Origin of the sequence: Paraburkholderia sp. BR13439 (genome assembly GCF_040948805.1) — a bacterium.
GTDB lineage: Bacteria > Pseudomonadota > Gammaproteobacteria > Burkholderiales > Burkholderiaceae > Paraburkholderia > Paraburkholderia youngii.
Genome location: NZ_JBFPKN010000017.1, coordinates 1 through 55,226, shown reverse-complemented (window position 1 = coordinate 55,226; position 55,226 = coordinate 1). Strand labels below are relative to the sequence as shown.

Genomic DNA, 55,226 nt, shown 5'->3' with positions numbered 1-55,226 from the left:
ACGCGCTCGCCGTGACCAAGCGCGGCGTCGACGAACTGCTGATCGAAGACGAATTCGCGCAAAAGCTCGCGCGCAGCGCGGCGACGGCCACGCCGCTGCGCATCAAGCTCGGGCTCGATCCAACTGCACCCGACATCCACATCGGCCACACGGTCGTGCTGAACAAGATGCGCCAGCTGCAGGACCTCGGCCACACGGTGATTTTCCTGATCGGCGATTTCACGTCGCTGATCGGCGACCCGTCCGGGCGCAACGCGACCCGCCCGCCGCTCACGCGCGAGCAGATCGAATCGAACGCGAAAACCTACTTCGAGCAGGCCGCCCTCGTGCTCGATCGCGGCAAGACCGAGATCCGCTACAACAGCGAATGGTCGATGCCGCTCGGCGCCGACGGCATGATCAAGCTCGCGTCGCGCTACACGGTCGCGCGCATTCTCGAGCGCGAGGACTTCACGAAGCGCTTCCAGGGCGGCGTGCCGATCTCGATCCACGAATTCCTGTACCCGCTGATGCAGGGCTACGACTCGGTCGCGCTGAACGCGGACCTCGAACTCGGCGGCACGGACCAGAAGTTCAACCTGCTGGTCGGTCGCGAGCTGCAGAAGCAGTACGGCCAGGAGCAGCAGTGCATCCTGACGATGCCGCTGCTCGAAGGGCTCGACGGCGTCGAGAAGATGTCGAAGTCGAAGAACAACTACATCGGCATCAGCGAAAAGCCGACCGACATGTTCGGCAAGCTGATGAGCATTTCCGACACGCTGATGTGGCGTTACTTCGAGTTGCTGTCGTTCCGTCCGATGGACGAAATCGCCGGCTTCAAGCGCGAGGCCGAGGCGGGCCGTAACCCGCGCGACTTCAAGGTGATGCTCGGCCAGGAAATCGTTGCGCGTTTCCACTCGCAGGCGGATGCCGAGCGCGCGCTCGAGGACTTCAATCATCGCGCGAAGGGCGGCGTACCCGACGATATTCCGGCCGTGACGCTCGCGGGCGCACCGCTTGCGATCGGCCAGCTGCTGAAGCAGGCGAACCTCGTGCCGTCGACGAGCGAGGCACTGCGCAACATCGAGCAGGGCGGCGTGAAGATCGATGGCACCGCGGTGTCCGACAAAGGCCTGAAGGTCGAAGCGGGCGAGTACGTCGTGCAGGTCGGCAAGCGCCGCTTCGCACGCGTGACGCTGACGGCGTGATCGCGCTGATCCAACGTGTGCGGCGCGCCGAAGTGCGCGTCGCCGATCGGGTAACCGGCGCGATCGACGCCGGCCTGCTCGCGCTCGTCTGCGCGGAGCGCGGCGACACCGAGGCCGTGGCCGACAAGCTGCTCGCCAAGGTGCTCGGCTACCGCGTGTTCAGCGACGCGGCCGGCAAGATGAACCTCTCGGTGCAAAATCTCGACGGCGCAGGGCGCGCGGGCGGCCTGCTGCTGGTGTCCCAGTTCACGCTCGCGGCAGATACCAACAGCGGCCTGCGCCCGAGCTTCACGCCGGCCGCGCCACCCGACGAGGGCAAGCGCCTGTTCGACTACTTCGTCACGGCGGCGCGCGCGAAGCATCCGATCGTCGAGACCGGTGAGTTCGGCGCGGAGATGCAGGTGTCGCTCGTCAACGACGGGCCGGTCACGTTCTGGTTGCAGACCAACGCGTAGAAGAGCGCAAACGGTGCGAGTGCGCAGTCGCGGCATGCGAGCCGCGCCGCCGCTTTTTGCGACAATAGCCGTGGACACAACCGCGAACGGCACCTCTCTCTCATGACGACGCAGATCCTGTTTATCCGGCACGGCGAGACCGACTGGAACCGCATCAAGCGCATTCAAGGCCACATCGACATTCCGCTCGCGACGACCGGCATCGCGCAGGCGCAACGTCTCGCGCAGCGCCTCGCCGCCGAGGCGAAGCAGGGCGCGCGGCTCGACGCGATCTATTCGAGCGACCTGCAGCGCGCGCAGCAGACCGCGCAGCCGATCGGCGAGGCGCTCGACCTGCCGCTGCAATCGCGCGAGAACTTGCGCGAGCGCTCGTACGGCGCGTTCCAGGGCCATGACAGCGACGAGATCGCGCTACGTTTCCCCGACGAATACGCGCAGTGGCAAACCCGTGATCCCGGCTTCGCGCCGCCCGGGGGCGAGTCGCACCGCGTGTTCTACCACCGCATCATGCACGCGATCGAGCCGCTCGTCGCCGCGCATCCGGGTGGGCGCATCGTGTGTGTCACGCATGGCGGCGTGCTCGACTGCGTGCACCGCTTTGCAACCAGTTTGCCGCTCGACGCACCGCGCAATTACCCGTTGCTGAACACCAGCCTGAACGTCGTGGATTACGGGAACGATCGCGCGACGATCGTGACGTGGGCGGACGTATCGCATCTCGAAGCCGGCAGCGCCGACGATGACGGTTTCAGGAAGGGACCGGAGTCGAAGCGGTAAGCCGAAGCCGACAATGGCCCGGCTCGCGCGGCGCGATCAATCCTGCCGCCGCACCGCCGCCGCGCGCCGCCGGGCCCGCTTCGATACGCCATTGATCAACGCCCAGCGGATTACCGGCGCGACGACCCGCACGCCAGGCCGTGCGAGAGTTCGACGCAGCACCGCGTAGCGCTTCAAATCGAGCATCGACTGCGCCCAGTCGGGCAACAAATCGACGCCCGCGTTGAGCATCAGCGTGCCGGCGGGCCGCATCGCGAAGCTCGGTGCCGGCGCGTTCATCAGAATCCTGACGACTTCGCGCGTGCGCTCGCTGGCGACGAGGGCGGGCCGCATCGCCAGCAGGTACGCTTCGATCTCGGCGCGAGAGCGCGGAATGTCGATGGCGCCGAGCATTTCCGCGATGCGCGCAGTTTCCGCGAAGTATTGATCCTGCGCGGTGACGGACAGCACCGGATTCACATAGCGCAGATGAGCGGTCATGAAGCTCGACACCTCCGCGACGTGCACCCACGTCAGCAGCGCGGGCTCACTTGCGCGATACGACTGGCCGTCCGGTGCGACGCCGGTCACGTCGAGATGAATGCCCTTCACACGCTCGATCAACGCGAGCGCATCGCTCTTGCTGCCATACGTCGTGCCGGCGATGAACGTCGCCGTGCGGCGCAGCCGGCCCAGAATGTCGGTACGAAAGCTCGAGTGGTCCCAGACGCCCGCGAGCGCGAGCGGATGCAGCGCCTGCAGCAGCAGCGCGCTGATGCCGCCTGCCATCATCGACGTGAAGTCGGCGTGGACTTTCCAGCAGACGGAGTTCGGCCCGAACAGGCCGGGGTCGCCCGGCGGCGATGAGTAGTCGAGCATCGGTCCGCTACCGGTCGTCAGATGGGTGACGCCCGCGGCGAGTTTCGAGCGCAGGCGGTGGGTGAGGCGCGCCGCGAAATTGCCGGACGGGTCGCCGGCGGGATTGACGGGTAAACGGTTGGAAGGGCCGGGTTGCTGGGTCTGATCGGACATCCTGGTCGGCCTCGTCGTCTGACTCAGTTCGTTGAATTCCACAGACCCGGCAGCGCGCTCGACGAATCCGGCGCGGCCAGCCCGAAGTGCCTATACGTGAGCAGCGTGGCGACGCGGCCGCGCGGCGTGCGCTGCAGGAAGCCCTGCTGGATCAGATACGGCTCGAGCACGTCTTCGATCGTGTCGCGCTCCTCGCCGATCGCCGCCGCGAGATTGTCGACACCGACCGGGCCGCCGTCGAACTTGTACAGGATCGCTTCGAGCAGCTTGCGGTCCATCAGGTCGAAGCCGACCGCGTCGACGTCGAGCATGCTGAGCGCGGCGTCGGCCACCTGCGCGGTGATGTTGCCGTCGGCCTTCACTTCGGCGAAGTCGCGCACGCGCCGCAGCAGGCGGTTCGCGATACGCGGCGTGCCGCGCGCGCGACGGGCGATTTCGAAGGCACCGTCCGGATGGATCTGCGCGCCGAGCAGCGCGGCCGAACGCGTGACGATGCGCGCGAGCTCCTCGGCGTTGTAGAACTCGAGTCGCGCGACGATGCCGAAGCGGTCGCGCAGCGGATTGGTCAGCATGCCCGCGCGCGTGGTCGCGCCGACCAGCGTGAACGGCTGCAGATCGAGCTTCACGCTGCGCGCGGCCGGCCCTTCGCCGATCATGATGTCGATCTGATAATCCTCGAGCGCCGGATAGAGGATTTCCTCGACGACCGGCGAGAGCCGGTGGATTTCGTCGATGAACAGCACGTCGTTGGCTTCGAGATTGGTGAGCAGCGCGGCGAGGTCGCCGGCGCGTTCGAGCACGGGCCCCGACGTTTGCCGCAGATTGACGCCCATCTCGCGCGCGATGATGTGTGCGAGCGTGGTCTTGCCGAGGCCAGGCGGGCCGAACAGCAGCACGTGGTCGAGCGATTCGGAACGGCGCTTCGCGGCCTCGATGAAGATTTCGAGCTGACCGCGCACTTTCTCCTGCCCGACATATTCGTCGAGCTGACGCGGGCGCAGCGCGCGCTCGAACGCTTCTTCGTTCGGCGACACGGGCGTGGCCGCGATGATGCGCTCGGCGGCGAGTTTGTCGGTTTCGATCATGCGGTCATTGTACCGCGCGCGGATCGCGCATCAGCCCTTCGAGAGCGCCTTCAGCGCGAGCTTGATGCCCTCGGACACGCCCGTGCCGGCCGGCACGTTCTTGATCGCCGCGAGCGCTTCTTTTTCCGAGTAGCCGAGCGCGAGCAGCGCATTGAGGATGTCCGAAGCATGGTCGGATGGCGACGCGGCGCCCGCCATCGCACCGAGGTCGGCGCCGAGCTTGCCCTTCAGTTCGAGCAGCAGCCGCTCGGCGGTCTTCTTGCCGATGCCCGGCACGCGCGTGAGGCGCGCGGCGTCCTGCATCGTGACGGTCTGCGCGAGCTCCGCGACGCTCATGCCTGACAGCACCGCGAGTGCCATGCGCGCGCCGATGCCGGAAATCTTCAGCAGCTCGCGGAAGGTCGCGCGTTCCTGCGCGGTGCCGAAGCCGTACAGCAGATGCGCGTCTTCGCGCACGATCATCTGGGTGAGCAGCACGATGCGCTCGCCGGTCGACGGCAGGTTGTAGAACGTGCTCATCGGCACGTCCACTTCATAGCCGACGCCGTTGCAGTCGACGAGCAGATGCGGCGGGTTTTTTTCCAGCAGAACGCCGGCGATGCGACCGATCATGGCGGATTAATTTTCAGAGTCGGATGGGAATGCGCGAGTGTAGCGCAGCGGATCGGCGGCGCGAACGGCATCGCGTGTCTACGTTGCGCTAGCCGACCAGACGCCCGCGCCGCACCCGCAGACCCTTCTTCGCGAGCGCCGGTGCGATGCCGCCTAGCGTGCTTAGCGTCGAGCCGCCGTGCGCATGGCAGATGGCCATGCCGAGCGCGTCGGCGGCGTCGGTGCCCGGCACGCCCGACAGGCTCAAGAGCCGCACGACCATCTGCTGCATCTGCTCCTTGGTCGCGCGGCCATAGCCGACCACTGACTGCTTCAGCTGCAGCGCGGTGTATTCGGCGACCGGTACGCCGCCCGCGACGAGCCCGCAGATCGCGGCGCCGCGCGCCTGGCCGAGCAGCAGCGTCGACTGCGGATTGACGTTGACGAAGACTTTTTCGATCGCCGCCTGATCCGGCGCGTGCTCGCGGATCAGCGTCGAGATGCCTGCGAAGATGGTGCCGAGCCGCGACGGCAGATCGGCGTCGGCGGTGCGGATCACGCCGCTCGCGACGTAGCGCAGTGTGTGGCCGTGTTGTTCGATCACGCCGAAGCCGGTCACGCGCAGGCCGGGGTCGATGCCGAGAATTCTCATGAAGTGCCGCACAAGCGATAAAAACCAGGTGCCTGCGATACTACAACGAACGCGGCGTGCGGCGGACCGCTGGCAGCATGCCTGGCGGAATAAAAGCTGCTAAAGGCTTTGCACGAGGAGGGCGATCGGGAATGGAGCGCTACCGCAATCTCAGCCGCGACTCGGGCGTCGACGCCTATGAAATCGGCGACGATTTCATCAAAGTGCGCTTTCGGCCGGGTGTCGTGTATTGGTACACAGAGGCAAGTGTCGGCGCCGAGCATCTCGCGGTGCTGAAGCGTCTCGCGCGGCGCGGCCAGGGTTTGGGCACGTACATCAGCCAGCATCCGCAAGTGCGGGACGGTTACGCGCGCAAAGATCCGGACGATTGAACGCGTCGCCGCAAAACGAAAGGCCCGGCGGGACAACCCGCCGGGCCTTTTTTCAGCTATCGAACTTCAGCCGATCAATGACGGAAGTGACGCACGCCCGTCAGCACCATCGCGATGTTGTGCTCGTCGGCGGCCATGACCACTTCGTCGTCGCGCACCGAGCCACCCGGCTGGATCACGCAGGTCGCGCCTGCAGCGACCACGACGTCGAGACCGTCGCGGAACGGGAAGAACGCGTCCGATGCGACCGCCGAACCGGCCAGCGTCAGACCGGCGTTCTGCGCCTTGATGCTCGCGATACGCGCCGAGTCCACGCGGCTCATCTGACCCGCGCCGACGCCGAGCGTCATGCCGTTCGCGCAGAACACGATCGCGTTCGACTTCACGTACTTCGCGACACGCCATGCGAACAGCAGGTCGTCCATTTCCTTCGGCGTCGGATGACGCTTCGTGACGACGCGCAACTCGCGCGGCTGCACGTTCTTCGAGTCGAGCGACTGCACCAGCAGGCCGCCACCGACGCGCTTCAGATCGAAAGTGTTGTGGCCTTCGCCCAGCGCGATTTCGAGCAGACGCACGTTCTGCTTCGCCGCGAATACCTGACGCGCTTCGGCGCTGAACGACGGCGCGATCAGCACTTCGACGAACTGCTTCGCAACGGCTTGCGCGGCCGCTTCGTCGACTTCACGGTTGAACGCGATGATGCCGCCGAACGCCGAGGTCGGGTCGGTCTGGAACGCCTTCGAGTACGCTTCGTGCGCGTTCGCGCCCACCGCGACGCCGCACGGATTCGCGTGCTTGACGATCACGCAGGCCGGCACGTCGAAGGTCTTCACGCATTCCCACGCCGCGTCGGAGTCGGCGATGTTGTTGTACGACAGTTCCTTGCCCTGCAACTGGTTGTAGTTCGCGAGCGCGCCGTCCGGCACGGTCAGGTCGCGGTAGAACGCCGCGTTCTGGTGCGGGTTTTCGCCGTAGCGCAGGTCCTGCACCTTGTTGAACGCCATGTTTAAGGTGGCCGGGTACTCGTTGCGCGACGAGTGCTGCAACTCGTCGGTCAGGCTCGTCAGGTAGTTCGTGATCGCGCCGTCGTACTGCGCGGTGTGTGCGTACACCTTGGTCGCGAGACGGAAGTTCGTCTTGTACGACACCGTGTTGCCGTTCGCGCGCATTTCGTCGAGCACGACCGCGTAGTCGGCCGGATCGACCACCACCGTCACGTCACGATGATTCTTCGCGGCCGAGCGCAGCATCGTCGGGCCGCCGATGTCGATGTTCTCGATCGCGTCTTCGAGCGAGCACTCTTCCTTCGACACGGTCTGCACGAACGGGTACAGGTTCACGACCAGCAGGTCGATGGTCGGAATGTCGTGCTTCTCGAGCGCGGCCATATGCTCGGGCAGATCGCGGCGCGCGAGGATGCCGCCGTGCACCTTCGGATGCAGCGTTTTCACGCGCCCGTCGAGCATTTCCGGGAAGCCCGTGTAGTCGGCGACTTCGGTGACGGACAGGCCCGCGTCCGCGAGCAGTTTCGCGGTGCCGCCGGTCGACAGGATCTTGATGCCGAGGTCCGACAGCGATTTGGCGAAGTCGACGATGCCGGACTTGTCGGAAACGGAGATGAGCGCTTGCTTGATCATGATGAAGACGAAAAGCCGAAGGGGAAACGTGGCAGGGCGCGAGAAACTACAACGCGCTACAGCAAACCGTGTTGTTGCAGCTTCTTGCGCAGCGTATTGCGGTTGATGCCGAGATACTCGGCGGCCAGCGACTGGTTACCGTTGGCCTGCTCGAGCACCACTTCGAGCAAGGGTTTTTCCACGCATGAAATGACCATGTCGTAGACGTCGTGCGGATTGGAGCCGTCGAGATCCTGGAAATACACATCCAGGCTGTCGCGGACGGATTGTTCGATGTTGTTCTTGCTCATGCTGCTAGTCGGTCGGTGTTGTCCTCGCCCTGGCTGTCGAGCCCGGGGTTGCCGGGCGCTTCGTCGACGTAGACGAGGCGGTCTGAGATCGCCTTTTGCGCGTCAAAGAACTCGTTGACGGCGAGGAGTTGTTCGCGCGTGGTGTCCAGCGTATTCATGCGATGCCGGAACAGGTTGGCGCCGGAAAGGCCGCGAGTGTACCAGCCGATGTGCTTGCGCGCAGTGCGGACACCGGTAAATTCCCCGTAAAAAGCGTAGTGATCTTCGAGATGTTCGTTCATCACCTGCTGGATTTCGTCGATGCGCGGCGGCGGCAGCAACTCGCCCGTTTGCAGGAAATGTTCGATCTCGCGGAACAGCCACGGACGACCCTGCGCGGCCCGCCCGATCATGATCGCGTCCGCGCCGGTCGCGGCCAACACCTCGCGCGCCTTTTGCGGCGACGTGATGTCGCCGTTCGCGACGACCGGAATGTTGACCGCCGCTTTCACGGCGGCGATGGTTTCGTACTCGGCGTCGCCGTGGTACAGGTCGGCGCGCGTGCGGCCGTGCACGGTCAGCATCGAAATGCCCGCGGCTTGTGCGAGACGCGCGACGTTCAGCGCATTCTTGTTCTCGCGATTCCAGCCGGTGCGGATTTTCAGCGTGACGGGTACCGCGTCGGGCCCGACGCCAACCGCGCTTACGACGGCCTCGACAATGCGCTGCACGAGCGGTTCGTTCTGCAGCAGCGCCGAGCCGGCTGCCACGTTGCAAACCTTCTTGGCCGGGCAGCCCATGTTGATGTCGATGATCTGCGCACCGTTCGCGACGTTGTAGCGGGCGGCCTCGGCCATCATGTCCGGGTCGGCGCCAGCGATCTGCACCGCGATCGGCTCGACCTCGCCTTCGTGATTCGCGCGGCGCATGGTCTTTTCGCTTTTCCACAACTGAGCATTCGACGCGACCATTTCCGAGACCGCGTAGCCCGCGCCGAGCCGTTTGCACAACTGGCGGAACGGCCGGTCGGTCACGCCGGCCATCGGGGCGACGAACAGGTTATTGCGCAGAATGTGGGGGCCGAGAGTGGGCATGACGTGAGCGTGCGCCGACGTCGGGTCAGATTTGACAATCGTGACGGCCGGCGCAGCGCGAAATGCGAGGGAAAACCATCATTTTAGCGTTAACGGGTTGCCGGGACTCGCGAACCGGGTCTCGTAACCTGTTAAATCTTCTATGAAAGTCGCGCGGCTCATAGAGCCGCGCGGCGTTTTGCGTCCCTAGCGGCGCTGGCCGAACATCATCTGGCGGGCGAGCGCGGTTTTCACCGGCGGGACGAATTCGAGTGCGGTCAGCGCGAGGCCGCGCAGTACCGCGAGCGGCGCGAAGTCGATGGTAAACAGGCGCGCGAGCGTGTCGGTCGAACCGATCGTCAGGCGCCGGTCGAGCGCGCGGCGCTGCGCGAAAGTGGCGAGCGCGAGCGGTGTCGGGCCCTCGGCCGACAGCGCATCGGCGAGAGCGTGCGCGTCTCGCAGGCCCAGGTTGAGGCCTTGGCCCGCCACCGGATGCAAGGTCTGCGCCGCATTGCCGATCGCGACGATGTGGCCGTTCACGAGCGTTTCGACCGTGTTGAGACCGAGCGGAAACGACGCACGGCCCTTGATGCGCGTAAAGCGGCCCATGCGATCGCCGAACGCCGCATCGAGCTCGCGCAGGAACGCTTCGTCGGAGAGCTGAGCGCGGCGCGCGGCTTCGTCGGGCGCACAGCACCAGACGAGCGCGTAGTCGGCGCCGCGCACGCCGCCCATCGGCAACAGCGCGATCGGGCCTTGCGACGTGAAGCGCTCCCATGCGACGTGCGGCTGCGGTGCCGACACGGTGACCGTGCCGACCAACGCGGTCTGGCCGTAGTCGCGCGAGCCGGCGTGATTTCTACCGATGCTGCGTGCGCCGGCGTCTTCGTCCGTGGCGCGGCTCGGGTTTTTCGCGTGCTTCTGGTCGCCGAACAGGCCGCCCTCGGCGTTCACCAGAATCCGCGTGCGCAACTGGCGCGCGACGCCCGCGGTTTCGATCGGCAGCGTGACGCCGTCGAGCTCCTGAACCGGCGCACCGGCTGAGGTCGAGCGGAACCAATGGACCGGCGTCGCGTGCACGGCGTCGGCGAGGCCATGCACGATCGAGCCGTAACGCAGCACGTAGCCGAGCGCGGGCAGGCCGTGCTCGCGATGATCGATCAGCGTGCGGCCGAAATGACCGCGCTGCGACACGTGGATGCGCTCGATCGCGGTGGCGTCGGCCGGCCAGCGCAGCGGCTCGAGGATCATCCGGCTGCCGTGCGAGACCGCGATCGCGCGCGGATCGGCGATCGAGTCTTCCGGCTCGCGCGCGTCGACGAGCGCGATCTTCAGCTCGCGCGTCACGCTGCGGCGCGCGAGCCAGCCGGCGAGCGCGAGGCCGACCGGACCGGCGCCGACGATCGTCACATCGAAATCGAACCCTTGCTGGTGGGAGGCGGGCCTCAAGATCACCACCGATGGAGACGCTTCATTCATCGCCGATCAGGTCCTCTGTTGATGAGCCGCTCGTGCTTCCTGCATCAGCGCCTCGATCTCGTCGGCGGCGACCGGCACGTCGCGCGTGATCAGCTCGCAGCCGGTCGGCGTGACGATCGCGTCGTCCTCGATGCGGATGCCGATGTTCCAGTAGCGCTCGGGCACACCTTCGGCCGGGCGCACGTACAGGCCCGGCTCGACCGTCAGCGTCATCGACGCGCGCAGCGTGCGCCACGGCAGCGCGCCCGCTTCGTCGCGCGGCGCGCCGCGCTCGCGGTAGTCGCCGCAGTCGTGCACGTCCATGCCGAGCCAGTGGCCGGTGCGATGCATGTAGAACGGCGCGTAGGCGCGCTCGGCGATCACGTCGTCGACCGATGTGAACTTCGCGCGCGGCACGATGCCGGTGTCGAGCAGCCCCTGCGACAGCACGCGCAGCGCTGCCTGATGCGGATCGTCGAAGCTCGCGCCGGCGCGCGTCGCATCGACGGCGGCCTGCTGCGCGGCCAGCACGATGTCGTACAGCTCGCGCTGCGCCGGCGTGAACCGGCCGCTCGCCGGGAACGTGCGCGTGATGTCGGACGCATAGCCGTCGAGTTCGCAGGCCGCGTCGATCAGGATCAGGTCGCCGTCGCGCGCGATCGCGTTGCCGGCGGGGTAGTGGAGCACGCACGCGTTCGCGCCGGCCGCGACGATCGACGTATAGGCCGGCGCCTGCGCGCCGAACTTGCGAAACGTATAGAGCAGTTCGGCCTCGAGCTCGTACTCGCGGATACCGGGCCGGCACGCGGCCATCGCGCGACGGTGCGCGGCCGCCGAAATCTGGCCGGCGCGGCGCATGATCGCGAGCTCGTGGTCGTCCTTGACGAGCCGCATCTCGTCGAGCAATGTCAGCAGGTCGCGCGCGGCCGTGGGCGCGACGGTGCCGCTGCGGCTTTGCGCGCGCACCGCGTCGAGCCAGCCGCGCACCTGCTCGTCCAGATGCGCCGAGGTGCCGAACGCGTAGTGCAGCGCCGGCTTGTCGGCGATGATGCGCGGCAACTGCGTGCCGAGTTCACCGATCGGGAACGCGGCGTCGAGCCCGAATGCTTCGCGCGCGCCGTCGGGGCCGAAGCGGAAGCCTTCCCACGTTTCGCCCTCGAGGCTCTTCTCGCGGCAGAACAGCACCGACGCGGGCGCGCCGGGCGCAGCGCTGGCATCGAGCACCAGCAGCGCTTCGGGCTCGGTGAAGCCGGTCAGATAATAGAAGTAGCTGTCGTGGCGGTACGGATAGTCAGTATCGCGGTTGCGCAGCGCTTCCGGCGCGGTCGGGACGATGGCGACGCCGCCGCCCGCGGCGCGCAGCGCGGCGAGAACGCGCTCGCGGCGCGTGCGGTAGACGTCGATGGCGATGGTGGGTTCGGTCGGCTGGTTCATCGTGCGATTGTAGCGCCGCGTGTCTCCTGGCCCCATTCTCCGCGCACGACATCGACTCCCTTTGTGCGGATTCCGACGGCGCGGCGGCCGCCGTCATGTTGCAATCCGTCCACAGCGGCTCGGCGGGCAGTTCGCGAAGATGCCGCCAGCACGTTCGCGGAAGCCTTAGACCACTTATACTTTCGCCGGATTCAGAAAAAGGCAGAAGGTCATGATGAAACTCATCGGTTCGTTCGGCAGCCCGTATGTGCGTAAAGCGCGCATCGTGCTCGCCGACAAGAAGATCGACTACGAACTGGTGCCCGAGAACGTCTGGGCGCCGGATACCCGGATTCACACCTTCAACCCCCTCGGCAAGGTGCCGTGCCTCGTGATGGAAGACGGCGAAGCCGTGTTCGATTCACGCGTGATCTGCGAATACGTCGATACGCTGTCGCCGGTGGGCAAGCTGATTCCGCCGTCCGGGCGCGAGCGCATCGAAGTGCGCTGCTGGGAGGCGCTCGCCGACGGCGTGCTCGACGCGGCCGTGCTGATCCGGCTCGAAAGCACGCAGCGCGCGCCCGAGCAGCGCGTGGACGCATGGGTCGCGCGGCAGCAGCGCAAGATCGACGAAGCGCTGATCGCGATGTCGCGGGGGCTTGGCAGCAAGCCGTGGTGCGCGAGCAATCACTACACGCTGGCCGACATCGCGATGGGCTGTGCGCTCGGCTATCTGGACTTCCGTATGCCGGAACTGAACTGGCGCGAAGCGCATCCGAACCTCGACAAGCACTTCCAGAAGCTGTCGCAGCGGCAGTCGTTCATCGATACGGCGCCGAAGGATTGATGAAGCTCGAATGAGCATAAAAAAATGCGCCTGCATGTCAGGCGCATTTTTTTTGCGGGCGGTGTTCGTTTGACGTGGGCGCCGGCGTTACCGCTTGCCGTTGCGCCGCCGCGCGATCCCCGGTCCGAACGCGAAACCGATCGCGAGCAGCAGCACCGACACCGCGAGCACCGTGTTGTTGCCGCTCGTCACGTAAGGTGTGTTGCCGGCGGTGCCTTGCACGTTGACGTCGAGTGAGCCGACCGTGTATGGCGTCAGGCGCCCGATCACGCGGCCGCTCGCGTCGATTGCGGCGGTCATGCCGGTGTTGGTTGCGCGCAGCATCGGCCTGCCGGTTTCGAGCGAGCGCATGCGCGCGATCTGCAGATGCTGGTCGAGCGCGATCGTGTCGCCGAACCACGCGAGATTGGTCGAGTTGATCAGCACGCCGGCGGGCGTGGCGTTCTCGCGCAGCGTGCGCGCGATTTCCTCGCCGAAGATGTCCTCGTAGCAGATGTTCACCGCGACCGGCTGGTTATGCACCATGAACGGCTTTTGCACAGGCGGGCCACGGAAGAAGTCGCCGAGCGGTATGTTCATCAGGTTCACGAACCAGCGGAAGCCCCACGGCACGAATTCGCCGAACGGCACCAGATGGTGCTTGTCGTAGCGATAGATTTCGTGCGAGCCGGGCGTCACGCCGAACAGGCTGTTGGTGTAGTCGACCACCCGGCCGTCCGGCGTGATCGTGCCGCCGATCGCGCCGAACAGCAGCGAGCTGCCGGTCGAATCGGTGAATTGGCGGATCGCAGCCGCGAAGTTCGGCGGCAGCTGCTGCGCGAGCACGGGGATCGCGGTTTCCGGCGTGACGATCAGATCGGCCGGCTTCGACGTGATCATTTTCTGATACTCGTCGACCGCCGCGCGCAAGCCGGCTTCCTCGAATTTCATCTCCTGCTTCACGTTGCCTTGCAGCAGGCGCACCGTCAGCGGCGCATTGGCGGGTGTCGTCCACTGCACGAGCGGCAGCAGCAGGCCGATCACGAGCAGCGCGAGCGCGACGCAGGCTGGCACGGCGATGGCGGCAACGCGCGTGCCGCGGCCGCGCGCGGCGCGGTTGTCGACGTCACCAGCGGCGCTGGCGTTCGGCTCGCGCGATTCATTGGCATGCCCGGGGCGCCACGACGGCAGCAGCGCCAGCAATGCCTGCACGATCAACGCGGCCGTCAGCGCGACCATCCAGCCGACGCCATATACGCCGACCACGGGCGCAAACCCCGCCAACGGGCCGTCGACTTGCGCGTAACCGGTGGCGAGCCACGGAAAGCCGGTGAACACCGTGCCGCGCAGCCATTCGCCGATCGCCCACGCGCTGGCAAAAGCCAGCGCGCCGTGCCAGGTCGGCGAGAATGGCGCGCGGTCGTCGGCCGCGCCGTTGCGCGCATGGCCCGCGCAGGACGACCATATCGCCGCGGCGAGCGCCGGATAGAGGGCGAGATACAGCGAGAACAGCACGAGCGCCATGCCGGCGAGTGGCGCCGGCATGCCGCCGTAGTAGTGCATGCTCACATACAGCCACCAGACCCCGCTCACGAAGTTGCCGAAGCCGAACGCGCCGCCCGTCAGCGCGGCGCTTTTCCAGCCGGTGCTGCGCGTGAGCCACCCGAAGAAGAACACGAAGATCGCGAGTTGCAGCCAGCCGCCATGCGGCGTCGGCGCGAACGACAGCGTATTGGCCGCGCCCGCGGCCAGTGCGACGAGGTAGTGCCAGCGCGGCAGCGCGCGGCTGCGCGTGACGTCGTCGGTGGCAGCGGGGGCGGGAGCGCTCACGCCGCGGTGCGAACGGGAAGTGATCGGGTCGGCCATTATTGCGCGGTCGGCGTCGGAAGTTGAAAGGGTAAATCAGCAGGCAAACGAGTAGGCCACATGCGCCCGCAATAACAACGCGCGGGCGCTCGGGCCGTGCATCGGCCCGAGCCGCCGGCTCAGGTCTGCACGTGCTGCGACTCGCGTTCGCGCTGGCCCGCGAGCGGGTCGCGGCGCACCAGCAGCATGTGGATCTGGCGGGCGTCGCCGCGCAGGATCTCGAAGATCAGATCGTCGAGGCGCACTTTCTCGCCCCGATGCGGCACCCGGCCGAAGTGATGCGTGACCAGCCCGCCGATCGTGTCGACTTCTTCGTCTGAATAATGCGTGCCGAAGGTGTCGTTGAACTGCTCGATCTCGGTCAGCGCGCGCACCCGGAAGCGTCCGTCCGGCGACGCGATGATGTTGCCGCTTTCCTCGTCGAAATCGTATTCGTCCTCGATGTCGCCGACGATCTGCTCCAGCACGTCTTCGATCGTGATCAGGCCCGCGACGCCGCCGTATTCGTCGACGACCACCGCGAGGTGGTTACGGTTCACGCGAAAGTCGTGCAGCAGCACGTTCAGCCGCTTCGACTCGGGGATGAACACGGCCGGGCGCAGCATGCCGCGCACGTCGAATTCTTCTTCGGCGTAGTAGCGCAGCAGATCTTTCGCGAGCAGCACGCCGATGATGTTGTCGCGATTGCCCTCGTAGACCGGATAGCGCGAATGCGCTTTCTCGAGCACGTAGGGGATGAATTCGGCGGGATTGTCGGCGATGTTGATCGCGTCCATTTGCGCGCGCGGCACCATGATGTCGCGCGCGCTCAGTTCCGAGACCTGGAACACGCCTTCGATCATCGACAGCGAGTCGGCGTCGATCAGGTTGCGCTCGTGCGCGTCCTGCAGAATTTCCAGAAGTTCGGCCCGCGAGTCGGGTTCGGGCGAGATGAAGTCGGTCAGGCGTTCGAGCAGCGAGCGCTTTTCCTGCGGTTTGTCGAGATGGCGTCCGGTATGGCGTCGACTGGGATACGTGTCGTTCATGGTAGTGCGCCCGGCGAGACTGGGCGCGCTGTTACAGAGCGTTAAGGATACACCAGGCAAATGGCGGAACCGTGTCCGGCCGGGCCTGGCGATGAGTGAAGCCAAGGTGAAACGGCCGCGCCACGAAGGCGGAGCGTGGAATCATCCTAACCGATTACGCGGTCAAAAGCGCTCGCCGGCAAAAAAGTCGCGGGTGGGGTTTTCGCCGAGATGACGAAATTACACGACCGGCTTGCAGCGCGCGAGCAGCGCTTCGAGCGCGCGGTCCGGCATCCCGCTTTCGCGCAGCGCATGCACGGTGCGGCTTACGTAATCGAAAGTCGTGCCGTAGCGGCCGCTCGCGCAGCCCAGCACGGTCTGAATGATGTCGTCGCGCAGCTTGCCGGTGTAGCTCGGCACGTCGCGGCGCATCACGAAGGCGAGCGCGTCGACGCGCCGGCCGTCCGCGAGTACGCACGGCAGCCACGCGGGACGGTACGAGCCCATCGGCATTTCGCGGCGCCACAGTGCTTCGAGATGCGGCATCGAGCCATCGGCCGCGAGCCGGAACGCCATGCCGGTGCACGAGCCGCCGCGATCGAGCGCGAGCACGAGGCCGGGCTGCTCGGGCGTGCCGCGATTCACACGCGACCATAGATAGAGGCCGCGGTGATAGCCGTGCACCTTCGAGCGCATCGCTTCGACGGTGGGCAGTCCCGGGTTCCAGATCAGCGAGCCATAGCCGAACAGCCACAGATCGCTCTGGCGGTCCCAGCCGCGCAACGTGCATTCAAGCGACGCGCGCAGTTCGTCGTCAGTCAGAAGCCGCGAGTCGCCGAGCACCGGCGGGTAGTCCGGGCAGGGCACAGGAATCTCGGTTTCGGGGGACGGAGTGCTCACTGTGGGTTCGGAGGGGCCGGGACGTCTATTGATAAGGGTCCGGAAAGCCGAGCCTGGCGAGGATTTCGGTTTCGATCGCCTCCATTTCCTCGGCTTCTTCTTCAACCTCGTGGTCGTAGCCTTGTGCATGCAGCGTGCCGTGCACGAGCAGGTGCGCGTAATGCGCGGCAAGCGGTTTGCCCTGCTCGGCGGCTTCCTTCTCGATCACCGGGCAGCACAGAATCAGATCGCCCGTCACCGGGTCGTCTTCCGATTCGGCATAGGCGAAGGTCAGCACGTTGGTCGCGTAATCCTTGCCGCGATAGGTGCGGTTCAGCGTGCGGCCTTCTTCGGCGTCGACGAAGCGAACCGTCAATTCGCCGTCTGCGAACAGCGCCGCCTTGATCCAGCCGGCCACCGTCGCGCGCGGCAGTAGCGCCTTGTGTTCCGGCCAGGCTTTGGCAGCGGGAAATTGCAGGCTCAGCGTTAGTTTTGGGGTGCGGCTCATGCGGTTTCTGTGCGTGGCGTTCGTGGCTCAGTCGTTTTTTGCGGCATGGTGGCGAGGCCACGCGGACCTCGCGCTGCGAAGCGCATCGCTTTAGCGCGAATCGGCCGCGGCGGTCGACTTCTGCGCATGCGCATCGTACGCCTCCACAATTCGCGCGACCAGCGGATGGCGCACCACGTCCGCGCTCGTGAAGCGCGTGAGCGCGATGCCGCGCACGTTCGCGAGCACTTGCTGCGCTTCGATCAGCCCGCTCTTCTGGCCGCGCGGCAGGTCGACCTGGGTCGTGTCGCCGGTGACGACCGCCTTCGAGCCGAAGCCGATCCGCGTGAGGAACATCTTCATCTGCTCGGGCGTGGTGTTCTGCGCCTCGTCGAGGATGATGAACGCGTGATTCAGCGTGCGGCCGCGCATGTACGCGAGCGGCGCGATTTCGATCATCTGCCGCTCGAACATCTTCGCGGTTTTGTCAAAGCCGAGCAGGTCGTACAGCGCGTCGTACAGCGGACGCAGATACGGATCGACCTTTTGCGCCAGATCGCCCGGCAAAAAGCCGAGCCGCTCGCCTGCTTCGACGGCCGGGCGCGTCAGCACGATGCGTTTGACCTGGTCGCGCTCGAGCGCGTCGACCGCGCAGGCCACCGCGAGGTAGGTCTTGCCGGTGCCGGCCGGGCCAACGCCGAAGGTGACGTCGTGCGACACGATCTGCTTCAGGTACTCGCGCTGCGCCGGCGTGCGGCCGCGCAAATCCGCGCGCCGCGTGTACAGTTTCGGGCCGTATTCCTCGAAGTCGTCTTCGCTCGCATTGGCATCGGCGGGCTGGTCGAACGGATGATCGGGATTGCCGGTGAAGCGCGGGTCGACGGCGTCGCCGCCATTGCCATTGCCGTTGCCGTTCGAACGATGGCGCGCCGGATGGCGCACTTCGACGAGCGCGAGCTGGATGTCGTCGACCGACAAGGGCTCGCGTGCGCTGTTGTAGAAGTTTTCGAGCGCGGTGAGCGCGAGTTTCGCGCCGCGCCCGCGGATCGTGATGCGGTGGCCACGGCGCTGCAGGGTCACGTCGAGCGCCTGCTCGATCTGCCGCAGATTTTCGTCGAGCGGTCCGCAGAGGTTGGCAAGCCGCGCGTTGTCTTCGCGCGGTGCGGTGAATTCCAGATGCTGCTGAGTGGTCTTCAAGGCGGTGAGTCGATCCTGTCGGTTGCGATACTCAGAATGTCGGTCAGTGCGCTTAGCGTGCTCAGTGCGTCACGGCGGCGCTGTCGTCGCGAACCATCACCAGTTCGCCCCGCAGCGAGTGCGGGTACGCGTGCACGATCTTCACGTCGACCATCTGACCGATCAGCCGTGCATGCGACGCCACCGGCGCCGGGAAATTGACGACGCGGTTGTTCTCGGTGCGGCCCGCGAGCTCGTTCGGATCCTTGCGCGCCGGGCGCTCGACCAGAATGCGCTCGACCTTGCCGACCATCGCGTCGCTGATGCGCTGGACGTTCTCTTCGATCGTGGCCTGCAGATGCTGCAGACGTTTCAGCTTCACCTCGCGCGGCGTGTCGTCGTGCAGGTTCGCGGCCGGCGTGCCGGGGCGCGGGCTGTAGATGAACGAGAAGCTCGTGTCGTACTTCATCTCTTCGACGAGCGCCATCATCTTCGCGAAGTCTTCCTCGGTCTCGCCGGGGAAGCCGACGATCATGTCCGTCGACAGCGACAGATCCGGGCGGATCGCGCGCAGCTTGCGGATTACGGACTTGTACTCGAGCACGGTGTAGCCGCGCTTCATTGCCATCAGGATGCGGTCGGAGCCGTGCTGCACGGGCAGATGCAGGTGGCTGACGAGCTTCGGCACCTTCGCATAAGTGTCGATCAGGCGCTGCGTGAATTCCTTCGGATGCGACGTCGTGTAGCGAATCCGTTCGATGCCGGGGATGTCCGCGACGTATTCGATCAGCGTCGCGAAGTCGGCGATCTCGGTCGAGCCCAAGGTCGGTGCGCCGCCGAATTTTCCACGATAGGCGTTCACGTTCTGGCCAAGCAGCGTGACTTCGCGCACGCCCTGGTCGGCGAGGCCGGCGATTTCGGTCAGCACGTCGTCGAGCGGACGCGACACCTCCTCGCCGCGCGTGTACGGCACGACGCAGTAGCTGCAGTACTTGCTGCAGCCTTCCATGATCGACACGAACGCGCTCGGACCTTCGACGCGCGCCGGCGGCAGGTGATCGAACTTCTCGATTTCGGGAAACGAAATATCGACCTGCGCGCGGCCGCTCGCGCGACGCTCGTCGATCATCTGCGGCAGGCGGTGCAGCGTTTGCGGACCGAACACGATATCGACGTACGGCGCGCGCGCGACGATCGATGCGCCTTCCTGGCTAGCGACGCAGCCACCCACGCCAATGATCAGATTCGGATTCGCGTCCTTCAGCTCGCGCACGCGGCCGAGGTCGGAGAAGACTTTTTCCTGCGCTTTTTCGCGCACCGAGCAGGTATTGAACAGGATCACGTCGGCGTCTTCCGGCGTGTCGGTCTTGACGAGTCCTTCAGCGGCACCGAGCACGTCGACCATCTTGTCGGAGTCGTACTCGTTCATCTGGCAGCCAAAGGTTTTTACATAAACTTTCTTGGTCATCGAATTTCGCCGGTCGCAGTGGTTAACCTGGGGGCGTCGTAAAAAGGTGAAGGAGGCCGCGGCGCGGGGCAGCGCGGCTCTTGATGGCCGGCTTGCGCGTGTCTTTGCAGCGTAACTGCATATTATAGCCCTTCATGCTGCGGGGGTTTTAGCGCTCATTAGGCGCTCATTGGCTGCTCCAGCGGCAGTCCCAGCGGGCTTCCCGGTTGATCCGACACCTGCGCGAAGCGCTCGGCGAGGATATCGAGCAGCGCGCGCACGCTCGCCCAAGGCGCGTGAGTCGTCAGTTGCTTGCCTCCGCCATGCTGATAACAGTGTGAAGATAACTTCGTTGGGCGCGGCGAGAGCCGATGCTATCTTGCCTCCACTTACTGCTCTTGCGCCGTTGGGCGGCGCTCTGGAGGCCAATATGCATTCCCCGCTCGCGCTGGTCCGCGATCCTTCGGCCGATGGCGATACCAACGCCGCGCCGCGCTCTGCCGAACCCTTCGATGCGCTCGAACAGCTGGTCGGCGTGAATCTGGCGCGGCTGCGCGCCGAACGCCAGCTTTCGCTCGATGCGCTGGCGCGCGCGTCCGGCGTGTCGCGCGCGATGCTCGCGCAAATCGAGTCGGCGCGCAGCGTGCCGTCGATCAAAGTGCTGTGCAAGGTGGCGGCGGCGCTGAAGGTGTCGGTGGCGGCGTTCCTGCGGCGTCACGCGACCAACGGCTTCGAGCATCTGCCGGCCGAGCGTTCGGCCCGCGTGGTCAGCGCGAACGGGCGCTACTCGGTGCGCCCGCTGTATCCAGACGACGAGTCGATCGCCGCCGAGTTTCACGAGCTGCGGATCGCGCCGCTGCATACGGAGGCGGGCATTCGCCGCGCGCCGGGCACGACGGTGAATCTGGTGGTCAGCGACGGCACGCTCGAAGTCAGCGTGCACGACCAGCGCCAGCTGCTCGCGACCGGCGACGCGATCGTGTTCGACGCCGACCAGCCGCACAGCCTGCGCAATCCCGGCGACACCGAGGCGCGCGCGTTTCGCGTGACGCTGCGAGCTGAGACGCCGCCGCGCTGGGAAGTGCGGGCCGCGAGCGCCGCACGCGATGAAGCTGCGCGCGAAGGCGTACCGGGTTGAGAATCGACGGCATTCGAGGTTCTGGCGCAGCTCGGGGCGTCGATGCAGGGCCAACGCCGCCAGTAGGGTCTTTGTTCGTCGTGCTGCAGCGCTTGCGCGACTGTTGTATGCTTCGCCGGCCGGTCAAACCGGCAATCAGTGCGTCTTCAGGGCGGGGTGCAATTCCCCACCGGCGGTAGGCCGACAGCGCGACAGCGTGAGCCGGCAAGCCCGCGAGCGCCCGCATCGAGTGGTCTTCGCAGTAGCGGAGATTGCGGCGGGGTCAGCAGATCTGGTCAGAAGCCAGAGCCGACGGTGATAGTCCGGATGGAAGAAGATGTGCAGATAGTCATGTGCGTTCCGCGATGCCGCCCGTAGCTTGGGCGGCTGATGATCGTCCGCTTTCGTGCGGCGTGCCAGGCGGCGGCGCGTCAGTCTGTTTGCAATGCCCTGAAACGTTTCTCGCCCAACTTTTGCGATGAGCGTTTCAACATGTCCTTTGCTACTTTTCCCGCTCCGTCGACGATTGCAGACGATGCCTTCGCCGATCTCCCTCTGCTTGCCACCGAAGCCGTTCCGCCGCGTATCGCCGCCGCCTTGCAGGCACTGCGCGAGGGTCGCGCCGTGGTGCTGCAGGACGACCACGACCGCGAGAACGAAGCCGACCTGATCGTCGCGGCCGAGCGCCTGTCGGTCGAAACGATGGCGCTCCTGATCCGCGAATGCAGCGGCATCGTGTGTCTATGCCTGCCCGACGACAAGATCCGCGCGCTCGAACTGCCGCCGATGGCCGTCAACAACGAAAGCCGTCACGGCACCGCGTTCACTGTGTCGATCGAAGCGCGCGAAGGCGTCAGCACCGGCGTGTCCGCGCAGGATCGCGTGACTACGATCCGCGCTGCGATCACCGATACGGCCACGCCCGCCGACATCGTGCGCCCTGGCCACGTGTTCCCGCTGCGCGCGATGCCCGGCGGCGTGCTGGCACGGCGCGGCCACACCGAAGGCACCGTCGATCTGGCGATCCTCGCGGGCCTGAAGCCGGCCGGCGTGCTATGCGAACTGATGAACGCTGATGGCACGATGACGCGCGGTGCGGACGTCGAACGCTTTGCCGCGCAACACGATCTGCCGATGCTGACGATCGCCGAGCTGGTCGAGTTTCGCGAGACGCTCGCGCGGGTGCGCGAGGGCGCGATGGCCGAGGCTTGACGGGCCATCATGCTTCGAGCGGCACGCAGTGCCATGACGCAAAAAGCCGGTTCTTCGCAAGAAGAACCGGCTTTTTTTATCGGCGTTGCGCGAAACCGCTACGACTGCACGTCGCCGAACTCGCCGCGCACGCCCGCGTCGATCAGCGCCGGCAGTTCATCCATATGCTTGATGATTCGCGTGATGCCCATCGCGCGCAGCGCATCCGCATAGCCGTCCGGAATATGGCTCGCGCCGACGAAGGCGATCGTCTTCATGCCGGCCGCGCGCGCCGCGTTCAGGCCCGAGACGCTGTCTTCGACGACGAGGCAGCGCGCGGGCTCGACGCCGAGCGACGTGGCCGCGAACAGATAGACATCGGGATAGGGCTTTGGCCGCGCGACCTGCTCGGCGCTGAATACCCGCTCGCCGAAAATCTGCTGCAGACCGGCCCGCCGCACCGATGCGCTCACACGTGTCATGCGGCTGTTCGACACGACCGCGGCCGGCAGCGTCACGCGCTGCAGCGCGTCGCGCACACCGTGGATCGGACCGAGCGACGCGGCGAGCGCGAGCTCGACGTTGTGCTCGATCGCATCGAGGAAGTTCGCGGGCAGTGTGATGTCGAACTGCTTTTCGAGGCCGGCGAGAAAGCGCGAGGTTTGCTGGCCGAACGCGGTTTTGATGACGGGGGCGAAATCGATGCCGGGGAAGGTGGCCGTCAGCGTGTCGAACATCACGCGATCGGCGATGACTTCACTGTCGACGAGCACGCCGTCGCAGTCACAGATGAGGTGGTCGATCATGCCTGAAAAAACGATAAGCGCAACGCGCGCGGGCGGCGGGTTGCGGGGCCCGCTCGCCGGGGTGAAAAGCGACATCATACGTGCTTTCGGACCACGTCCTTTCGACGTTCTGCGTGCCCGCGGCCTGACGACGTTACGGTGTATCGGCCCAGGCCTTCGCCGCGCGGATCGCGCGCTGCCAGCCATCGAGGCAGGTCCTGACCTCCGCATGCGGTCGCGCCGGTGTGAAGCGATGTTCGAGCTTCCACTGGCTCTTCAACTCGTCGATATCCTTCCAGTAGCCGACCGCGAGACCGGCCAGATAGGCGGCGCCGAGCGCGGTCGTCTCCGACACCTGGGGGCGCACCGTGTCGACGCCGAGGATGTCGGCCTGGAACTGCATCAGCAGATTGTTCGCGCAGGCGCCGCCATCCACGCGCAACTCGCCGATGCGAATGCCCGAGTCGGCTTCCATCGCCTTCAGCACATCGAGCGATTGATACGCGATCGAATCGAGCGCCGCACGCGCGATATGCGCGGAGGTCGTGCCGCGCGTGAGCCCGAACAGCGTGCCGCGCGCATGCGCGTTCCAGTGCGGAGCGCCGAGGCCGGCGAACGCAGGCACGAGATACACGCCGTCGCAATGCGGCACGCTGCGCGCGAGCGTTTCGATTTCGGCCGCGCTCCTGATGATGCCGAGGCCGTCGCGCAGCCACTGCACCACCGCGCCGGCGATGAAGATGCTGCCTTCGAGCGCGTAGTCGATACGCTCGCCGATCTGCCAGGCGATCGTCGTGACCAGATTGTTCTTCGATTCGATCGGTTTGGCGCCCGTGTTCATCACGAGGAAGCAGCCGGTTCCGTAGGTGTTCTTGACCATGCCGGACTCGGTGCACATCTGGCCGAACAATGCGGCGTGCTGATCGCCGGCGATGCCCGCGAGCGGAATCTTCGATGCGAACACGGTGGTCACCGTCGGTCCGTACACCTCCGACGACGGCCGCACTTCCGGCAGCATGTTGCGCGGAATGTCGAGTGCGGAGAGCAGTTCGTCGTCCCACTTCAGCGTATGGATGTTGAACAGCATCGTGCGCGACGCGTTGGTTACGTCGGTGATGTGCAGTGCGCCCTTCGTGAAATTCCACATGAGCCAGCTGTCGACGGTGCCGAACGCGAGCCGGCCCTGACGCGCCTTTTCGCGCGCACCTTCGACGTTGTCGAGAATCCAGCGGATCTTGGTCGCCGAGAAGTACGAGTCGATCGGCAGACCGGTCTTCGCGCGCACGCTCGCTTCGAGCCCTTGCGCTTTCAGTTCGTCGCAGAAGTCGGCGGTGCGGCGGTCCTGCCAGACGATCGCGTTGTAGATCGGCTGGCCGGTTTCGCGATCCCACACGATCGTGGTTTCGCGCTGGTTCGTGATGCCGATCGCCGCGATCGACGTGCCGTTCATGCCGGCTCGCGTGACCGCCTCGGCGGCGACGCCGGCCTGGGTCGACCAGATTTCCTGCGGATCGTGCTCGACCCAGCCAGGCTGCGGGTAGATCTGCTGGAATTCCTTTTGCGCGCTCGACACGACGTTGCCGCGCCGGTCGAACAGCATCGCGCGTGAGCTGGTGGTGCCTTGGTCAAGCGCAAGGACGTACTGATCCTGCATTGTCTCTTCTCCATGCATGTTATGGATCGCCGGATCGTTTGGCCGGCGATGCGAGGGCGTGTTGTTGTGAGCGAGCCGCCATAGTTTGAGGGTGCGTGCCGGCGTCGTCCAGCCGCAGCTGCGGTGGGTGGCCGGCTCCGCTCGCCGGGTGTCGTCTGCCGCGTCGCCTAAGCGCTCTGCCGGACCGGTTCGCGCGCGAACCACGCGTCGATGTCGCGCGTGACATGCTCGAGCGTGTCCGGCTCGACATGCAGGCCGAGCTTCGAGCGGCGCCACAGCACGTCCTGCGCGGTGCGCGCCCATTCGGTATCGCGCAGATAAATCAGCTCGGCTTCGTGCAGACCCGGCGCGAACTCGCGACCGAGCTCGGCGCGCGAGTGCGCCGAGCCGATCACGCGATTCGCGCGCGTGCCATACGCGCGCACGAGCCGATGCGCGAGCGATGCCGGCAGCCACGCATGTTCGCGCGAGAACTCGCCGAGGAAGCGATTGAAGTTCGCCTGCGCGATGTCGCCGCCCGGCAGCGGCGCGTCGGCGGTCCACGCGGGCGCGCCGTGGTGCAGCGCGTCGGTGAGCGTATCGACGGCCTGCTCGGCGAGCTTGCGAAACGTCGTGATCTTGCCGCCAAACACCGACAGCAGCGGCGCCTCGTTCGAGGGCGCATCGAGTTCGAGCGAGTAGTCGCGCGTGACCGCCGACGGATTGTCCGCGTTCTCGTCCTCCAGCAGCGGGCGTACGCCCGAATAGCTCCAGCGCACGTCGGCGGGCGAGATCTTCTGCCTGAAGTAGCGGTTGATCGAATCGCACAGGTACTGCGTTTCGTTGGCGTCGATCGCGACTTGCGACGGGTCGCCGCGATATTCGAGGTCGGTCGTGCCGATCAGCGTGTAGTCGTGCTCATAGGGAATCGCGAAGATGATCCGCTTGTCCGGGTTCTGGAAGATGTACGCGTGGTCGTGCTCGAACAGGCGCCGCGTGACGATGTGGCTGCCCTTGACGAGCCGCACGCTATGCGACGACGGCCGGCCAAGCGCGCCTTGCAGCAGCTCGCCGACCCACGGGCCCGCCGCGTTCGCGATCGCGGCGGCGCGCGCGTCGAGAGTCGTGCCGTCCGCGCGTTGCAGTTGCGCGCGCCATTCGCCGCCGGCGCGCACGGCGTTGAGCAGCTTCGTGCGCGTGAGGATCGTCGCGCCGCGCTCGTGCGCGTCGAGCGCGTTCAGCACGACGAGGCGCGCGTCGTTGACCCAGCCGTCCGAATAAACGAAGCCGCGCTTGATCGTTTCGACGAGCGGCGCGCCGGCCGGATGCCGGCTCATCACGATGCCGCGCGAGCCCGGCAGCAGCTCGCGCCTGGCCAGATGGTCGTACAGGAAAAGACCCGCACGGATCAGCCAGGCGGGGCGCAGCTCGGGCATGTGCGGCATCACGAAGCGCAGCGGCCAGATGATGTGCGGCGCCGCGCGCAGCAGCGTTTCGCGCTCCTGCAGCGCTTTGCGCACGAGCCCGAACTCGCGGTACTCGAGGTAGCGCAGCCCGCCGTGGATCAGCTTGGTGCTCGCCGACGACGTGTGCGCGGCCAGATCGTCCTGCTCGCACAGCAGCACCGACAGGCCGCGGCCGGCCGCGTCGCGGGCGATGCCGGCGCCGTTGATCCCGCCACCGACGACGAGCAAATCGTATTTCGTGCCTTGCGTCACCTGTTGAGCCCTCTGGATCGAATCTGGAAGTGAGTTGGAAAGCTAATTGAACGAATAATGTTCGTTTTCGAACTTTAATGAGCATATTCGAAAAAGTAAAGTTCGCCTGATTTGAACGATCATGGACCGAATGGCGACGCAGTGGCGTAACGCGCGAGCGCGGACGATACTCTTGGCAGCAGCCATTTCGAGGTGATGAATGCGAGGAGTTTCGATGATCGGCGCTGCCGCGCTTCTGGCAGGATGCGTGAGTACGCCGAGTCTGGAAGGGACGAGGGGCGCGACGTCGTTCGAGGCGTTGCAGAAGATGTGCTCGCCGCAGACCGTCGACTACGGCCACGACGCGCAGATCGTCTACGAGACGTTCTTCGATGCCTATGTGGCGAACCGGCGCGGCCGTCTGTCGAATGACGACTTCTGCGCGTTCCAGGCGTCGATCGCGCAGCGCCACGCGAGCGAGGGGACGAGCAGCGATCCGAAGGTGCGCAACCAGTGGGTCGAGTTCTTCAACGAGCAGCGCGCAAGGGCGCTCAGCTGGCGGGCGACTGTCGACCCGACCTTGCGTAGCGGCTAAGTGGAAGTGGGTTGACTGGTGGGCCCGACTCTCGCGCCGCCTGCCAGGCGCACCGGTTTACTTTTGCGGCGCCAACGCTCCGCGCCACAGCATGCGCAGGATCTGCGCGAACACCGCTTCGCGTGACGGCTCATGTGCGCCGTCGTCGGCGGAATCGGCCTGTCGGACCGCCGGCGGCGGCAACTGGTTCGCGAGCGCGAGCATCGTGAAGCCGTGCAGGCTCGTCCAGTACGCGTAGCCGATCAGACGCGGATCGCCTTCGAGAACACCCGCCTCGACGAGCCGCTCGAAGTGCGCTTCCAGCAGGCGCCACGCGCGTTGCGACGCCGCGGCCAGCTCGGGGTAAGCGCCTTGCTGTTGCGGCGTCTGATCGAACATCAAACGATAGGCGTGCGGCTCATCGAGCGCGAAGTCGACATAGGCCCGGCTGACGGCGCTGTGATCGATGGCGGGGGCGCTCGCGGGGATCGCTTTCGCGGCCGCTTCGAGGCGCGCGGCGAAGCGGTTGAACGCGGCGGCGCGGACCATCGCAAGAATTTCTTCCTTGTCGCGGAAATAGCGATACGGTGTCATCGCGCTGCAGCCGAGCTCCTTCGCCAGCTCGCGCATCGTCACGCCTTGTGCGCCGCGGGTCGCAAACGCGTTTTCCGCGACGCGTCGCATCGCTTCGCGAAACTGCTGGATGTCGTCGGCGGAGAGCGTCTTGGGCATGCGCGAGGTCGGGAAGAAGTCCGTCGCGCGAATTTACTGTGTAAATGAGATGCGCACAACAAAGGGCCGCGAAGGCGGCCCGCTGTCAACTGCAGGGAAAACTCACGAATAACGTTTGATGGCCCGCAATGCGGTGTCGCCGGTTTCCGTCACGCGCCATTCTTCGTTGCCCGATGCGAGGCGTTCGAGTTGCACCAGTTGGCGTTCGAGCAACGCGTCGAGTTCTTCTCGGTCCATTTCGACCTGGTTGGGGGCGTCCTTGACGAGCAACAACGTGGCGAATTCATGCGGACTCAGCATCGTTCTCTCCATGTCAGCAAATTGCGGACAGCCTTGCAGTCGACCAGTAGGCCGGGGCGGGGGTCCGCTAAAGATCGGGGCGGGAGGTACGGCTTACACGACAGATTCACACAACCGACGCCGTGCGAAACTCGCAACGTACGCTGGGGAACTGGAGTGTAGGCGAGCACCGAAGAAACGCCAACCTGGTCCCCGTAAATTTTCCATTTGACAATTGGCCGAGCGATAGGCGGTCCGGCCCTGCAGCCAAATTCTTGATTTCACGCGAGGTTTTGCGTGCACTGCAGCATGGCGGAGAACGCCTGGAATTATCCGGCGATGTAGATTTGACAATTCGCGGCGTTCAGAGCCTCGGCCATGTCGGCGGGTGGGGCGGCGTCGGTGAACAGCGCGTCGATCTGCTCGAGATGTCCCTGGCGAACTAGCGCGGGACGGCCAAACTTGGAGTGATCGGCGGCGAGGAAAACGGTGCGCGCGTGCTCGATGATCGCCTCGGCGACACGCACTTCGCGCGTATCGAAATCGCGCAGCGTACCGTCCGTTTCGATGCTCGACGTGCCGATGATCGCGAAATCGACCTTGAACTGGCGGATGAAGTCGATCGCCAGTTCGCCGACGATGCCCTTGTCCCACGGTCGCACGATGCCGCCCGTCACCAGCACTTCGCAGTCCGGGTAGCCGCTCATCATGCTCGCGACGTTCAGATTGTTCGTGATCACCCGCAAGCCGCGGTGGCGGTTCAGCGCGCGTGCCACTTCCTCGGTGGTCGTGCCGAGGTTGATGAACAGCGATGCCTGGTCCGGAATGTGAGTGGCCACCAGCGCCGCGATGCGTCGCTTCTCTTCATGGAACATGCGCTGGCGCGCGGTGTAGGAGACGTTCTCCGAACTGGTCGGCAGACTGGCGCCGCCGTGATAGCGGCGCAGCAGGTTCATATCGGCGAGCCAGTTGACGTCGCGGCGGATCGTCTGCGGGGTGACGTCGAAGTGGCTCGCGAGGTCGTCCACGGTCACGAAGCCGTCGCGTTGCACCCACTCCAGCAATTCCTGTTGCCGGGCGTTGAGAGTCAGGCGGGGGTCTCGTGTCATGTGTGGTGTGTCGTGGCTGTTGTGTCGGCGCGGTCCGTCGTCGTCATCAAGCGGGTGGCCGAAAGCCGGCCGTCGACGAACGCGGTTGCGGCTATTGTAAGACCATCGTGCCCCCCGTCCGCCAACCGGCGCGATCCGCTGGAATTGCCGCGAGCACTCCGAATCTGCTCGAACCCCGATTCAGGCGCATCACGCATTTATTCATTTAATAAATGAATTTGTTTTTTGGCGCGCTTCGCGATGCAATCCTGGGTTTCGCGATTTACCTGCTTTACAACCCTTCCCCTGATGTCCGGCGACTTTTTCGTGCCGGCCGCGCTTTCGAGAGTGTTCGACATGACTGGCTTCAGCAACTGGCAAAACCCTTATCCGACGCAACGTCTGCCCGTATTCGCACGCAATATCGTTTCGACCTCGCACCCGCTCGCCGCGCAGGCCGGGCTGCGCATGCTGTGGAAGGGCGGCAATGCCGTCGACGCGGCCATCGCGGCCGCCGCCGCGATCACGGTGGTCGAGCCGGTGTCGTGCGGCCTGGGCGGCGACGCGTTCGCGCTCGTGTGGGACGGCAAGAAGCTGCATGGTCTGAACGCGTCGGGCGTGGCGCCGGCCGCGTGGAACGTCGATTACTTCAAGCGCAAATACGGCGAGGAAAACGGCCTCGCGCAGCAGCCGAAGCGCGGCTGGGATGCGGTCACCGTGCCGGGTGTGATCGCCGGCTGGGAAGCGCTGCACCAGAAGTTCGGCAAGCTGCCGTTCGCCGACCTGATGGAGCCGGCCATCGAAATCGCCGAGCGCGGTCACGCGGTGGCGAGCATCGTCGCTTACAAGTGGGCAGCCGCGGTGCCGGAGCTGAAGGACCAGCCGGGCTTCGCGCAAACCTTCATGCCGCGCGGCCGTGCGCCTAAGGTCAGCGAGCTGGTGCGCTTCCCCGGTCACGCGAAGACGCTGCGCCTCATCGCCGAGCAAGGCCCGCGCGCGTTCTACGAAGGCGAGATCGCCGAGCGGATCGCCGCGTTCGCGCGCGCAGGCGGCGGCGCGCTGAGCGCCGACGATCTGCGCAACTACCGCGCTGACTGGGTCGAGCCGATCGGCAAGGACTATCGCGGCTACACCGTGCACGAGATTCCGCCGAACGGCCAGGGCATCGCGGCGCTGGTTGCGCTCGGCATCCTGGAAAAGTTCGACGTGAAGTCGCTGAAGGTCGACAGCGTCGAGTCGCAGCATCTGCAGATCGAAGCGATGAAGCTCGCGTTTGCCGACCTGTATCGCTATGTCGCCGATCCGCGTTCGATGGAAGTCACGCCCGAGCAGATGCTCGACGACGCGTATCTGAGCTCACGCGCGAAGCTGATCGATCCGAAGCGCGCGACGCACTTCGACTTCGGCATGCCGAAGGCGGGCGGCACGATCTACATGTCGGCCGCGGACGAGAGCGGCATGATGGTCAGCTTCATCCAGTCGAACTACATGGGCTTCGGCTCGGGTGTCGTGGTGCCTGAGAGCGGCATCGCGCTGCAGAACCGCGGCTGCGGCTTCTCGATGGACCCGAAGTCGCCGAACGTCGTCGAGGGCGGCAAGCGGCCGTTCCATACGATCATTCCGGCATTCCTCACGCAGCAGGTGAACGGCCAGCAGGAAGCGGTGATGAGCTTCGGCGTGATGGGCGGCGACATGCAGCCGCAAGGCCATCTGCAGACCGTGGTGCGCATGCTCGACTACGGACAGCAGCCGCAGGCCGCGTGCGATGCGCCGCGCTGGAAGGTCAACCGCGACTTCACGGTCGATATCGAGTCGACGCTCGATCCGAAGACCACGGAGGGCCTGCAGAAGCTCGGCCACACGATCAAGTCGGTCGACGATCCGTACATGGACTTCGGCTCCGGCCAGTTCATCTGGAAGCTCGATCGCAACGAGCCGGAGCGCGGCTACGTGGCGGCCAGCGACAGCCGCCGCGATGGTCTGGCGGCCGGCTTCTAGGCCACGACGAGGCAACGCGCGGAGCCGAGGTCCACACCGGAGCTCAGCTCAGGCACCCGGGCAACAGGCGACGAACGCGCGGCATTCCGTATGCCGCGCCAATGCGCGCCCCCAGCCGCCTCGCCGATGCAGGCGAAGCCGCGCCCGACACAGCTATCACGCAGCAGACACGCAGGAGACCATCATGAACACCCCCGCGTCGCATTCGACAAGCGCTTCGCCTCACGCCGCGCCGCTTTCGAAAGCGATGGTGCGGCGGATCGTTTTCTCGTCGTCGATTGGCAACGCGCTCGAGTGGTTCGACTTCCTGGTTTATGGCTACTTTGCGACGATCATCGCGAAACAGTTCTTCCCGATGCAGGACGAGTGGCTGTCGACGCTGCTCGCGATCGCCACCTTCGGCATCTCGTTCCTGATGCGCCCGCTCGGCGCGATCGTGCTCGGCGTGTACGGCGACCGCAAGGGCCGCAAAGCGGCGCTCACGCTCGCGATCGCGCTGATGATGGTCGGTACTTTCACGATGGCCGTGATGCCACCGTTTTCGACGATCGGTCTCGCGGCGCCGCTGCTGGTGCTGTTCGCGCGGCTCGTGCAGGGCTTCGCGGTCGGCGGCGAGTTCGGCAGCGCGACCGCGTTCATGGTCGAACACAGCGCGACGCGGCGCGGCTACTACGCGAGCTGGCAGTTCGCGAGCCAGGGTCTCGCGGCGATCACCGCGGCGGCCTTCGGTTCGCTCCTGACCGCGTGGCTGCCAGCCGAGCATCTGAACAGCTGGGGCTGGCGTGTACCGTTCGTGTTCGGTCTGCTGGTCGGGCCGGTCGGCTACTACATCCGCTCGCATCTCGACGAGACACCCGAATTCCTCGCATTGCGTGAAGAACGGGCGGCTAGCGAAGCGGCCGGCGAACACAAGGCCGTGAACGGATCGAAGGGCGCGTCGTTCTCGAATCAGTGGGTCAACCTGCTGCTTGCGATCGGCATCGTTGCGCAGTCGACGGTCGGGGTGTACGTGCTGCAGCTCTATATGCCGCTCTACGCGGTCAAGCAGCTGCATATGGCGGCGGCCGCCTCGTTCGGCGTGGTCGTGCTGAACGGCGGCATGCAGTTCATCTTCTCACCGATCATGGGCGCGCTGTCCGATCGCATCGGCCGAATTCGTATCATGCTGAGCACGTCGATCCTGATGGGCCTGCTGATCTATCCGATGTTCGCATGGTTGCAGACACATCCGACGATTGGCTGGCTGCTCGTGCTGCAAGGCGTCGCCGGTATTTTCAAGGCCTCGTACTCGGGGCCGATGCCCGCGCTGATGTCGGAGATCTTCCCGACCCAGGTACGCTCGACTGGCCTTTCAATCGGTTACAGCATCGGCGTGACGATCTTCGGCGGCTTCGCGCCGACCATCGTCGAAACCTTCATTCATCTGACCGGCGACAAACTCGCGCCGAGTTATTACGTGCTGCTTGCGGCGGTGCTTTCGGGTGCATCGCTGATCATCGTTGCGCGGCGCATGCGTCGTGTGCGTCCCGTCTCGGGCGAGGTACAAGCTGCCTGAGGAAGAGGGGGCCGCCTGGGGGCGCCCGTGTCCCCAACCCGGCCGGACCTCGTTTGTGTCCGAAAAGCCAGCCTTTTGGGCTGGTTTTTTTTTGCCTTGCGGACATCGTTTTTAATCCGCTGCAAGATTTCGACTATCTTGGAATCGGAACTGCGTCGTTGCGGCATGGTCTGTGCTGTGTGAACTGCATGGTCGGATATCTCCGGCTAACATGCAGAGTACACGGGCCCAACTCTAATTCACGGCGTTGTATCCGGCACGGAGAACATCACGGCGCGCGCGGGGGCGGTTGCGAAGAACTCCACGGGTCGGTACAGCATGGGAGCAAGACACAATGCACACGGAGCTGAACCATGTCATGCCCTGGCGGATCGAGGACATCGATCTGACGCGCATCGACCGGCAGAAGGCCGCTGCCAACGAAGACCTGCTGCTGTTGCTGTGCGCGGCTTCGTTCATCGAAAGCGGCACTGATCTCTACACCAGCAATCTGAGTACATTTTTCAACGACGACCCGGAGGTCTCGGCCTGGCTCAACCACGAGTGGGAGCCCGAGGAAATGCAGCACGGCCGGGCGCTGCAGACCTATATCGCGTATGTATGGCCCGAGTTCGACTGGCATACCGCGTTCCGCAATTTCATGGGCGAGTATTCGCTGACTTGCTCGGTCGAGGATTTCGAAAAGACCCGGGCGCTCGAGATGGTCGCGCGTTGCGTAGTCGAAACGGGTACCGCGACGCTGTATCGAGCGATCAACGAATGCTCGGATGAGGCGGTGCTCAAGCAGATCACCGACAACATCCGCACCGACGAAGTCCGTCATTACAAGCACTTTTTCAAGTACTTCAAGAAGTACAACCGGATCGAGGGCAACGGCCGGCTCGCGGTGCTCGGCGCGTTGATGCGTCGCGTGATGGAAATCAAGAACGAAGATTCGGAGATCGCATTGCGCCACGTGTTCGCGATTCGCTATCCGGAGCGCGTGCACGACTCCGCATATAACCGCGAGCGCGCGGCGCGCATCAATAAGCTGGTGCGGCGCAATCTGTCCGCCGACATGTGCGTGAAGATGCTGCTCAAGCCGCTCGATCTGCCGGCGCGCATTCAGCCGGGTGTGCATTATCCGCTCGCGAAGATCACGCAGCATGTGTTCTTTCGCTGAGCCTTGAAAGCGAATCAAAGAGCAAAGCCCGCATCAGCCCGCATCAGCGGGCTTTGCTTTTTTCGAGGCATGATTGAGCTTGACCCACAACTTCGACTGGATCGATGGCATGAGCGATTCCTCCTCCGCATCACCGTCCGCGCGTCCGCTCGAACAGAATGTGTTCGACGAATGGCCGGCCAACGTGCGCGCGTTGTTCGACGGTTCGTCGCTTGCGGACAAGGTGGGCTTCACCGCGTCGCTGTTGAGCGTCGATGCGAACGGGCACGTGCGCACATCGCTGCTGAGCGTCGGCGAACTCTATGCACCCGACTCGCGCACGCTGTGCATTGCGCTATGGCCGCAGGCGCGCGCGACGGGCGCGATTGCGCAAAGCGGGCGCGCGGCGCTGAGCTTTGTATGCGATGCGGCGTTCTATCAGGTGCAATTGCGTATCGCGCCGCTGCCCGGTGTTGCGGGCGATGACAGCGGCCTCGTCTATCTGCTCGGCTCGATCGACACAGCGGAAGCGCAAAGCGTCCGTTATGCGCGCCTGACGGGCGGCATCACGTTCGAATTGCAAGGAGAGGGGAGTGCGGTGCTCGAGCGATGGGAACAGCAGGTCGAGCATTTGAAGCGGGCTGCCGCCGCGAGCAGCCGTTAGTCTTCGAGCAGGGAAGCGCTAACGGCTGGTACGCACGCTGGCAGCCCTTAGGCCGAGCGACGCTTAACGGCCGCGGTCGCCGTTGCGCGACGGTTGCGCGCCACGCGGCGCATCGTTGCGCTTCACGCCGCCGCCGAGCAACGCGCCCGGATTGCCGTTGGGCGAACGATTGCCTTGAGGCTTGCGCGGCGCGTGGTGCGCGGGAGCGCCATCATGCGCGGCGGCACGCGGCCGATCGTCGTGCCGCTGAGTATCGCGACACGGCTGACCGCCATTGCCGGCCGGCTTCGAACCTTGCGGCCGCGGCGCGGGTTGAGCGTTCGACGCACGCTGTCCCGAACGCTGACCGGAGCCTTGAGCTGGCTTGGCCGATGCGCCACCACCAGCAGCGCCGTCACGACGCCCCGCGCCTTGTCCCTGGCGCTGCGAACGCCCGCCGCCACCCTGGCCGCGTCGCTGGATCGGCTCCGGCTTCGCGGTCGGGTCCGGCTCGAAACCGGCGATCACTTCCTGCGGGACTGGACGCTTGATCAGCTTCTCGATGTCCTTCAGCAACTGCAGTTCATCGACGCACACGAGCGACACCGCCTCGCCCGTCGCGCCCGCGCGACCCGTGCGGCCGATGCGGTGCACGTAGTCTTCCGGCACGTTCGGCAGATCGAAGTTGACCACGTGCGGCAGCTGATCGATATCGATGCCGCGTGCCGCGATGTCGGTTGCCACCAGCACCTGCAGCGTGCCGTCCTTGAACTCGGCAAGCGCGCGAGTGCGGGCCGATTGGCTCTTGTTGCCGTGGATCGCGAGCGCGCTGATGCCGTCCTTCGTCAGCTGCTCGGCGAGGCGGTTCGCGCCGTGCTTGGTGCGCGTGAACACGAGCACCTGGAACCAGTTGTGCTGCCGGATCAGATGAGTGAGCAGCTCGCGCTTGCGGTCGCGATCGACCGGGTGAATCTTTTGCGCGACCGTTTCGGCCGTCGTGTTGCGGCGCGCAACTTCGATCAGCGCCGGTGAATCGAGCAGGCCGTCGGCGAGCGCCTTGATCTCGTCGGAGAAGGTCGCCGAGAACAGCAGGTTCTGGCGCTTCGGCGGCAGCTTCGCGAGCACGCGCTTGATGTCGTGGATGAAACCCATGTCGAGCATGCGGTCCGCTTCGTCGAGTACGAGAATCTCGAGATGCGACAGGTCGATGGTCTTCTGCTGCATGTGATCGAGCAGACGGCCCGGCGTCGCGACGACGATGTCAACGCCGCGCTTGAGCGCATCGATCTGCGGATTGATGCCGACACCGCCGAACATCACGGTCGACTTCAGCTTCAGATACTTGCCGTACGCACGCACGCTTTCTTCGACCTGCGCGGCGAGTTCGCGCGTCGGCGTGAGGATCAGCGCGCGCACCACGCGCTTGCCGCCGGCGGCCGGCGACATCGAATTCAGGCGCTGCAGGATCGGCAGCGTGAAGCCGGCGGTCTTGCCGGTGCCGGTTTGCGCGCCGGCGAGCAGATCGCCGCCGTTGAGCACGGCCGGGATCGCCTGAGTCTGGATCGGAGTCGGGCTGGTATAGCCGAGTTCATTGACAGCGCGGACCAGCGGTTCGGACAAGCCGAGGGAATCAAAAGACATAAAAGCTCTTTGCAATGCAGTTTCGCGAACGGCCCCGCTGAGCCCATAGGACCCCAACGGGGAAAAACCAGCGCGGCATCGACACGCCCGCATGGCGTGTGCGAGGCCGCAGCCCGGTTCCGTTCACGGAGAAATCGGCGGCACGCTCACAGATGTGCCGAATGTTTCAACGCGCTATGCAGACACGTCGACTGGCCTTAAGTTGCAATTCGTCGCCGTGGAACGTCACGCGACATAGCGCGCGACACTGACGAATTGACACAGACTGCCCGCCAATACGAACAGGTGCCAGATACCATGTCCGTGGCGGATGCGCTCGTCGTTGATGAAGAAATAGATGCCGGCGCTGTAGATGACGCCGCCGGCCACGAGCCACGCGGTACCCGCGGCCGGCAATGCCTGCACCAGCGGGCGGACAGCTACGAGCGCGAGCCATCCCATCAACACATACAGCACCATCGACACGCTGCGGGTGCGTCGCCCGAGCGTGAGTTCCTGCACGATGCCGAGGGCAGCGAGCCCCCAGCTCACGCCGAATAGCGACCAGCCCCACGGTCCACGCAACGTGACGAGCGTGAACGGCGTGTAACTGCCGGCGATCAGCAGGTAGATCGCCGAATGATCGCATTTCTGCAGAATCGCCTTCAGTCGCGCATGGCTGACGCTGTGATACAGCGTCGAGATCGCATACAGCACGAACAGCATCGCACCATACACGCTGAAGCTGACGACCTTGTACGCGTCGCCGGCGAGCGCGCCCATCGTGACGAGCGCCGCCAGCCCCACCACCGACAGCACGGCGCCGACGAGATGGGTAATGCTGTTCAAACGCTCACCAAAGGGCACGACTCTTTCCTCCCGCACGGTCCCACGAAGGCGACCACCAACACAAACAGGCCCACATGATACCGGTACTGAAAAAACGAAGGGCGCGGCCGCGAAACTCGCAGGCCGCGCCCAGGGTACGTCGAACCCTGCTTAGTCGAGCGGCGCCGAACGCAACTCGGCCACTTGCTGTGGCGACACGGCCGTACCGTGGTTGCCCCAGGACATACGGATGTACGTCACGACCGCTGCGACTTCCTGATTCGACAGAGACTGTGCGAACGGCGGCATGCCGTACGGATGCGGGTTCGCGTCCGTGCTCGGCGGATAACCGCCGTTCAGCACCATGCGGATCGGGTTGACCGCCGAGGGCATCTGGATCGACTGGTTGTTCGCGAGCGGCGGGAATGCCGGCGGGCGGCCGAGACCATTGTCTTCGTGGCACTTCGCGCAGTTGTCAGCGTAGATCTTCTGACCTTGCTTCAGCAGTTCGCCGCCGAACTTTTCCGAGGTTTCGAGCTGCAGCGGTTCCGGTGCTTCGCTCTTCTGCGGAATCGTCTTCAGGTACGTCGCCATCGCGTTGATGTCTTCGGTCGACAGATACTGCAGGCTGTTGTGAACCACTTCGGCCATCGGACCGAACACCGCGCCGCGGCTCGACGCGCCGGTCTTCAGCAGATCGGCGATGTCCTTCAGGTCCCAGTCGCCGAGGCCGGCTTCCTTGTTCGACGTCAGCGACGGCGCATACCAGTTCTGCAGCGGAATCAGACCGCCCGCGAACGCCGCCGAGCTGACCGGGCCGCCCATCGCGTTGATCGACGTATGGCACATGCCGCAGTGGCCGAGGCCTTCGACCAGATACGCACCGCGGTTCCATTCGACCGACTTGGTCGGGTCCGGCTTGAACTCGCCTTCACGGAAGAACAGCGTGCGCCAGCCGATCAGCATGTTGCGCTGGTTGAACGGGAATTTCAGTTCGTGCGGACGGCTCGGTACGTTGACCGGCGTGACCGAGCGCAGGTACGCGTAGATCGCGTCGGAGTCGGCGCGCGTGACCTTCGTGTAGCTCGTGAACGGGAAGCCCGGATAGAGCAGGCTGCCATCTTTCGAGCGGCCGGTGTGCATCGCGCGATAGAAGTCGTCCTGGGTCCACTTGCCGATGCCGTACTGGTCGTCAGGCGTGATGTTCGGCGTGAACATCGTGCCGAATGGCGTGGCCATCGGCAGGCCGCCGGCGAACGGCTGGCCGCCGCGCACGGTGTGGCAGGCGATACAGTCGCCCGCGCGGGCGAGGTACTCGCCCTTCTTGATCAGGTCGGCCTGGTCCGCGGGCGTTGCCGCGACGGCCGCGCCGCTGCTATGAAGATGGTCGCCGCCCGACCACAGGACGGGAACGAGTGCGGCGGCCGCGACCACGACGACTGCAGAGAGGGCGAACAAAGACTTGCGTTTCATTTGAATGTCTCTCCCGGCGCCTTATTGCGGTTCGCTGCCGCAGGCAAGCGGAGTCTTCAAGGAGCGGGCCGGAGCCGGCACGGGGTTTTGCGGAGCCTGCTGCGTGGCAAGCCAGGCCGCGACGGCGTTCACGTCTTCGTCGCTAAGGCGCGTGGCGATGGTGTGCATGCAGTCCGGTGCGATCGCACGACGCGTGCCCGAACGCCATGAGCCAAGCTGCGCGCTGATGTAGTCGGCGTGCAGGCCGACGAGACCCGGGATCGCCGGTTCCATACCGGTCAGCGCCTTGCCGTGGCAGGCCGCGCAAGCGGGCACCTGCTTGTTCGCATCACCATGCAGCACGATCTGCTCACCGCGCGCGAGCGTGGTGGCGGAGGCCGTCGGCTTGGCCGGCGTCGGATACGGTGGGCGCTGCTGCGAGAAGAAGGTGGCGATCTGATGCAGGTAGTCGTCGGAGAGATACGTGACGAGGTAGTTCATCGGCGGGTACTTGCGGCGCCCTTCACGGAAGTTCTGCAACTGATTGAACAGATATCCCGCCGGCTTGCCCGCGAGACGCGGGAAGTAGTCATTGTCGGTGCCTTGCCCATGCGAGCCGTGACAGGCCGTGCAGCCTTGCACGCGCGCTTCCATCGTGTCGGGGGCCTTCGGTTGAGTCTGCGCTTTCGCAGCGCTATAGACACCCGCGGAGCCGATCAGCAGAAGGGCAAGCAACGGGCGGAAGAGGCGTCTTGAAGACACGCGTAACTCCATCAGAATCGGGGACCTGACCGAACTTCGGGCGGCTCGGTGTGAAGGACAGCCGTCGCTGCGGCGACGCAGCATTCTATCATCGAAGGGTGATGGTGCCTATTTGCCGCATTAGATGCGGTTCCAGGTGTGACCACCATGCGACAGTGTGTCGCGTTTGCCAGTTTCGGACTTCAGTTGCGTCGTGCGTCGTGATCAATATCGTTGTCTCATCAAGCAAGGTTGAACCGATCCCCGTGCGCGCCATCGAAGCGTACACTTCCGGGCTCGCCGGCCGTCGTGCAGACGATGCGCGTCGTCGGCCCGGCTCTGTTTCGTTCGTTCTCATCCGCTATCGGCCCCACATGAAGCTATTCGATTTCTCCTCATCGACGCTGCGAGCGTTGATGTCCGGCGCGGTGGCGCTGGCCATGTCATCCACCGCGTTCGCGCATGCGCACCTGATCTCGAGCGTGCCGGCCGCGAACGCCGAGGCCGTCGCGCCCGCCGACGTGACCATCCATTTCACCGAGCCGCTCGAGCCCGCGTTCAGCAAGATCACACTCGCCGATACAAGCGGCAAGCCTGCGACTTCGACCGCGTCGACGGTCGATAGCGCGGACGCCCGCGAGATGCACCTCGCGCTGCCTCAGCTGACGAGCGGCCGCTATTCGGTGCACTGGGTCGCGGTGGCCACCGATGGCCATCGTACGCAAGGCGACTTCGCGTTCAACGTCAAATGAACTTCGACGGACTGTGGATCGGGCAGGTCGCAATGGCCGCGCTCATGAACGTCGCGTTCGGCTTCGCCGTTGGCTCGGCGCTACTCGGCGCATGGCTCGCGAAGGACGGGCAGCAAGGCACTTCACCGGCGCGGCCCGGCTGGATGCGCGCACATCGCTCGATGCTCGCGGCCACCATCGTGCTGGTGCTCGCGGATCTCGGCTGGCTGCTGTATCAGGCGGCGTCGATGAGCGGCGTCGCGTTGCCCGCGGCGTTCGGCGTGGTGCCGACGGTGCTGACGCAAACGCATGTCGGCTATGGCTGGAGCGTCGCGTTCGGCGGCGCACTGGTGCTGCTCGGCACCGCGTTGAGCCATGGCACGGGCATGCTGCGTAACACGCTGCTGTGGCTCGCTGTGCTCGCGATCTCCGCGGGCAAGGCGTCGCTCGGTCATGCGGCCGATGCCGGCGTCGTATCGGCCGCGATCGGCATGCAGACGCTGCACGTGCTCGCGACGAGCGTATGGGGCGGTGTCGCGATGGCCGCGGGCTTCGCGGTGCTGCCGGCGCTCGGCGCATCGACCGCGCGCGGCATGCTGATTCGCACGGCGACCCAGGTGTCGAACGTGTCGCTCGTCGCGGTCGCGTTGGTGTTGCTGTCGGGCGTCTTCAATGCGGTGCGCGGCTCGGGCGGGTCGTTCGAAGCGATTCAGGGGAGCACGTGGGGCCATGTACTGACATTGAAGTTCGTACTGGTCGCGCTCGCGCTGGTGCTCGGCGCGCTGAACCGCACGTCGGCGCTGCCGCGCCTGCGTCGCACCGCGTCGACGATGGATGCGCATACCTTCGTCAACGTGATGTATCTGGAAGCGCTCGTGATGATCGGCGTGTTCGTCGTCGCGGCCGCGTTGTCGCACACCGTGCCGGCGTTCGCTGCGCTCGGCTGAACGCGCGGCGCGGCGCATAAAAAAGCGCCGCACTGCGAAGCACGTGCGGCGCAATACACACGGTCGCCTGGCTGTGGCCAGCGCACCCGCTACTACTCTTCAGGCAAGCAGCGCGTCATCGCGCGCGCGTTCCAGCAATGCAGGCGTCAGTCGCATCACGCGGTCCGGCTCGAAGCTCGCTTACTCGAGACCGAGGCGATGACCGAGAATCGGCGCGCAGAACAACGCGATCGCGCAGCCCGCGGCCTTGCCTTCGAGTTCGGCGCCGGCCGCGTGCATGCCGACCATCTGCGTGAGCAGATCGAAGACCTGCGGCAGGCAGTACAGCATTGCCGCGGCGATAAAGCATTTCCCGACCACCGCGATACTCCATCCGCGCTCGTAGGCGACCATCGCGCCGATGAGGCGCAGCACGCCGAAGACGACCAGCGCGCCGACCGCCGCCTGTTCGCGGATCAGATAGTCAGGAAGGAATTCGCCCATGGTGTTCCCCGCGGCATGCGTTGTCGGCATGCATTTCAGCAAGGAACAGTCCATGCGTCTGTCCGATACCGAACAAACGTCGCGAGAGCTGGGCGGGAGAAGGCTGTGCGGGAATCGAGGCAGGGAGGGGCCCGCGCGTCACGTGGCCGGAACGCGCGGGGCGCAATGGCCCACGAGTCACCATTCGGCGACGCTGCCGTCCGTGTGACGCCACACCGGATTGCGCCAGCGATGACCAACCTTCGCCATCTCGCGCACCTTCTCTTCGTTGACCTCGATGCCGAGGCCCGGGCCTTGCGGGATCGACACGAAGCCGTCTTCATACTTGAAGACTTCCGGGTTCCTGATGTAATCGAGCAGGTCGTTGCCCTGGTTGTAATGGATGCCGAGGCTCTGTTCCTGGATGAACGCGTTGTAGCTGACCGCGTCGATCTGCAGGCAGGTTGCGAGCGCGATCGGGCCGAGCGGACAATGCAGCGCGAGCGCGACATCGTAGGCTTCGGCCATCGCGGCGATCTTGCGGCACTCGGTGATGCCGCCCGCGTGCGACGCGTCCGGCTGGATGATGTCGACGTAGCCGCCCGACAGGATGTGCTTGAAGTCCCAGCGCGAATACAGACGCTCGCCGAGCGCGATCGGTGTGTTGGTCTGATTGACGATGTCGCGCAACGCCTCGGCGTTCTCCGACAGCACCGGCTCCTCGATGAACAGCAGCTTGTACGGATCGAGTTCCTTGGCGAGCACCTTCGCCATCGGCTTGTGCACGCGGCCGTGGAAGTCCACGCCGATGCCGATGTTCGGCCCGACCGCCTCGCGCACCGCCGCGACGTTGTTGATCACGCCTTGCACCTTGTCGAAGGTGTCGATGATCTGCAGTTCTTCGGAGCCGTTCATCTTGACGGCCTTGAAGCCGCGCTCGACCACCGCGCACGCGTTGTTCGCGACATCGCTGGGGCGGTCGCCGCCGATCCACGAGTACACCTTGATCCTGTCGCGCACCTGGCCGCCGAGCAGCGCATGCACCGGCACGCCATGATGCTTGCCCTTGATGTCCCACAGCGCCTGATCGACGCCGGCGATCGCGCTCATCGTGATCGGGCCGCCGCGATAGAAGCCCGCGCGGTACATCACCTGCCAGTGATCCTCGATCAGCAGCGGGTCCTTGCCGATCAGATAATCGGAGAGTTCCTCGACGGCCGCGGCGACCGTGTGCGCGCGGCCTTCCACCACCGGTTCGCCCCAACCGACGATGCCCTCATCGGTCTCGATCTTGAGGAAGCACCAGCGCGGCGGGACGATGAAGGTTTCGAGCTTGGTGATTTTCATGGTGTGTGTCTCCTGACGATCTGCCGGCACGCAAAGAATTTTGGGAATTCCATGCTACAACAAAAGTGCATTTAAATACTATTAATAGTACTATTTGCCACATAGTGGTGAGATTTGGAATACTTGTTGCCGCGTTGCGCGACGAGACCACCACCCGCGAGGAGAAAACCATTCCGCACGATCTGCATGGACGAGTCACCCAACTGCTCGCGACCGCGATTCTGCGCGGCGACTATGCGCCGGAGTCGATCCTGCCTCGCGAAGCCGAGTTAATGGAGACGTTCGGCGTGAGCCGCACGGTGTTGCGCGAGGCGCTGCGCACGCTGACGTCGAAAGGGCTGATCGAATCGCGGCCGCGCGTGGGTACGCGGGTGCGGGTCAAGTCCGCGTGGAATCTGCTCGATGCCGATCTGCTCGACTGGTATTCGCGCGTCGCCGAGCCGATGGCGTTTGCGCTCAAACTGCAGGAAATGCGCGAGATGATCGAGCCTTACGCGGCCGGCCTTGCGGCCACCGCGTGCAACGATGACACGTTGGGCGCGCTTGCGGCCGCCCATGCCGGGATGGTGGCGGCGCGTAACGTCGATGAGTGGGTGCGTGCGGATCTGCAGTTCCATCTGTGCGTGCTGACCGCGTGCAGCAACGAATTGCTGATTCCGCTTGGCGCGCTGATCGAGCGCACGCTCGAGGCACAGTTGCGGCTCAATGCGAAACGCGCCGATGTGTTCAACGCGTCGCTCGCCGAGCACACGGCGGTGTACGACGCCATCCGCGCGCGCGATGCCGCCGCGGCGTACGCGGCGATGTCGTCATTGCTTGGCGTGACGCGCGGGCGAATCGAAGGCTGAGACGGACTGCGCCGCGCTCGATCTCAATCCATCGCCGCATGCGCGGCCGACGCATCCAGCGCTTTATGCGACGGCCGGATCAGCAGCAATAGCGGGATGACCAGCAGCGTTGCCACGAACATCAGCTTGAAGTCGTTCAGATACGCGACCATCGCCGCCTGCTGCGTGATCGACGCGTTCAGTGCCGCGATGTCATAGCGCGAGCCGCCGTCGAGCATCGACTGCAGCGCCGGATTGAACGCGGTCACGTTCGCGGCGAGGTCCGCGTGCGAGATTTGCGTGTTGCGCGTCATCAGCGTCTGCACGATCGAAATGCCGATACTGCTGCCGATATTGCGCATCAAGCTATAAGTCGCGGTGCCGTCCGCGCGCAGCTCCGGCGACAGCGTCGAGAACGTCAGTGCAGACAGCGGCACGAACACGAGACCGAGCCCGAAGCCTTGGATTACGCCTGGCCACACGATGTTCGACTCCGACAGCACGATCGTGTAATGCATCATCTGCCACAGCGCGAACGCCGAGATCAGGAAGCCGCACAGCAATAGCAGCCGCGCATCGACGCGCTTGAGCAGCCGGCCGGCGATCAGCATCGCGACCATCGTGCCGGCGCCGCTCGGCGCGGTGACGAGGCCGGTGGTCGCGACCGGATAACCCATCAGGTTTTGCAGCATCGGCGGCAGCAGCGCGCGGGTCGCGTACATCACCGCGCCGATCACGAAGATGAAGAACGTGCCCGTCGCAAAGTTCGGGTCCTTCAGCAACTTGTACTTGAAAAACGAGCGCTCGCCGACGGTCGCCGTGTGGACGAGGAAAAACGCGAAGCTGATCGCCGCGACCAGCGCCTCGATCACGATCTCGGTCGATGAAAACCAGTCGAGCTGCTCGCCGCGATCGAGCATCGCCTGCAATGCGCCGATCGCGAGGCCGAGCGTGATGAAGCCGAACGCGTCGAACTTCACGTCGTGCTTGGGCTCGCGCTTCGGCAGGAAGGTCGCGACGCCGAACAGCGCGAACGCGCCGATCGGCACGTTGATGAAGAACACCCAGCGCCAGTTGTAGCTATCGGTGAGCCAGCCGCCGAGCGTCGGCCCCAGAATCGGTCCAACCATCACGCCCATGCCCCACACGGCCATCGCCTGGCCCTGCTTTTCACGCGGGTTGATGTCGAGCAGGATCGATTGCGACAGCGGCACCAGCGACGCGCCGAAGATCCCTTGCAGCAAACGCGACACGACGATCTGCGGCAGCGTCTCGGAGAGTCCACACAACGCGGACGCCACCGTGAAGCCGCCAATCGCGATCAGCAGCAGCCGCCTGACGCTGAGGCGGTCCGCCAGCCAGCCGGTGAGCGGCGTGGCGATCGCGGCGGCGACGATATAGGAAGTCAGCACCCATGTGATCTCGTCCTGCGACGCGGACAGCGTGCCTTGCATATGCGGCAGCGCCACGTTGGCGATCGTGCTGTCGAGCGTCTGGATCAGCGTCGCGAGCATGATCGAGATCGTGATCATCGGCCGGTTGAGCAGCTCAGTGGCGCTCGCCGGCGTGGAGGCGGAAGACATGAAGTGTGGGGAGGGTCGATATCGTAAGCATGCTTAGTATATCGTCAATGTGTGTTTGCGCGATCGGGAGTTGTGCTGAAGCTGGAACGCATGCGCAGGCGCAGGCGCGCTGTAAGCCGAAGTGCTTCCGTATAATCCGCGCATGAAAACCCAATTCGAAGAGCGCTTCGGCTTTCTGATCTACGACGTCGGCCGGCTGGCGGGCAAGCGTTTTGACGATCATGCGAAGTCGTCGGTCGACCTGACTCGCGCGCAATGTCGCGTGCTCGCCTATCTCGGCCATTACGGCGAGATCAATCAGGCGCGGCTCGCGGATCTGCTGGAGGTCGCGCCGATCTCGGCGGGCCGGCTGCTCGACCGGATGGAGGAGGGCGGCTGGATCGAGCGGACCGCGAATCCGCAGGATCGCCGCGAGCGCCAGGTGCGCATGACGCCGAAGGCCGAGCGCACGCTCGGCAAGGCGCGCAAAGTCGGCGACGAGGTCGCGCTCGAAGCGCTCAATGGTTTCAGCGATGAAGAAGCGGCGCAGTTGATCGCGCTGCTCCAGCGGGTGCGCGGCAACCTGAGCCGGCTGGTGGATCGCTGAAGCGTCGCGGTGTTGGCGAGACGCTGAAGTCTTTCGCGCGAGCCCGAGCGACGCTGGGCTCGCGCTTCAAATCACGTTATTTGGATTCCGACGCAGGCGCGCCACCGCTCGGCGGTACCAGTTCGTAACAGCCCGCCGCCGCCGTTTTCGCTTTTGCTTCCGGTTGCTGCGCATCGATGCATTTGAACGCGCTCTGATCGCGCTGCACGAAGATCGTGTCGGCCGGCCCGTTGTTGACCACGGCGACGATCTTGTAGCCGTCCTGCAGCAGCGTCGCGAGCATGGTCGAGCTGGCGCGCCATTGACTGTCGGACGTGCTCGGCGTTTGGGCCTGTGCGGTGAGGGCGGCGGTCGTGCCGGCGAGCGTGAGCGCAGCGGTGGTTGCGGCAAGCGCGACGGTGCGGAACGTCATTAAGGAACCTCCTCGAAGTTGCGACGGAATTGCGGAAGGAAGCCTGCCAGGTTCTGCATTGTGGACGCGCGTTGAACCTCCGGAGAGAACTTGCGAGACTTTCTCGGGGCGCTATTCTCTCAAGAGACGGAGCTGCCAACGAAACCCGCGGCGCTTCACTGCCCATACTCTGCGACGCTGCTGCTCGTCGTTCGTTCCATCGATCGCGATGAACGAGCCGAACCCAGCGCTGGGCATTTCCCACACTTCGTCAGCAATTCTTGCGCCGCCATCGATCACGCGCCACAGGGGTATCCGGCTCAGCCATGCCATAAGATGTAGCGGTCGTAGCGAACTGCGCTAGCGCTCGCATGCGTCCGTGCCGTTTCGACCTGTTATTTGATGCCATCTATCGAATGCGAAACGAACCGCAAGTCAATGCCGTCCGGCAGATTCCACGCAGCGTGTGGGTTCTAGGATGTGTGAGTCTTTTCATGGACATCTCATCCGAAATCATCCACAGCCTGCTGCCGATGTTTCTGTTGGCGAGCCTTGGCGCCGGGGCCGGCGCGATTGGGCTCATCGAAGGCGTCGCGGAGGCCACGGCCCAAATCGTCAAGGTGTTTTCGGGAACGCTAAGCGACTACCTCGGCAACCGAAAGTGGCTCGCCGTAGCCGGGTATGCGCTCGGCGCGATGAGCAAGCCGCTTTTTGCCATTGCGTCGTCGGTGGGAGTCGTGGTGACGGCGCGCGTCATCGATCGTGTCGGTAAGGGCATTCGTGGTGCGCCTCGCGATGCGCTCATTGCAGATGTCACGCCGCAGCACGTGCGTGGCGCGGCCTTCGGCCTGCGCCAATCGCTCGATACGGTCGGTGCGTTTCTCGGACCGCTGCTGACGGTTCTCATCATGCTGATCTGGGCAGACAATTTTCGGCTTGCGTTCTGGCTTGCCGTCATTCCCGGGGTGCTCGCGGTCGCGCTGTTGACGTTCGGTATCACCGAGCCTGAGCACGAGCCTCGTGCCAAAAGAAGCAACCCTGTGCGGTGGCACAGTCTCAGGGACCTTGGTTTGGACTACTGGTGGGTCGTAGGGATAGGGGCTGTGTTCGCGTTGGCGCGATTCAGCGAGGCTTTTCTGGTTCTTCGTGCGATGGGCAGCGGCGTACCGATTGCGCTCGTTCCGCTGGTCATGGTGGCAATGAATGTGGTCTACGCGCTCTCCGCTTATCCGTTCGGGAAGCTCGCGGACACGATGCGTCATACGCGGCTGCTGATCGGTGGTCTGGTCGTGTTGATCGGCGCCGACCTCGTGCTGGCACACGGCAGCCACTGGAGCATGGTCGTCGTCGGGGTAGCGCTTTGGGGGCTGCACATGGGGATGACGCAAGGCCTGCTCGCCACGATGGTCGCGCACACCGCGCCAGCGCATTTGCGTGGGACTGCGTTTGGTTTCTTCAATCTGCTGAGCGGCATCGTGACGCTGGTTTCGAGCGTGATCGCAGGTCAGTTGTGGGAACGTGGGGGTGCAGCCATGACGTTTTATGCGGGTGCAGCCTTCGGGCTGATGACCGTCGTGGCGCTTCTCTTTCACCCGACACCGGCCGGATCGGGTAACGACCTGACTTGACGTGGCAGCGGTGAAAAACAAAAAAGCCGCTGTCCTTGTGGGGCAGCGGCTTTTTCTTGATGCTGGTGGCGAATCAGGGACTCGAACCCCGGACCTGCGGATTATGATTCCGTCGCTCTAACCGACTGAGCTAATTCGCCGAAAGAAGCGAGATTATGCTGGGGCAACCGGAGGCTGTCAACCCCCGGCGCGCATCTTTTTCAGATAGCCCAGACTGGCGGTCCGCTCAATCTTTTGCGTAGATATCCGAGTCCTTGGTTTCGCGCACGAACAGCATGCCGATCACGAAGGTGATCACCGCGATGATGATCGGATACCAGAGCCCCGAGTAGATGTTGCCCCGCGCCGCGACGATCGCGAACGCGGTCGCCGGCAGGAAGCCGCCGAACCAGCCATTGCCGATGTGATACGGCAGCGACATCGACGTATAACGGATGCGCGTCGGGAACATCTCGACCAGCATCGCCGCGATCGGACCGTAGACCATCGTTACGTAGATCACGAGGATCGTCAGGACCACGATGCTCATCGGCCAGTTGATCTGAGCCGGATCGGCCTTCGGCGGGTAGCCGGCGGCCTTCAGCGTCGCGGCGAGCGTCTTCTCGAAGGCCTTGGCTTGCTCCTTCGCATCCGGGGCGCGGCCGTCGAACGTGTTGACGACCGTATCACCCACGCGGATCTGCGCGATCGTGCCGGCCGGCGCCGCGACGTTGTCGTAGTTCAGGCCGGCTCGCGACAGCGCGCCCTTCGCGATATCGCAGGAGGTCACGAACTTAGCCGTGCCCACCGGGTTGAACTGGAACGAGCACTCGCCCGGATCGGCGATCACGACGATCGGCGACTTCGCGGTCGCGGCTTCGAGCGCCGGGTTCGTGTAGTGCGTGAGCGCCTTGAACAGCGGGAAGTACGTCAGCGCGGCGATCAGCAGCCCGGCCATGATGATCGGCTTGCGGCCGATGCGATCCGACAGCGAGCCGAAGAATAGGAAGAACGGCGTGCCGATCAGCAGCGCGAGCGCGATCATGATGTTGGCACTCGTGCCGTCGACCTTCAGCGTCTGCGTGAGGAAGAACAGCGTGTAGAACTGGCCCGTGTACCACACGACAGCCTGGCCGGCCGTCAGGCCGAGCAGCGCGAGAATCACGACCTTCAGGTTCTTCCACTGGCCGAACGCTTCGGAGAGCGGGGCCTTCGAGGTCTTGCCCTCGGCCTTGATGCGCTCGAACACCGGCGACTCGTGCAGTTGCAGACGAATCCACACCGACACCGCGAGCAGCAGGATCGACACGACGAACGGAATGCGCCAGCCCCAGGCGCCGAACGAGTCTTCGCCCATGAAAGTGCGCACGCCGAGGATCACGAGCAGCGACAGGAACAGGCCGAGCGTCGCGGTGGTCTGGATCCAGGCGGTGTAGAAGCCGCGGCGGTTCGCCGGCGCGTGTTCGGCCACGTAGGTCGCGGCGCCGCCGTACTCGCCGCCGAGCGCGAGACCCTGCAGCAGACGCATCGCGATGAAGATCACCGGCGAAGCAATGCCGATCGCGGCATAGCCCGGCAGGAAGCCGACGAGGAACGTCGACAGGCCCATGATGATGATCGTGATCAGGAACGTGTACTTGCGCCCGACCATGTCGCCGAGCCGCCCGAATACGATCGCGCCGAACGGCCGCACCGCGAAGCCCGCGGCGAAGCTGAGCAGCGTGAAAATGAACGCCGCGGTCGGATTGACGCCGGAAAAGAAGCTCTTGCTGATGAAGGCCGCAAGCGAGCCGGCCAGATAAAAGTCGTACCACTCGAAAACCGTACCCAGCGACGATGCGAAGATCACCCGCTTCTCATCGCGCGTCATCGGCGCGTGCGAGAGTTGCCCGCCAACGGTAGCCATATGTCGTCTCCAATATTGATATACACACGGATCGCCAGCGCAGGCGTCCCCGTGCAACCGATTATTGGAGTGGAAACTTACGGCGTTCTGACTCGACGCCAAAACCTGGGGTAGTCCGGTAAGCCGGCGAACAGGCGATCAATTTCGGTCAATCTGCGGCGATATTTGCGCAATCCGCGCTGAAATATCTCAAAAACACGCTGACGATCAAGCTGACAATGCGGCCGTGTTAGGGTAAGTCCCGCCCCCGTTCGAGCACCTGCAAGCTGACACGCACCAGGGTGCCGGCGAGTCGCGGCGACTCCTGGTAGACGTTGTCGTCGATGGCGAGCTCGCCGCCGTGCATCGCCGCGATCTCGCGCACGATCGCGAGACCGAGGCCGCTGCCGTCGCCCTCGCGGCCCAGAATCCGGTAGAAGCGCTCGACCACGCGCGAGCGCTCGCTGGCCGGAATGCCGAGCCCGGTGTCCTCGACTTCCAGATGCACGAGCCGCGCCGGGGCGTCGTGGCGCACGCGCACGGTGATGCGGCCGCCCGCCGGCGTATACCGGATCGCGTTGTCGATCAGATTCGACAGCATTTCACGCAGCATCACCGGATTGCCAGCGACTTCGACCGGCTCGTCGGGTGCTTCGTAGCCGAGGTCCATCTGCTTTGCGAGCGCGGCCTGCACCCATTCGCGCACCGCGCTGCGGGCGAGTTCGCCGAGTTCGACCGGCGTGAAGATCTGCCCCGACCGACGGTTCTCCGCGCGCGCGAGCGCGAGCAGCTGGGTGACGAGCCGCGCGGCGTGCTCGGAACTGGTCGCGATCTGTTCGAGCGAGCGATGCACCTCGGCCGACGCGTTCTGGCGCAGCGCAAGCTCGGCCTGCGTGCGCAGGCCGGCGAGCGGCGTTTTCATCTGATGCGCGGCGTCGGCTATGAAGCGCTTTTGCAGCTCCATGTTCTGTTCGAGGCGCGTGAGCAGATCGTTGAACGACGTGACGAGCGGCTCGATTTCAGGCGGCGCGCGGCGCGCTTCGAGCGGTGACAGATCGTCCGGCCGGCGCGCGCGGATATGCGCCTGCAGCGCATGCAGCGGTTCCAGCCCGCGCGACAGCCCGAACCACACGAGCAGGATCGCGAGCGGCAGGATCACGAACTGCGGCAGGATCACGCCCTTGATGATGTCGTTGGCGAGCTGGCTGCGCTTGTCTAGCGTTTCGGCGACCTGCACCAGCACGGGCTGCGCGCCCGGCGTCTGCGGAAACTCGACGGTCGTATACGCGACGCGGATGTCATTGCCGCGCAGCACGTCGTCGCGGAATTCGACGAGGCCCGGTGGCGGGCGGTCCTCCTCGTGCGGCAGCGGCATGTCGCGCTCGCCGGCCACCAGCTCGCCGCGCGTGCCGAGCACCTGAAAGAACACGCTGTCGACGTTGTCGGCGCGCAGGAAATCGCGCGTCGACTCGGGCAGCGACAGCTCCGCGACGCCGTTGACCGGATGGATCTGGCGCGCGAGCACATAGGCGTCGGTTTCGAGCGCGCGGTCGAATGGGCCGTTCGCGATCGACTTCGCGACCAGATAGGTGACCGCGAGGCTCATCGGCCACAGCAGCAGCAGCGGCGCGAGCATCCAGTCGAGAATCTCGCCGAACAGGGAGCGCGGACGCGCTTCGGCGGCGGCTTCGGTTTCGTCGGGCGGGGCGAACGGGTTGGCGTAGCGCGCGTCGCGCGCCTCGTCGAGGTCCGCCGCGTGCGCCGTGGCGCGATCAGCGCGTGCGGACATCGCTGGCCTCTCTATTTGTAGTGATGGCTCGCCGGCATCGCGGCGGACGACGGCGCGGTGGATGGTGGTGCTGCTTGTGCCGCTTGTGCTGTTTGCGGCTCGGAGCCGGCAGCGGCGGCGGGCGCGCTCGCATTCGCTGGCGGCGCCGCTTTTTCGAGGCAGTAGCCGAGCCCGCGCACGGTGATGATGCGCACGCCGCTCGGCTCGATCTTCTTGCGCAGCCGGTGCACGTAGACTTCGATCGCGTTGTTGCTGACTTCCTCGCCCCATTCGCACAGATGGTCGACCAGTTGCTCTTTCGAGACCAGCCGGCCGATCCGTTGCAGCAGCACTTCGAGCAGACCGAGCTCGCGCGCGGACAGATCGATCACCTGGTCGTTGACATAGGCGATGCGGCCCACCTGATCGAACGACAGTGAGCCATGCCGCACGACGGTCGGGCCGCCGCCGGCGCCGCGCCGCGTCAGCGCGCGCACGCGGGCTTCGAGTTCGTTCAGCGCGAAGGGCTTGGCCATGTAATCGTCGGCGCCGAGGTCGAGGCCTTTGACGCGTTCGTCCACACTGTCTGCGGCGGTCAGGATCAGCACAGGCAGGTTCGAATTGCGCGCGCGCAGGCGGCGCAGCACCTCGAGCCCGGACATGCGCGGCAGGCCCAGATCGAGGATCAATAGGTCGAACGTCTGCATTGACAACGCGGTATCGGCTTCTACGCCGCTTTTGACGTGATCGACCGCATAGGCCGATTGGCGGAGTGATCGAACCAGACCGTCCGCGAGTATGCTGTCGTCTTCGGCAATCAGAATTCGCATGGTGCGCCAGCCTGGCTTTGCCGGCACCGTGGGGCTTGCCCCGGCGCGCAGCGGTCTCCGAACATTATTGTGGGTAGTGGGGGGTGACGCGACAGTAAAAATGCGCGTTCGCATCATAATCGCGCTTGCCAAAACCACTGTTTTTTTATACAGTGTCTGCGTTTCGTGTGATGTCCTGCAGGCTCCGCTCAATTCGAGTGAAACCACGGGTGCACACCTGCCTCAGACGCCGTTCATCATAGCAAAGGACGATTCATGGAAGAAAGCAAGAAAGGCTCGGCTGGACTGACTGCTGAAAAGAGCAAGGCTCTCGCCGCCGCGCTCGCGCAGATCGAAAAGCAGTTCGGCAAAGGGTCGGTCATGCGGCTCGGCGCAGGTGAGGCAGTCGAAGACATCCAGGTGGTCTCCACCGGATCGCTCGGCCTCGACATCGCACTGGGCGTCGGCGGTTTGCCGCGCGGCCGCGTGGTTGAAATCTACGGTCCGGAATCGTCCGGTAAAACCACGCTGACGCTGCAGGTCATCGCCGAAATGCAGAAGCTCGGCGGCACCGCGGCGTTCATCGACGCGGAACACGCGCTGGACATTCAATATGCGGGCAAGCTTGGCGTGAACGTCGCCGACCTGCTGGTCTCGCAGCCGGACACCGGCGAGCAGGCGCTCGAAATCGCCGACGCGCTGGTGCGCTCGGGCTCGATCGACATGATCGTGATCGACTCGGTGGCGGCGCTGGTGCCGAAGGCGGAAATCGAAGGCGAAATGGGCGACTCGCTGCCGGGTCTGCAGGCGCGTCTGATGTCGCAGGCACTGCGCAAGCTGACCGGCACGATCAAGCGCACGAACTGCCTCGTGATCTTCATCAACCAGATCCGCATGAAGATCGGCGTGATGTTCGGCAACCCGGAAACCACCACGGGCGGTAACGCGCTGAAGTTCTACGCGTCGGTGCGTCTGGACATTCGCCGCATCGGTTCGATCAAGAAGAACGACGAAGTGATCGGCAACGAAACGCGCGTGAAGGTCGTCAAGAACAAGGTGTCGCCGCCGTTCCGCGAAGCGATCTTCGACATCCTGTACGGCGAGGGCATCTCGCGTCAGGGCGAAATCATCGACCTCGGCGTGCAGGCGAAGATCGTCGACAAGGCTGGCGCATGGTACAGCTACAACGGCGAGCGGATCGGTCAGGGCAAGGACAACGCGCGTGAATTCCTGCGCGAAAATCCGGACATCGCTCGCGAAATCGAAAACCGTATCCGCGAATCGCTGGGCGTCACCGCGATGGCGGACGGCGTGACTGGCGCGGACGCTGAAGTCGCGGACGAAGAAGAGTAAGCATCACGTGATACGCAAAGGCCGGCCGCTGTCCGGTTCCGACTCTGGACGCTATCCGGACGGCCCGCGCGACACGGCGGATGGATCGCCAGATTCCGGCGATCCATTCGATCCGTTCGAATCGTTCGACGCACACGACCGCGCCGCAGGCCGCGGGCCGCAGCGTACACGGTCTGCATCCCCTGCAGCATCGTCCAGCCCGGATTTCTCCGGGCGCGATTCCCGCCCCCCCTCCGAAGTCACCTACAGCCGTTCGCGTCGCCAGGCCGACGAAGTGAAGCCGGGGCAGGCCGACCAAGACGACAGCAGAAAATCCCAACGCCCAGCCCGTTCGCTGAAAGCACGGGCGCTCGGCTATCTGTCGCGCCGCGAATATAGCCGCGCCGAACTCGCGCGCAAGCTGAAGCCCTACGTCGAGGAAACCGATTCGCTCGACACGGTGCTTGACTCGCTGGAAGCCGAAAACTGGCTATCGGACTCGCGCTTCGCGGAAAGTCTGGTTCACCGGCGCGCATCGCGGCTTGGCACGAGCCGCATTCTCGGTGAACTGAAGCAGCACGCGCTGAACCCGGCGGTCGTCGAAGAGGCGAGTGCGCAATTGCGTGAAACCGAACTCGCGCGCGCCCAGGCGGTCTGGCTCAAGAAGTTCGGCCAGCTGCCACAAACGCCGGCGGAGCGCGCGAAGCAGGCGCGCTTCCTGGCGTCGCGCGGCTTCTCCGGTGCGACGATCGGCAAGATCCTGAAGGGTATCGACGACATCTGGGACGGCGACTAGCACGTCAGCCCTGACGGCTGTCGATTACCGCGCCGTAACCCGGCGCGAGGCCGTGCGCAATCGGGGCTGTCCCAAATACCCGTTATGCTAAAATCCAGAGGTTTTCCAATCCGGCCTTTCCTTCCCGCATGTCGCTCTCCCCGCCAGTGTCCCGTCAGTTGCGCCATCGTCGCGCAATCAGAGCGGAAGCTTACGAGCGAGCCGATGGCCTGTGGGATGTGGAAGCGTGCCTGACCGACGAAAAGCCTCGCGATGTGGCGCTTCCGTCGGGAATCCGGCCCAATGGTCAGCCGATCCATGAACTCTGGCTTCGCATCACCATCGATCGCAAGCTCAACGTCGTCGACGCCGAGGCGTCGTCCGACTGGGTGCCCTATCCAGGGTTATGCCAGGCCAGCAATCCCGCCTACCGTGCCCTCATCGGGCTCAATCTGTTCCACAACTTCCGTCGCGATGCTGCCCGTTTGCTGGCCGGCACGGCCGGTTGCACGCATCTCACCGAGCTGTGCGCGATGCTGCCGACCGCCGCGATCCAGGCGTTCGCCGGCGAAGTGTGGAACACCGATGAAGGCACGCCGGGCGCGAACGCGGGTTCGGGAGACGAATCGTCTAACGGCACAGGCGAGCATTCCAACGACAAGCCGCCATTCCAGCTGGGACGCTGCCATGCGCTGCGTTTCGACGGCGAGGCGGTGAAACAGTTTTATCCGCGCTGGTATGGCCACGCACCGCGTCCGGCGGAACGCGCGGCCTCGTCGGACGACGCGGCGGCCCGCGCACGAAGCGGCGACGCATCGGCCTGAACGGCGGCAAAACGGAATCGAAGTTCTATCCAACTCTCAGACTGAAGGGAATCACGCATGAAGATTCACGAGTACCAGGGTAAGGAAATCCTGCGGAAATTCGGCGTCGCGGTACCGCGCGGCAAGCCGGTCTTCTCGGTGGACGATGCGGTCAAGGCCGCTGAAGAGCTCGGCGGCCCGGTGTGGGTCGTCAAGGCTCAGATCCACGCAGGTGGCCGTGGCAAGGGCGGCGGCGTCAAGGTCGCCAAGTCGCTGGAACAGGTTCGCGAGTACTCGAACCAGATCCTCGGCATGCAGCTCGTCACGCACCAGACCGGTCCGGAAGGCCAGAAGGTGAACCGTCTGCTGATCGAAGAAGGCGCTGACATCAAGAAGGAACTGTATGTCGGTCTCGTGATCGATCGCGTTTCGCAGAAGATCGTCGTGATGGCGTCGAGCGAAGGCGGCATGGACGTCGAAGAAGTCGCGGAAAAGACGCCTGAGCTGATCCACAAGGTTGCAGTCGATCCGTCGACCGGCCTGAAGGACTCGGAAGCCGACGACCTCGCGAAGAAGATCGGCGTGCCAGACGCTTCGATCCCCCAAGCCCGCGCAATCCTGCAAGGCCTGTA

53 protein-coding genes, 1 tRNA gene and 1 riboswitch (1 of these 55 running past the window's edge) are annotated in these 55,226 nt (G+C 65.0%); of the genes, 21 read left to right on the top strand and 33 right to left on the bottom strand.

The annotated features are described in order from the left end of the window. From tyrS to AB3X96_RS28890, 3 genes are all read left to right on the top strand, one after another. Positions 1-1,187: the 3' portion of a tyrosine--tRNA ligase gene (gene tyrS, locus AB3X96_RS28900; protein WP_368592401.1), read on the top strand. 64 nt of this gene lie to the left of the window's left edge; 1,187 of the gene's 1,251 nt are visible here — the last part of the coding sequence; the start codon falls outside the window, past its left edge; it ends in the stop codon at positions 1,185-1,187. Continuing rightward, complete coding sequence (gene dtd, locus AB3X96_RS28895; protein WP_176121816.1) at positions 1,184-1,642, top strand: D-aminoacyl-tRNA deacylase; 459 nt, start codon at positions 1,184-1,186, stop codon at positions 1,640-1,642. The genes tyrS and dtd overlap by 4 nt, the downstream gene beginning before the upstream one ends. Before the next feature lie 102 nt (positions 1,643-1,744). Continuing rightward, entirely contained in the window at positions 1,745-2,419 is a 675-nt protein-coding gene (locus AB3X96_RS28890; protein WP_368592400.1) for a histidine phosphatase family protein, read from the top strand. A gap of 36 nt (positions 2,420-2,455) precedes the next feature. On the opposite strand, the gene AB3X96_RS28885 is transcribed toward AB3X96_RS28890, so the two are convergent. The 4 genes from AB3X96_RS28885 to ruvC all read right to left on the bottom strand — a co-directional run bounded on the left by AB3X96_RS28885 (position 2,456) and on the right by ruvC (position 5,758). Next, positions 2,456-3,430 carry an oxygenase MpaB family protein gene (locus tag AB3X96_RS28885; RefSeq protein WP_368592399.1) on the bottom strand — a complete coding sequence of 325 codons (975 nt, stop codon included), beginning with the start codon at positions 3,428-3,430 and terminating at the stop codon, positions 2,456-2,458. A gap of 23 nt (positions 3,431-3,453) precedes the next feature. Then, complete coding sequence (gene ruvB / locus AB3X96_RS28880) at positions 3,454-4,515, bottom strand: Holliday junction branch migration DNA helicase RuvB (RefSeq protein WP_013090500.1); 1,062 nt, start codon at positions 4,513-4,515, stop codon at positions 3,454-3,456. A 30-nt stretch (positions 4,516-4,545) separates the two neighbouring features. After that, positions 4,546-5,127 carry a Holliday junction branch migration protein RuvA gene (gene ruvA / locus AB3X96_RS28875; RefSeq protein WP_018421776.1) on the bottom strand — a complete coding sequence of 194 codons (582 nt, stop codon included), beginning with the start codon at positions 5,125-5,127 and terminating at the stop codon, positions 4,546-4,548. Positions 5,128-5,215: 88 nt separating this feature from the next. Further along, a complete protein-coding gene (ruvC, locus tag AB3X96_RS28870) occupies positions 5,216-5,758 on the bottom strand; it encodes a crossover junction endodeoxyribonuclease RuvC (protein WP_008919621.1) in 543 nt (180 codons plus the stop codon). A gap of 131 nt (positions 5,759-5,889) precedes the next feature. Between ruvC and AB3X96_RS28865 the strand changes: the two genes are divergently transcribed. Continuing rightward, positions 5,890-6,129, top strand: a complete 240-nt coding sequence (locus AB3X96_RS28865) for a hypothetical protein (RefSeq protein WP_368592398.1) — start codon at positions 5,890-5,892, stop codon at positions 6,127-6,129. 74 nt (positions 6,130-6,203) lie between these two features. Here the strand turns inward: AB3X96_RS28865 and purH are convergent, their stop codons facing one another. The 5 genes from purH to AB3X96_RS28840 form a co-directional block, all read right to left on the bottom strand. After that, positions 6,204-7,769, bottom strand: a complete 1,566-nt coding sequence (gene purH / locus AB3X96_RS28860) for a bifunctional phosphoribosylaminoimidazolecarboxamide formyltransferase/IMP cyclohydrolase (protein ID WP_368592397.1) — start codon at positions 7,767-7,769, stop codon at positions 6,204-6,206. A 56-nt stretch (positions 7,770-7,825) separates the two neighbouring features. Continuing rightward, positions 7,826-8,059, bottom strand: a complete 234-nt coding sequence (locus AB3X96_RS28855) for a Fis family transcriptional regulator (RefSeq protein ID WP_013090496.1) — start codon at positions 8,057-8,059, stop codon at positions 7,826-7,828. Continuing rightward, positions 8,056-9,132: a tRNA dihydrouridine synthase DusB gene (dusB, locus tag AB3X96_RS28850; protein ID WP_368592396.1), complete on the bottom strand. Its 1,077-nt coding sequence runs from the start codon at positions 9,130-9,132 to the stop codon at positions 8,056-8,058. Before dusB ends, AB3X96_RS28855 begins: the two co-directional genes overlap by 4 nt. 186 nt (positions 9,133-9,318) lie before the next feature. Then, entirely contained in the window at positions 9,319-10,590 is a 1,272-nt protein-coding gene (locus AB3X96_RS28845; protein ID WP_368592395.1) for a UbiH/UbiF/VisC/COQ6 family ubiquinone biosynthesis hydroxylase, read from the bottom strand. A 6-nt stretch (positions 10,591-10,596) separates the two neighbouring features. Further along, the gene (locus AB3X96_RS28840) at positions 10,597-12,003 is read right to left on the bottom strand and encodes an aminopeptidase P N-terminal domain-containing protein (RefSeq protein ID WP_368592394.1); all 1,407 of its coding nucleotides are present in this window, start codon (positions 12,001-12,003) and stop codon (positions 10,597-10,599) included. Between the two features lie 211 nt (positions 12,004-12,214). Between AB3X96_RS28840 and AB3X96_RS28835 the strand changes: the two genes are divergently transcribed. Next, positions 12,215-12,829, top strand: a complete 615-nt coding sequence (locus tag AB3X96_RS28835; protein WP_368592393.1) for a glutathione S-transferase C-terminal domain-containing protein — start codon at positions 12,215-12,217, stop codon at positions 12,827-12,829. Between the two features lie 87 nt (positions 12,830-12,916). On the opposite strand, the gene lnt is transcribed toward AB3X96_RS28835, so the two are convergent. From lnt to miaB, 6 genes are all read right to left on the bottom strand, one after another. Further along, positions 12,917-14,674 (bottom strand): apolipoprotein N-acyltransferase, encoded by a 1,758-nt coding sequence (gene lnt / locus AB3X96_RS28830; protein ID WP_368592392.1) that lies wholly within the window; start codon positions 14,672-14,674, stop codon positions 12,917-12,919. Positions 14,675-14,793: 119 nt separating this feature from the next. Continuing rightward, complete coding sequence (locus AB3X96_RS28825) at positions 14,794-15,699, bottom strand: HlyC/CorC family transporter (RefSeq protein WP_176105093.1); 906 nt, start codon at positions 15,697-15,699, stop codon at positions 14,794-14,796. Positions 15,700-15,918: 219 nt separating this feature from the next. Then, positions 15,919-16,578: a gamma-glutamylcyclotransferase gene (locus AB3X96_RS28820; protein ID WP_184226455.1), complete on the bottom strand. Its 660-nt coding sequence runs from the start codon at positions 16,576-16,578 to the stop codon at positions 15,919-15,921. A gap of 25 nt (positions 16,579-16,603) precedes the next feature. Next, positions 16,604-17,065: an rRNA maturation RNase YbeY gene (gene ybeY, locus AB3X96_RS28815; protein WP_176105095.1), complete on the bottom strand. Its 462-nt coding sequence runs from the start codon at positions 17,063-17,065 to the stop codon at positions 16,604-16,606. 90 nt (positions 17,066-17,155) lie between these two features. Beyond that, complete coding sequence (locus AB3X96_RS28810; protein WP_368592391.1) at positions 17,156-18,241, bottom strand: PhoH family protein; 1,086 nt, start codon at positions 18,239-18,241, stop codon at positions 17,156-17,158. A 61-nt stretch (positions 18,242-18,302) separates the two neighbouring features. Continuing rightward, positions 18,303-19,688, bottom strand: coding sequence for a tRNA (N6-isopentenyl adenosine(37)-C2)-methylthiotransferase MiaB (miaB, locus tag AB3X96_RS28805; protein WP_368592390.1), 1,386 nt, complete (start codon positions 19,686-19,688; stop codon positions 18,303-18,305). A 409-nt stretch (positions 19,689-20,097) separates the two neighbouring features. On the opposite strand from miaB, the gene AB3X96_RS28800 reads away from it, so the two are divergent. Continuing rightward, on the top strand, positions 20,098-20,805 hold the full coding sequence (locus AB3X96_RS28800) for a helix-turn-helix domain-containing protein (RefSeq protein WP_368592389.1): 708 nt from the start codon (positions 20,098-20,100) through the stop codon (positions 20,803-20,805). A 138-nt stretch (positions 20,806-20,943) separates the two neighbouring features. Next, positions 20,944-21,127, top strand: a riboswitch (FMN riboswitch). 149 nt (positions 21,128-21,276) lie between these two features. After that, positions 21,277-21,996: a 3,4-dihydroxy-2-butanone-4-phosphate synthase gene (gene ribB / locus AB3X96_RS28795; RefSeq protein ID WP_368592388.1), complete on the top strand. Its 720-nt coding sequence runs from the start codon at positions 21,277-21,279 to the stop codon at positions 21,994-21,996. Between the two features lie 98 nt (positions 21,997-22,094). Here ribB and AB3X96_RS28790 read toward each other — a convergent pair whose 3' ends face one another. From AB3X96_RS28790 to glpD, 3 genes are all read right to left on the bottom strand, one after another. Beyond that, complete coding sequence (locus AB3X96_RS28790) at positions 22,095-22,781, bottom strand: HAD family phosphatase (RefSeq protein ID WP_176365616.1); 687 nt, start codon at positions 22,779-22,781, stop codon at positions 22,095-22,097. A 133-nt stretch (positions 22,782-22,914) separates the two neighbouring features. Then, entirely contained in the window at positions 22,915-24,414 is a 1,500-nt protein-coding gene (glpK, locus tag AB3X96_RS28785; protein ID WP_368592387.1) for a glycerol kinase GlpK, read from the bottom strand. A 167-nt stretch (positions 24,415-24,581) separates the two neighbouring features. Beyond that, positions 24,582-26,111 (bottom strand): glycerol-3-phosphate dehydrogenase, encoded by a 1,530-nt coding sequence (gene glpD / locus AB3X96_RS28780; RefSeq protein ID WP_368592386.1) that lies wholly within the window; start codon positions 26,109-26,111, stop codon positions 24,582-24,584. 214 nt (positions 26,112-26,325) lie between these two features. Here glpD and AB3X96_RS28775 point away from each other — a divergent pair, with 214 nt between their 5' ends. Then, positions 26,326-26,685 carry a hypothetical protein gene (locus tag AB3X96_RS28775; RefSeq protein ID WP_246391772.1) on the top strand — a complete coding sequence of 120 codons (360 nt, stop codon included), beginning with the start codon at positions 26,326-26,328 and terminating at the stop codon, positions 26,683-26,685. Between the two features lie 57 nt (positions 26,686-26,742). On the opposite strand, the gene AB3X96_RS28770 is transcribed toward AB3X96_RS28775, so the two are convergent. From AB3X96_RS28770 to AB3X96_RS28760, 3 genes are all read right to left on the bottom strand, one after another. Next, a complete protein-coding gene (locus AB3X96_RS28770) occupies positions 26,743-27,396 on the bottom strand; it encodes a TetR/AcrR family transcriptional regulator (RefSeq protein ID WP_368592385.1) in 654 nt (217 codons plus the stop codon). A 102-nt stretch (positions 27,397-27,498) separates the two neighbouring features. Then, positions 27,499-27,696, bottom strand: a complete 198-nt coding sequence (locus AB3X96_RS28765) for a hypothetical protein (protein WP_013090475.1) — start codon at positions 27,694-27,696, stop codon at positions 27,499-27,501. A gap of 308 nt (positions 27,697-28,004) precedes the next feature. Continuing rightward, positions 28,005-28,784 carry a DeoR/GlpR family DNA-binding transcription regulator gene (locus tag AB3X96_RS28760; RefSeq protein WP_176121795.1) on the bottom strand — a complete coding sequence of 260 codons (780 nt, stop codon included), beginning with the start codon at positions 28,782-28,784 and terminating at the stop codon, positions 28,005-28,007. A gap of 336 nt (positions 28,785-29,120) precedes the next feature. Between AB3X96_RS28760 and ggt the strand changes: the two genes are divergently transcribed. The 4 genes from ggt to AB3X96_RS28740 all read left to right on the top strand — a co-directional run bounded on the left by ggt (position 29,121) and on the right by AB3X96_RS28740 (position 34,121). Next, positions 29,121-30,761 (top strand): gamma-glutamyltransferase, encoded by a 1,641-nt coding sequence (ggt, locus tag AB3X96_RS28755; protein WP_368592470.1) that lies wholly within the window; start codon positions 29,121-29,123, stop codon positions 30,759-30,761. Positions 30,762-30,945: 184 nt separating this feature from the next. After that, complete coding sequence (locus AB3X96_RS28750; RefSeq protein WP_368592384.1) at positions 30,946-32,316, top strand: MFS transporter; 1,371 nt, start codon at positions 30,946-30,948, stop codon at positions 32,314-32,316. Positions 32,317-32,650: 334 nt separating this feature from the next. Continuing rightward, the gene (locus AB3X96_RS28745) at positions 32,651-33,478 is read left to right on the top strand and encodes a ferritin-like domain-containing protein (protein ID WP_368583997.1); all 828 of its coding nucleotides are present in this window, start codon (positions 32,651-32,653) and stop codon (positions 33,476-33,478) included. Between the two features lie 109 nt (positions 33,479-33,587). Next, the gene (locus AB3X96_RS28740) at positions 33,588-34,121 is read left to right on the top strand and encodes a hypothetical protein (RefSeq protein ID WP_368592383.1); all 534 of its coding nucleotides are present in this window, start codon (positions 33,588-33,590) and stop codon (positions 34,119-34,121) included. A gap of 63 nt (positions 34,122-34,184) precedes the next feature. Here AB3X96_RS28740 and AB3X96_RS28735 read toward each other — a convergent pair whose 3' ends face one another. The 4 genes from AB3X96_RS28735 to AB3X96_RS28720 form a co-directional block, all read right to left on the bottom strand. Beyond that, positions 34,185-35,741, bottom strand: coding sequence for a DEAD/DEAH box helicase (locus tag AB3X96_RS28735; RefSeq protein WP_368592382.1), 1,557 nt, complete (start codon positions 35,739-35,741; stop codon positions 34,185-34,187). Positions 35,742-35,966: 225 nt separating this feature from the next. Beyond that, positions 35,967-36,587: a hemolysin III family protein gene (locus AB3X96_RS28730; protein WP_176105111.1), complete on the bottom strand. Its 621-nt coding sequence runs from the start codon at positions 36,585-36,587 to the stop codon at positions 35,967-35,969. Between the two features lie 132 nt (positions 36,588-36,719). Further along, positions 36,720-38,021, bottom strand: coding sequence for a cytochrome c (locus tag AB3X96_RS28725; protein WP_368592381.1), 1,302 nt, complete (start codon positions 38,019-38,021; stop codon positions 36,720-36,722). A 21-nt stretch (positions 38,022-38,042) separates the two neighbouring features. Beyond that, positions 38,043-38,774, bottom strand: a complete 732-nt coding sequence (locus AB3X96_RS28720) for a c-type cytochrome (RefSeq protein ID WP_035492164.1) — start codon at positions 38,772-38,774, stop codon at positions 38,043-38,045. A gap of 341 nt (positions 38,775-39,115) precedes the next feature. On the opposite strand from AB3X96_RS28720, the gene copC reads away from it, so the two are divergent. Together copC and AB3X96_RS28710 are read left to right on the top strand one after the other, a co-directional pair. Beyond that, entirely contained in the window at positions 39,116-39,493 is a 378-nt protein-coding gene (gene copC, locus AB3X96_RS28715; RefSeq protein WP_176105114.1) for a copper homeostasis periplasmic binding protein CopC, read from the top strand. Beyond that, a complete protein-coding gene (locus AB3X96_RS28710; protein ID WP_368592380.1) occupies positions 39,490-40,419 on the top strand; it encodes a copper resistance D family protein in 930 nt (309 codons plus the stop codon). Before copC ends, AB3X96_RS28710 begins: the two co-directional genes overlap by 4 nt. 180 nt (positions 40,420-40,599) lie before the next feature. Here the strand turns inward: AB3X96_RS28710 and AB3X96_RS28705 are convergent, their stop codons facing one another. Continuing rightward, positions 40,600-40,902, bottom strand: a complete 303-nt coding sequence (locus tag AB3X96_RS28705; RefSeq protein ID WP_368592379.1) for a hypothetical protein — start codon at positions 40,900-40,902, stop codon at positions 40,600-40,602. Between the two features lie 177 nt (positions 40,903-41,079). Further along, entirely contained in the window at positions 41,080-42,228 is a 1,149-nt protein-coding gene (dgoD, locus tag AB3X96_RS28700) for a galactonate dehydratase (RefSeq protein WP_368592378.1), read from the bottom strand. A 134-nt stretch (positions 42,229-42,362) separates the two neighbouring features. Between dgoD and AB3X96_RS28695 the strand changes: the two genes are divergently transcribed. Next, positions 42,363-43,076 carry a FadR/GntR family transcriptional regulator gene (locus AB3X96_RS28695; protein ID WP_368592377.1) on the top strand — a complete coding sequence of 238 codons (714 nt, stop codon included), beginning with the start codon at positions 42,363-42,365 and terminating at the stop codon, positions 43,074-43,076. Between the two features lie 23 nt (positions 43,077-43,099). On the opposite strand, the gene AB3X96_RS28690 is transcribed toward AB3X96_RS28695, so the two are convergent. Further along, on the bottom strand, positions 43,100-44,638 hold the full coding sequence (locus tag AB3X96_RS28690; protein WP_176105118.1) for a DHA2 family efflux MFS transporter permease subunit: 1,539 nt from the start codon (positions 44,636-44,638) through the stop codon (positions 43,100-43,102). Positions 44,639-44,780: 142 nt separating this feature from the next. Here AB3X96_RS28690 and AB3X96_RS28685 point away from each other — a divergent pair, with 142 nt between their 5' ends. Then, a complete protein-coding gene (locus AB3X96_RS28685) occupies positions 44,781-45,224 on the top strand; it encodes a MarR family winged helix-turn-helix transcriptional regulator (RefSeq protein WP_026229127.1) in 444 nt (147 codons plus the stop codon). Positions 45,225-45,300: 76 nt separating this feature from the next. On the opposite strand, the gene AB3X96_RS28680 is transcribed toward AB3X96_RS28685, so the two are convergent. Beyond that, entirely contained in the window at positions 45,301-45,636 is a 336-nt protein-coding gene (locus tag AB3X96_RS28680) for a hypothetical protein (protein WP_176121782.1), read from the bottom strand. A gap of 395 nt (positions 45,637-46,031) precedes the next feature. On the opposite strand from AB3X96_RS28680, the gene AB3X96_RS28675 reads away from it, so the two are divergent. Continuing rightward, positions 46,032-47,243 (top strand): MFS transporter, encoded by a 1,212-nt coding sequence (locus AB3X96_RS28675; protein WP_368592469.1) that lies wholly within the window; start codon positions 46,032-46,034, stop codon positions 47,241-47,243. Positions 47,244-47,306: 63 nt separating this feature from the next. Here AB3X96_RS28675 and AB3X96_RS28670 read toward each other — a convergent pair. From AB3X96_RS28670 to AB3X96_RS28655, 4 genes are all read right to left on the bottom strand, one after another. Beyond that, a tRNA-Met gene (locus AB3X96_RS28670) sits at positions 47,307-47,383 on the bottom strand. A gap of 86 nt (positions 47,384-47,469) precedes the next feature. Further along, complete coding sequence (locus tag AB3X96_RS28665) at positions 47,470-49,128, bottom strand: MFS transporter (protein ID WP_368592376.1); 1,659 nt, start codon at positions 49,126-49,128, stop codon at positions 47,470-47,472. 229 nt (positions 49,129-49,357) lie between these two features. Continuing rightward, positions 49,358-50,896 carry a sensor histidine kinase gene (locus AB3X96_RS28660; RefSeq protein WP_176105123.1) on the bottom strand — a complete coding sequence of 513 codons (1,539 nt, stop codon included), beginning with the start codon at positions 50,894-50,896 and terminating at the stop codon, positions 49,358-49,360. An 11-nt stretch (positions 50,897-50,907) separates the two neighbouring features. After that, positions 50,908-51,705 (bottom strand): response regulator, encoded by a 798-nt coding sequence (locus AB3X96_RS28655; RefSeq protein WP_368592375.1) that lies wholly within the window; start codon positions 51,703-51,705, stop codon positions 50,908-50,910. A gap of 255 nt (positions 51,706-51,960) precedes the next feature. Here AB3X96_RS28655 and recA point away from each other — a divergent pair, with 255 nt between their 5' ends. The 4 genes from recA to AB3X96_RS28635 all read left to right on the top strand — a co-directional run. Beyond that, positions 51,961-53,037, top strand: a complete 1,077-nt coding sequence (gene recA, locus AB3X96_RS28650; protein ID WP_368592374.1) for a recombinase RecA — start codon at positions 51,961-51,963, stop codon at positions 53,035-53,037. A 7-nt stretch (positions 53,038-53,044) separates the two neighbouring features. Further along, positions 53,045-53,812, top strand: coding sequence for a recombination regulator RecX (gene recX / locus AB3X96_RS28645; RefSeq protein WP_368592373.1), 768 nt, complete (start codon positions 53,045-53,047; stop codon positions 53,810-53,812). A 128-nt stretch (positions 53,813-53,940) separates the two neighbouring features. Beyond that, a complete protein-coding gene (locus tag AB3X96_RS28640) occupies positions 53,941-54,615 on the top strand; it encodes a DUF2889 domain-containing protein (protein ID WP_368592372.1) in 675 nt (224 codons plus the stop codon). Positions 54,616-54,672: 57 nt separating this feature from the next. Continuing rightward, positions 54,673-55,226, top strand: a 554-nt coding sequence (locus AB3X96_RS28635; protein ID WP_368592371.1) for an ATP-grasp domain-containing protein, incomplete at its 3' end; no start/stop codon positions are given.

Excerpts from the sequence above, each read along its gene's own strand:
- AB3X96_RS28885 (WP_368592399.1), bottom strand. The coding sequence starts at position 3,430 with ATGTCCGATCAGACCCAGCAACCCGGCCCTTCCAACCGTTTACCCGTC.
- AB3X96_RS28775 (WP_246391772.1), top strand. The coding sequence starts at position 26,326 with ATGATCGGCGCTGCCGCGCTTCTGGCAGGATGCGTGAGTACGCCGAGT.
- AB3X96_RS28690 (WP_176105118.1), bottom strand. The coding sequence starts at position 44,638 with ATGTCTTCCGCCTCCACGCCGGCGAGCGCCACTGAGCTGCTCAACCGG.
- ruvB (WP_013090500.1), bottom strand. The coding sequence starts at position 4,515 with ATGATCGAAACCGACAAACTCGCCGCCGAGCGCATCATCGCGGCCACG.
- AB3X96_RS28840 (WP_368592394.1), bottom strand. The coding sequence starts at position 12,003 with ATGAACCAGCCGACCGAACCCACCATCGCCATCGACGTCTACCGCACG.
- AB3X96_RS28740 (WP_368592383.1), top strand. The coding sequence starts at position 33,588 with ATGAGCGATTCCTCCTCCGCATCACCGTCCGCGCGTCCGCTCGAACAG.
- ggt (WP_368592470.1), top strand. The coding sequence starts at position 29,121 with ATGACTGGCTTCAGCAACTGGCAAAACCCTTATCCGACGCAACGTCTG.
- AB3X96_RS28660 (WP_176105123.1), bottom strand. The coding sequence starts at position 50,896 with ATGTCCGCACGCGCTGATCGCGCCACGGCGCACGCGGCGGACCTCGAC.
- ybeY (WP_176105095.1), bottom strand. The coding sequence starts at position 17,065 with ATGAGCCGCACCCCAAAACTAACGCTGAGCCTGCAATTTCCCGCTGCC.
- AB3X96_RS28865 (WP_368592398.1), top strand. The coding sequence starts at position 5,890 with ATGGAGCGCTACCGCAATCTCAGCCGCGACTCGGGCGTCGACGCCTAT.
- copC (WP_176105114.1), top strand. The coding sequence starts at position 39,116 with ATGAAGCTATTCGATTTCTCCTCATCGACGCTGCGAGCGTTGATGTCC.
- AB3X96_RS28890 (WP_368592400.1), top strand. The coding sequence starts at position 1,745 with ATGACGACGCAGATCCTGTTTATCCGGCACGGCGAGACCGACTGGAAC.
- AB3X96_RS28825 (WP_176105093.1), bottom strand. The coding sequence starts at position 15,699 with ATGAACGACACGTATCCCAGTCGACGCCATACCGGACGCCATCTCGAC.
- miaB (WP_368592390.1), bottom strand. The coding sequence starts at position 19,688 with ATGACCAAGAAAGTTTATGTAAAAACCTTTGGCTGCCAGATGAACGAG.
- dgoD (WP_368592378.1), bottom strand. The coding sequence starts at position 42,228 with ATGAAAATCACCAAGCTCGAAACCTTCATCGTCCCGCCGCGCTGGTGC.
- ruvA (WP_018421776.1), bottom strand. The coding sequence starts at position 5,127 with ATGATCGGTCGCATCGCCGGCGTTCTGCTGGAAAAAAACCCGCCGCAT.
- AB3X96_RS28855 (WP_013090496.1), bottom strand. The coding sequence starts at position 8,059 with ATGAGCAAGAACAACATCGAACAATCCGTCCGCGACAGCCTGGATGTG.
- AB3X96_RS28665 (WP_368592376.1), bottom strand. The coding sequence starts at position 49,128 with ATGGCTACCGTTGGCGGGCAACTCTCGCACGCGCCGATGACGCGCGAT.
- AB3X96_RS28745 (WP_368583997.1), top strand. The coding sequence starts at position 32,651 with ATGCACACGGAGCTGAACCATGTCATGCCCTGGCGGATCGAGGACATC.
- AB3X96_RS28675 (WP_368592469.1), top strand. The coding sequence starts at position 46,032 with ATGCGAAACGAACCGCAAGTCAATGCCGTCCGGCAGATTCCACGCAGC.
- dusB (WP_368592396.1), bottom strand. The coding sequence starts at position 9,132 with ATGCCCACTCTCGGCCCCCACATTCTGCGCAATAACCTGTTCGTCGCC.
- AB3X96_RS28790 (WP_176365616.1), bottom strand. The coding sequence starts at position 22,781 with ATGATCGACCACCTCATCTGTGACTGCGACGGCGTGCTCGTCGACAGT.
- AB3X96_RS28765 (WP_013090475.1), bottom strand. The coding sequence starts at position 27,696 with ATGCTGAGTCCGCATGAATTCGCCACGTTGTTGCTCGTCAAGGACGCC.
- glpK (WP_368592387.1), bottom strand. The coding sequence starts at position 24,414 with ATGCAGGATCAGTACGTCCTTGCGCTTGACCAAGGCACCACCAGCTCA.
- AB3X96_RS28845 (WP_368592395.1), bottom strand. The coding sequence starts at position 10,590 with ATGAATGAAGCGTCTCCATCGGTGGTGATCTTGAGGCCCGCCTCCCAC.
- AB3X96_RS28770 (WP_368592385.1), bottom strand. The coding sequence starts at position 27,396 with ATGCCCAAGACGCTCTCCGCCGACGACATCCAGCAGTTTCGCGAAGCG.
- recA (WP_368592374.1), top strand. The coding sequence starts at position 51,961 with ATGGAAGAAAGCAAGAAAGGCTCGGCTGGACTGACTGCTGAAAAGAGC.
- AB3X96_RS28735 (WP_368592382.1), bottom strand. The coding sequence starts at position 35,741 with ATGTCTTTTGATTCCCTCGGCTTGTCCGAACCGCTGGTCCGCGCTGTC.
- AB3X96_RS28705 (WP_368592379.1), bottom strand. The coding sequence starts at position 40,902 with ATGGGCGAATTCCTTCCTGACTATCTGATCCGCGAACAGGCGGCGGTC.
- AB3X96_RS28725 (WP_368592381.1), bottom strand. The coding sequence starts at position 38,021 with ATGAAACGCAAGTCTTTGTTCGCCCTCTCTGCAGTCGTCGTGGTCGCG.
- AB3X96_RS28835 (WP_368592393.1), top strand. The coding sequence starts at position 12,215 with ATGATGAAACTCATCGGTTCGTTCGGCAGCCCGTATGTGCGTAAAGCG.
- AB3X96_RS28760 (WP_176121795.1), bottom strand. The coding sequence starts at position 28,784 with ATGACACGAGACCCCCGCCTGACTCTCAACGCCCGGCAACAGGAATTG.
- AB3X96_RS28655 (WP_368592375.1), bottom strand. The coding sequence starts at position 51,705 with ATGCGAATTCTGATTGCCGAAGACGACAGCATACTCGCGGACGGTCTG.
- AB3X96_RS28680 (WP_176121782.1), bottom strand. The coding sequence starts at position 45,636 with ATGACGTTCCGCACCGTCGCGCTTGCCGCAACCACCGCTGCGCTCACG.
- AB3X96_RS28640 (WP_368592372.1), top strand. The coding sequence starts at position 53,941 with ATGTCGCTCTCCCCGCCAGTGTCCCGTCAGTTGCGCCATCGTCGCGCA.
- AB3X96_RS28710 (WP_368592380.1), top strand. The coding sequence starts at position 39,490 with ATGAACTTCGACGGACTGTGGATCGGGCAGGTCGCAATGGCCGCGCTC.
- ruvC (WP_008919621.1), bottom strand. The coding sequence starts at position 5,758 with ATGAGAATTCTCGGCATCGACCCCGGCCTGCGCGTGACCGGCTTCGGC.
- purH (WP_368592397.1), bottom strand. The coding sequence starts at position 7,769 with ATGATCAAGCAAGCGCTCATCTCCGTTTCCGACAAGTCCGGCATCGTC.
- AB3X96_RS28685 (WP_026229127.1), top strand. The coding sequence starts at position 44,781 with ATGAAAACCCAATTCGAAGAGCGCTTCGGCTTTCTGATCTACGACGTC.
- AB3X96_RS28720 (WP_035492164.1), bottom strand. The coding sequence starts at position 38,774 with ATGGAGTTACGCGTGTCTTCAAGACGCCTCTTCCGCCCGTTGCTTGCC.
- lnt (WP_368592392.1), bottom strand. The coding sequence starts at position 14,674 with ATGGCCGACCCGATCACTTCCCGTTCGCACCGCGGCGTGAGCGCTCCC.
- AB3X96_RS28800 (WP_368592389.1), top strand. The coding sequence starts at position 20,098 with ATGCATTCCCCGCTCGCGCTGGTCCGCGATCCTTCGGCCGATGGCGAT.
- AB3X96_RS28750 (WP_368592384.1), top strand. The coding sequence starts at position 30,946 with ATGAACACCCCCGCGTCGCATTCGACAAGCGCTTCGCCTCACGCCGCG.
- ribB (WP_368592388.1), top strand. The coding sequence starts at position 21,277 with ATGTCCTTTGCTACTTTTCCCGCTCCGTCGACGATTGCAGACGATGCC.